The sequence below is a fragment of the Parabacteroides sp. Marseille-P3160 genome, from assembly GCF_900162725.1.
Lineage (GTDB): Bacteria > Bacteroidota > Bacteroidia > Bacteroidales > Tannerellaceae > Marseille-P3160.
This window is the reverse complement of the sequence record NZ_LT799418.1, coordinates 185,891-243,561: the sequence shown is the minus strand read 5'-3', so window position 1 is coordinate 243,561 and position 57,671 is coordinate 185,891. Positions and strand designations below refer to the sequence as shown.

Annotated in this window: 45 protein-coding genes, 1 tRNA gene and 2 pseudogenes (2 of these 48 running past the window's edge); 32 read left to right on the top strand and 16 right to left on the bottom strand. The window is 44.6% G+C overall.

The features are described 5' to 3' along the window. A protein-coding gene (locus BQ8014_RS01045; RefSeq protein WP_080902730.1) for an alpha-L-fucosidase crosses the window boundary here: on the top strand, positions 1-1,153 show its 3' portion. It extends 206 nt beyond the left edge of the window; 1,153 of the gene's 1,359 nt are visible here — the last part of the coding sequence; the start codon falls outside the window, past its left edge; its stop codon occupies positions 1,151-1,153. Positions 1,154-1,162: 9 nt separating this feature from the next. Here BQ8014_RS01045 and mutS read toward each other — a convergent pair whose 3' ends face one another. Further along, positions 1,163-3,775 carry a DNA mismatch repair protein MutS gene (mutS, locus tag BQ8014_RS01040; RefSeq protein WP_080905742.1) on the bottom strand — a complete coding sequence of 871 codons (2,613 nt, stop codon included), beginning with the start codon at positions 3,773-3,775 and terminating at the stop codon, positions 1,163-1,165. Between the two features lie 454 nt (positions 3,776-4,229). Here mutS and leuS point away from each other — a divergent pair, with 454 nt between their 5' ends. From leuS to BQ8014_RS01020, 4 genes are all read left to right on the top strand, one after another. Further along, the gene (leuS, locus tag BQ8014_RS01035) at positions 4,230-7,091 is read left to right on the top strand and encodes a leucine--tRNA ligase (RefSeq protein ID WP_080902729.1); all 2,862 of its coding nucleotides are present in this window, start codon (positions 4,230-4,232) and stop codon (positions 7,089-7,091) included. Then, complete coding sequence (locus BQ8014_RS01030; RefSeq protein ID WP_080902728.1) at positions 7,091-7,960, top strand: YitT family protein; 870 nt, start codon at positions 7,091-7,093, stop codon at positions 7,958-7,960. The genes leuS and BQ8014_RS01030 overlap by 1 nt, the downstream gene beginning before the upstream one ends. Before the next feature lie 79 nt (positions 7,961-8,039). Then, entirely contained in the window at positions 8,040-8,624 is a 585-nt protein-coding gene (locus BQ8014_RS01025) for a non-canonical purine NTP diphosphatase (protein WP_080902727.1), read from the top strand. Between the two features lies 1 nt (position 8,625). Next, the gene (locus BQ8014_RS01020) at positions 8,626-10,932 is read left to right on the top strand and encodes a type IX secretion system anionic LPS delivery protein PorZ (protein WP_160150000.1); all 2,307 of its coding nucleotides are present in this window, start codon (positions 8,626-8,628) and stop codon (positions 10,930-10,932) included. An 11-nt stretch (positions 10,933-10,943) separates the two neighbouring features. On the opposite strand, the gene BQ8014_RS01015 is transcribed toward BQ8014_RS01020, so the two are convergent. Both BQ8014_RS01015 and BQ8014_RS01010 read right to left on the bottom strand, forming a co-directional pair. After that, positions 10,944-11,261, bottom strand: a complete 318-nt coding sequence (locus BQ8014_RS01015; protein WP_080902725.1) for a T9SS type A sorting domain-containing protein — start codon at positions 11,259-11,261, stop codon at positions 10,944-10,946. 68 nt (positions 11,262-11,329) lie between these two features. Further along, on the bottom strand, positions 11,330-12,247 hold the full coding sequence (locus tag BQ8014_RS01010) for a ribonuclease Z (protein ID WP_080902724.1): 918 nt from the start codon (positions 12,245-12,247) through the stop codon (positions 11,330-11,332). Positions 12,248-12,410: 163 nt separating this feature from the next. On the opposite strand from BQ8014_RS01010, the gene BQ8014_RS01005 reads away from it, so the two are divergent. From BQ8014_RS01005 to BQ8014_RS00960, 10 genes are all read left to right on the top strand, one after another. After that, positions 12,411-13,514, top strand: a complete 1,104-nt coding sequence (locus BQ8014_RS01005) for an acyltransferase family protein (RefSeq protein ID WP_080902723.1) — start codon at positions 12,411-12,413, stop codon at positions 13,512-13,514. Positions 13,515-13,516: 2 nt separating this feature from the next. Continuing rightward, positions 13,517-16,318, top strand: a complete 2,802-nt coding sequence (locus BQ8014_RS01000) for a T9SS type A sorting domain-containing protein (RefSeq protein ID WP_080902722.1) — start codon at positions 13,517-13,519, stop codon at positions 16,316-16,318. 883 nt (positions 16,319-17,201) lie between these two features. Beyond that, the gene (locus tag BQ8014_RS00995; RefSeq protein ID WP_080902721.1) at positions 17,202-17,858 is read left to right on the top strand and encodes an ABC transporter ATP-binding protein; all 657 of its coding nucleotides are present in this window, start codon (positions 17,202-17,204) and stop codon (positions 17,856-17,858) included. A gap of 42 nt (positions 17,859-17,900) precedes the next feature. Continuing rightward, positions 17,901-18,608 (top strand): helix-hairpin-helix domain-containing protein, encoded by a 708-nt coding sequence (locus BQ8014_RS00990; protein ID WP_080902720.1) that lies wholly within the window; start codon positions 17,901-17,903, stop codon positions 18,606-18,608. 27 nt (positions 18,609-18,635) lie between these two features. Next, positions 18,636-20,687 (top strand): helix-hairpin-helix domain-containing protein, encoded by a 2,052-nt coding sequence (locus BQ8014_RS00985; RefSeq protein WP_080902719.1) that lies wholly within the window; start codon positions 18,636-18,638, stop codon positions 20,685-20,687. A gap of 354 nt (positions 20,688-21,041) precedes the next feature. Further along, on the top strand, positions 21,042-23,843 hold the full coding sequence (gene uvrA / locus BQ8014_RS00980; protein WP_080902718.1) for an excinuclease ABC subunit UvrA: 2,802 nt from the start codon (positions 21,042-21,044) through the stop codon (positions 23,841-23,843). 112 nt (positions 23,844-23,955) lie between these two features. Further along, a complete protein-coding gene (locus BQ8014_RS00975) occupies positions 23,956-24,321 on the top strand; it encodes a hypothetical protein (protein ID WP_080902717.1) in 366 nt (121 codons plus the stop codon). Positions 24,322-24,324: 3 nt separating this feature from the next. Next, positions 24,325-25,251: an FAD:protein FMN transferase gene (locus BQ8014_RS00970; protein ID WP_080902716.1), complete on the top strand. Its 927-nt coding sequence runs from the start codon at positions 24,325-24,327 to the stop codon at positions 25,249-25,251. Next, a complete protein-coding gene (gene rsxC, locus BQ8014_RS00965; protein WP_080902715.1) occupies positions 25,248-26,531 on the top strand; it encodes an electron transport complex subunit RsxC in 1,284 nt (427 codons plus the stop codon). The genes BQ8014_RS00970 and rsxC overlap by 4 nt, the downstream gene beginning before the upstream one ends. Beyond that, on the top strand, positions 26,518-27,591 hold the full coding sequence (locus tag BQ8014_RS00960) for an RnfABCDGE type electron transport complex subunit D (protein ID WP_080902714.1): 1,074 nt from the start codon (positions 26,518-26,520) through the stop codon (positions 27,589-27,591). The genes rsxC and BQ8014_RS00960 overlap by 14 nt, the downstream gene beginning before the upstream one ends. Before the next feature lie 10 nt (positions 27,592-27,601). Here BQ8014_RS00960 and BQ8014_RS00955 read toward each other — a convergent pair whose 3' ends face one another. Further along, the gene (locus tag BQ8014_RS00955) at positions 27,602-29,332 is read right to left on the bottom strand and encodes a T9SS type A sorting domain-containing protein (RefSeq protein WP_080902713.1); all 1,731 of its coding nucleotides are present in this window, start codon (positions 29,330-29,332) and stop codon (positions 27,602-27,604) included. 69 nt (positions 29,333-29,401) lie between these two features. Between BQ8014_RS00955 and hflX the strand changes: the two genes are divergently transcribed. The 7 genes from hflX (at position 29,402) to BQ8014_RS00915 (ending at position 36,111) form a co-directional block, all read left to right on the top strand. Continuing rightward, entirely contained in the window at positions 29,402-30,616 is a 1,215-nt protein-coding gene (gene hflX / locus BQ8014_RS00950; RefSeq protein ID WP_080902712.1) for a GTPase HflX, read from the top strand. Between the two features lie 222 nt (positions 30,617-30,838). After that, the gene (locus tag BQ8014_RS00945; RefSeq protein WP_080902711.1) at positions 30,839-31,327 is read left to right on the top strand and encodes a DoxX family protein; all 489 of its coding nucleotides are present in this window, start codon (positions 30,839-30,841) and stop codon (positions 31,325-31,327) included. Between the two features lie 14 nt (positions 31,328-31,341). After that, positions 31,342-33,033, top strand: a complete 1,692-nt coding sequence (locus tag BQ8014_RS00940) for a Gfo/Idh/MocA family protein (protein ID WP_080902710.1) — start codon at positions 31,342-31,344, stop codon at positions 33,031-33,033. 12 nt (positions 33,034-33,045) lie between these two features. Continuing rightward, entirely contained in the window at positions 33,046-34,017 is a 972-nt protein-coding gene (locus BQ8014_RS00935) for an FAD:protein FMN transferase (protein WP_080902709.1), read from the top strand. 159 nt (positions 34,018-34,176) lie between these two features. Continuing rightward, the gene (dusB, locus tag BQ8014_RS00930) at positions 34,177-35,184 is read left to right on the top strand and encodes a tRNA dihydrouridine synthase DusB (RefSeq protein WP_080902708.1); all 1,008 of its coding nucleotides are present in this window, start codon (positions 34,177-34,179) and stop codon (positions 35,182-35,184) included. Positions 35,185-35,304: 120 nt separating this feature from the next. Then, complete coding sequence (locus tag BQ8014_RS19970) at positions 35,305-35,601, top strand: ATP-binding protein (RefSeq protein ID WP_080902707.1); 297 nt, start codon at positions 35,305-35,307, stop codon at positions 35,599-35,601. Positions 35,602-35,823: 222 nt separating this feature from the next. Beyond that, positions 35,824-36,111 carry an RNA polymerase sigma factor gene (locus BQ8014_RS00915; RefSeq protein WP_234997951.1) on the top strand — a complete coding sequence of 96 codons (288 nt, stop codon included), beginning with the start codon at positions 35,824-35,826 and terminating at the stop codon, positions 36,109-36,111. Between the two features lie 54 nt (positions 36,112-36,165). On the opposite strand, the gene BQ8014_RS00910 is transcribed toward BQ8014_RS00915, so the two are convergent. Further along, on the bottom strand, positions 36,166-36,924 hold the full coding sequence (locus BQ8014_RS00910) for a creatininase family protein (RefSeq protein ID WP_080902704.1): 759 nt from the start codon (positions 36,922-36,924) through the stop codon (positions 36,166-36,168). 457 nt (positions 36,925-37,381) lie between these two features. Here BQ8014_RS00910 and BQ8014_RS00905 point away from each other — a divergent pair, with 457 nt between their 5' ends. Then, complete coding sequence (locus tag BQ8014_RS00905) at positions 37,382-38,362, top strand: glycoside hydrolase family 43 protein (RefSeq protein ID WP_080902703.1); 981 nt, start codon at positions 37,382-37,384, stop codon at positions 38,360-38,362. Between the two features lie 176 nt (positions 38,363-38,538). Here BQ8014_RS00905 and BQ8014_RS00900 read toward each other — a convergent pair. The 4 genes from BQ8014_RS00900 to polA form a co-directional block, all read right to left on the bottom strand. Then, positions 38,539-38,612, bottom strand: a tRNA-Ile gene (locus BQ8014_RS00900). 98 nt (positions 38,613-38,710) lie between these two features. Further along, positions 38,711-39,814, bottom strand: coding sequence for a redox-regulated ATPase YchF (gene ychF, locus BQ8014_RS00895; RefSeq protein WP_080902702.1), 1,104 nt, complete (start codon positions 39,812-39,814; stop codon positions 38,711-38,713). A 91-nt stretch (positions 39,815-39,905) separates the two neighbouring features. Next, a complete protein-coding gene (locus BQ8014_RS00890; protein ID WP_080902701.1) occupies positions 39,906-40,688 on the bottom strand; it encodes a class I SAM-dependent methyltransferase in 783 nt (260 codons plus the stop codon). A 23-nt stretch (positions 40,689-40,711) separates the two neighbouring features. Then, the gene (gene polA / locus BQ8014_RS00885; protein ID WP_080905741.1) at positions 40,712-43,474 is read right to left on the bottom strand and encodes a DNA polymerase I; all 2,763 of its coding nucleotides are present in this window, start codon (positions 43,472-43,474) and stop codon (positions 40,712-40,714) included. Between the two features lie 100 nt (positions 43,475-43,574). On the opposite strand from polA, the gene BQ8014_RS00880 reads away from it, so the two are divergent. Further along, positions 43,575-44,549, top strand: a complete 975-nt coding sequence (locus BQ8014_RS00880; protein WP_080902700.1) for a polyprenyl synthetase family protein — start codon at positions 43,575-43,577, stop codon at positions 44,547-44,549. A 54-nt stretch (positions 44,550-44,603) separates the two neighbouring features. On the opposite strand, the gene deoC is transcribed toward BQ8014_RS00880, so the two are convergent. Genes deoC through mnmG form a run of 5 tightly spaced genes read right to left on the bottom strand, consistent with a single transcriptional unit; the run spans position 44,604 to position 49,996 of the window. Then, positions 44,604-45,464, bottom strand: coding sequence for a deoxyribose-phosphate aldolase (gene deoC / locus BQ8014_RS00875; protein WP_080902699.1), 861 nt, complete (start codon positions 45,462-45,464; stop codon positions 44,604-44,606). 1 nt (position 45,465) lies between these two features. Next, complete coding sequence (locus BQ8014_RS00870) at positions 45,466-45,798, bottom strand: nucleotide pyrophosphohydrolase (RefSeq protein ID WP_080902698.1); 333 nt, start codon at positions 45,796-45,798, stop codon at positions 45,466-45,468. After that, entirely contained in the window at positions 45,798-46,250 is a 453-nt protein-coding gene (gene dtd, locus BQ8014_RS00865) for a D-aminoacyl-tRNA deacylase (RefSeq protein ID WP_080902697.1), read from the bottom strand. Before dtd ends, BQ8014_RS00870 begins: the two co-directional genes overlap by 1 nt. Before the next feature lie 2 nt (positions 46,251-46,252). Continuing rightward, on the bottom strand, positions 46,253-48,064 hold the full coding sequence (uvrC, locus tag BQ8014_RS00860) for an excinuclease ABC subunit UvrC (RefSeq protein ID WP_080902696.1): 1,812 nt from the start codon (positions 48,062-48,064) through the stop codon (positions 46,253-46,255). 54 nt (positions 48,065-48,118) lie between these two features. Next, positions 48,119-49,996, bottom strand: a complete 1,878-nt coding sequence (gene mnmG / locus BQ8014_RS00855) for a tRNA uridine-5-carboxymethylaminomethyl(34) synthesis enzyme MnmG (protein ID WP_080902695.1) — start codon at positions 49,994-49,996, stop codon at positions 48,119-48,121. 685 nt (positions 49,997-50,681) lie between these two features. Between mnmG and BQ8014_RS00850 the strand changes: the two genes are divergently transcribed. From BQ8014_RS00850 to BQ8014_RS00815, 8 genes and pseudogenes are all read left to right on the top strand, one after another. After that, complete coding sequence (locus BQ8014_RS00850; protein ID WP_080902694.1) at positions 50,682-51,581, top strand: PfkB family carbohydrate kinase; 900 nt, start codon at positions 50,682-50,684, stop codon at positions 51,579-51,581. Positions 51,582-51,629: 48 nt separating this feature from the next. Beyond that, a complete protein-coding gene (locus BQ8014_RS00845) occupies positions 51,630-52,151 on the top strand; it encodes a hypothetical protein (RefSeq protein ID WP_080902693.1) in 522 nt (173 codons plus the stop codon). Between the two features lie 10 nt (positions 52,152-52,161). Next, positions 52,162-52,857 (top strand): 16S rRNA (cytidine(1402)-2'-O)-methyltransferase, encoded by a 696-nt coding sequence (gene rsmI / locus BQ8014_RS00840; RefSeq protein WP_080902692.1) that lies wholly within the window; start codon positions 52,162-52,164, stop codon positions 52,855-52,857. Between the two features lie 19 nt (positions 52,858-52,876). Continuing rightward, positions 52,877-53,749 (top strand): Cbp1 family collagen-binding glycoprotein adhesin, encoded by an 873-nt coding sequence (locus BQ8014_RS00835; RefSeq protein ID WP_080902689.1) that lies wholly within the window; start codon positions 52,877-52,879, stop codon positions 53,747-53,749. After that, positions 53,746-54,366 (top strand): annotated as a pseudogene (locus BQ8014_RS00830) (YjjG family noncanonical pyrimidine nucleotidase); the annotation flags it as partial. The gene BQ8014_RS00835 and the pseudogene BQ8014_RS00830, both read left to right, overlap by 4 nt. Next, positions 54,338-54,697: pseudogene (locus BQ8014_RS18925) on the top strand (16S rRNA (cytidine(1402)-2'-O)-methyltransferase); the annotation flags it as partial. The pseudogenes BQ8014_RS00830 and BQ8014_RS18925, both read left to right, overlap by 29 nt. A 19-nt stretch (positions 54,698-54,716) precedes the next feature. Further along, complete coding sequence (locus BQ8014_RS00820; protein WP_080902689.1) at positions 54,717-55,589, top strand: Cbp1 family collagen-binding glycoprotein adhesin; 873 nt, start codon at positions 54,717-54,719, stop codon at positions 55,587-55,589. Continuing rightward, positions 55,586-56,281 carry a YjjG family noncanonical pyrimidine nucleotidase gene (locus tag BQ8014_RS00815; RefSeq protein ID WP_080902688.1) on the top strand — a complete coding sequence of 232 codons (696 nt, stop codon included), beginning with the start codon at positions 55,586-55,588 and terminating at the stop codon, positions 56,279-56,281. Before BQ8014_RS00820 ends, BQ8014_RS00815 begins: the two co-directional genes overlap by 4 nt. 342 nt (positions 56,282-56,623) lie before the next feature. Here BQ8014_RS00815 and rsmD read toward each other — a convergent pair whose 3' ends face one another. After that, complete coding sequence (gene rsmD / locus BQ8014_RS00810; RefSeq protein ID WP_080902687.1) at positions 56,624-57,163, bottom strand: 16S rRNA (guanine(966)-N(2))-methyltransferase RsmD; 540 nt, start codon at positions 57,161-57,163, stop codon at positions 56,624-56,626. Then, positions 57,151-57,671, bottom strand: partial view of a DUF3822 family protein gene (locus BQ8014_RS00805; protein WP_080902686.1) — the 3' portion only. The gene runs 310 nt beyond the window's last position; only the last 521 of its 831 coding nucleotides appear in the window; the start codon falls outside the window, past its right edge; it ends in the stop codon at positions 57,151-57,153. The genes rsmD and BQ8014_RS00805 overlap by 13 nt, the downstream gene beginning before the upstream one ends.

Here is a 57,671-nt window from a genome sequence, read left to right as displayed (position 1 = left end):
TGAAAGCTGGTATGCGGAATGGATCCAGATGCGTCTCGGAATACCTGATAAAGAATACCGGGCATTGGCGCAGCAATTCAACCCGGTGAATTTCGATGCCGACCAATGGATCAAAGAAGCTAAAGAAGACGGAATACGCTATTTTGTCATCACTTCCAAGCACCACGACGGTTTTGCCTTATGGGATTCCCAAGTCTCGGATTTCAACAGCATGCATACCCCGTTCAAGCGGGATATCCTGGCCGAGTTGGTCGCCGCCTGCAAGAAATACGGGATGAAATACGGTTTCTATTACTCCCATTGGCAAGATTGGGAAGATCCGAACGGAGCGCTACCCTACTGGATGCCTAAACGTTCGGATGCGGATTTCGAAAAATATTGGCAAGGCAAAAGCCTTCCACAGGTCAAGGAACTGCTGCAGAAGTTCGATCCCGATCTGCTTTGGTTCGATACATGGGACGAAGAGACACACATCACCGAAAAGCGGCGGGACGAACTGATCGCCCTCGTACGCGCAAACAGCAAAAAATGCCTGATCAACGGACGTATCTCCTTCCTCAATCCAGGAGAGAACATCGATTTCCTGGAGATGCATGACAACCAGTACCCTGACAAGATATTAAGCAAACCCTGGCAAACGCCGGCCACCATGACAAAATCCTGGGCTTGGCACGCCCATGATTTCAATTGGAAATCTTCATGTGAGATGCTGGGCTATCTGGTCAATAATACCTCCAAAGGAGGAAATTACCTTTTGAATATCGGGCCTAAACCGGACGGAAGTTTTCCGGCCGCCGCCATCCGTCGCTTGCGGGAGATGGGAGGTTGGCTATATGCCAATGGAGAGGCAGTCTACGGAGCCAAGCCGGTTCCCCTGGCAGTCGGTGAAGGCATCTTTCTGACGCAAAAGGAGGAAAATGGAAATTCTTATCTGTATATCAGCATAAGCAATCCTTCCGGGAAAATCGATCTTCCCATCGATGCCAAACGGATTGGAAGCTGTGAAGTCCTCGAAACCGGCCAGCCGGTTCCGTACAGGGAAGTAAAGGGAGCGACGCACATCGAATTACCCAAAGAGGTCTTTCCGATCACTTCCCTCATCGTCCTGAAAGCAAAGCTGACAGGTAAAATACCGGAAGGCGGCTCCTTATAATGCCCCCGGTTATTTCCCGGAAATAATCCGTTTGATTTCGCTTAGTTTGTTGAGCGCTTCCAGCGGGGTCAAGTTATTGACATCGATGTTCTTAATCTCATCCCGCACTTGGCTTAACACGGGGTCGTCCAGTTGGAAAAAGCTCAGTTGATACCCCTCCGCATGGGTGGTAATCGCCTTGATCGGCTTGCTGCTGATTCCATTCTGCCGATTTTCCGTCTCCAACTGTTTTAATATTTCGTTGGAACGTTTAACAATGCTCTTGGGCATTCCCGCCATCTTTGCCACGTGGATACCGAAACTGTGTTCGCTACCTCCCTTGACTAATTTGCGGAGGAAGATCACCTTGTTCCCGACCTCCTTCACCGAAACGTTGTAATTCCGGATCCGTTTGAAGGAACGCTCCATTTCGTTCAGTTCGTGATAATGCGTAGCAAACAACGTCTTCGCCGCAGCCGAGAGATGTTCGTGAATATACTCCACAATCGCCCAGGCAATGGAAATTCCGTCGTATGTACTCGTACCGCGCCCCAACTCGTCGAAAAGCACGAGGCTGCGTGGGGAAAGATTGTTAAGGATGTCCGACGCTTCCGTCATCTCGACCATGAAAGTAGACTCGCCCACCGAAATATTGTCCGAGGCCCCTACCCTCGTAAAGACTTTGTCTACCCAGCCGATCCGTGCGCTCTCCGCCGGCACGAAGCAGCCGATTTGCGCCAGGATAGTGATCAGCGCCGTCTGCCGCAAGAGGGCTGACTTACCCGCCATATTCGGGCCCGTGATGATCATGATCTGCTGCCGCTCTTTGTCCAGGTAGACGTCGTTGGCGATATAAGGCTCTCCCGGAGGCAATTGCTTCTCAATCACCGGATGCCGGCCGCCTTTGATGTCGATCACATCCGATTCGTCGACCACCGGCCGGATATAATGGTTCTGCTCGGCTATCTTTGCAAAGGAAAGCAGGCAGTCGATCCGGCCCACCAGATTGGCATCCTGGAGAACCGGCTGTATGTATTCGCCCATGGCAGTTACCAACTCGTTGAATATCCTGCTTTCGAGGGAAAGGATCTTCTCCTCCGCCCCCAAGATCTTCTCCTCGTATTCCTTCAGTTCTTCGGTGATATAGCGTTCGGCGTTGACGAGCGTCTGTTTCCGGATCCATTCGGGTGGTACCTTGTCCTTATGCGCATTCCTCACCTCTATATAATATCCGAAGACATTATTGAAAGCGATTTTCAGGCTTGGAATGCCCGTCCGTTCGCTTTCGCGTTGCTGCACTTTCAGGAGGTAATCCTTCCCCGAATAGGCGATCGTCCGAAGCTCGTCCAGTTCCGCATCGACACCCGGAGCAATCACGCCACCCCGGTTCAACAGCGCCGGCGGATCGGGCTGAATCTCCTTTCCGATCCGTTCGCTCAGGACGACGCAAGGATCCATCTGTTCGCCGATCCGGCGGAGGCTCGGCTCGTCGCTCTGTTCACAAAGTTCCTTTATTGGTTCAATCGCCTGCAAAGCGACTTTCAACTGAACGACCTCGCGCGGAGAGACTCGCCCCACTGCCACTTTCGAAATGATCCGCTCCAAATCCCCTATCTGTCCTAGCTGGATATCCAGAAACTCTTTCGCATCAGGATGGCGGAAAAAGTAATCCACCACATCCTGCCGCGCCTCGATGGGGCGAACTTCCTTTAGCGGGAACAAGATCCAGCGCCGCAACAAACGGGAACCCATTGGGGAGACGGTTTTATCGATTACATTCAGCAGGGCCGTGCCGCCTTCGTTCATAGTGCTCACCAGCTCCAAGCTGCGTACCGTAAACTTATCCAGGCGCACATAGCGCTCCTCTTCAATACGCGACAAGGTCGTGATATGGGAAATATGCGTATGCTGCGTAACATCGAGATAATGAAGGATCGCTCCCGAGGCAATCAACCCCAAGGTGAGATGCTGTACGCCAAAGCCTTTCAGGTTCTGCGTTTCGAACTGCTTCAACAGCCGTTCGTTGGCCGTTTCACTCGTGAAAACCCAGTCGTCGAGTTCGAAGACCAGATAGCGTGTACCGAAACTCTCTTCGAAACGCTTCTTGCTTCCCCGTTGGATCAGTATCTCTTTCGGAGAAAAGTTATTCAACAATTTGTCTATATAATCAACGGAACCTTCGGCGGTCAGAAACTCACCAGTCGAAATATCCAGGAAAGAGACGCCCCCCTGCCCTTTTTCCATATGCACGCAGGACAGAAAGTTATTTTCCTTATGATTGAGAATGTTGTCGTTAATAGAGACACCCGGCGTCACCAGTTCGGTTATTCCCCGCTTCACCAGTTTTTTCGTCATTTTCGGGTCTTCCAGTTGGTCGCAAATAGCCACTCTTTTCCCGGCGCGGACCAATTTGGGTAAATAAGTATCCAGTGCATGATGGGGGAAACCGGCCATTTCGACATATTGCGACACACCGTTTGCCCGGCGTGTCTGTGTAATCCCGAGAATCTCCGCTCCTATCACCGCATCCTCACCGTACATTTCGTAAAAGTCCCCTACCCGGAAGAGCAACAAAGCGTCCGGATGTTGCCTTTTGACATCGAAATATTGTTTCATCAACGGGGTTTCTACTATCTTTCCCACAATCTCTCCATTTAATTTATTCAAGAAAGACAAAGATAATCAAACTAAATTTTTTAGCCCCATCCTACCCTTTTTTGTTTTCCATTACCCCTGTTAAATTACCTATTTTAAGGTACGGAACATCCGGTTAACCCGTTGGATGAATTCAGCCACCCACTCTAATAAAACTCGTTTTAGAGCATTTCAAATCGAAAGAAACCGCCGGAAAGAAACAATATTAAAAACTTTTTTCCGTATATTTTGCGGAGAATATACGATTTATTCTCCGCAAACATTATACGACCAACTCATAATTCGTACTTCGTCCTCCGTCGTCCGTCTTTTGCAATATTCCTTTTGAAATGCTCCGATGGAATAAAGCAGGAAATCCTCTTTTTTTCTTACTTTTGCATTGTTTTTTAGTTAAAGGTAACTACGCTGTAAAACAGCCGCTTTTATTAATTATACAAAATCTATGGAATACGCATTTAAAGAAATCGAGAAGAAATGGCGCGAAAAATGGATTGCCGACGAAGTCTATAAGGTAAAAGAAGACCCTAGCAAGCCGAAGTATTATGTATTGGATATGTTCCCTTACCCTTCGGGAGCCGGACTACATGTGGGCCATCCGCTCGGTTACATCGCTTCTGATATTTATTCCCGCTTCAAACGCTTGCAAGGCTACAATGTATTGCATCCGATGGGCTACGATGCGTATGGACTTCCCGCCGAACAATATGCGATCCAGACCGGACAACATCCGGACGTGACGACCCAAAAGAATATCAACCGCTACCGCGAACAATTGGATAAAATCGGATTTTCTTATGATTGGAGCCGTGAGATCCGTACTTGCGACCCGGAATATTACCATTGGACCCAATGGGCATTCATTCAAATGTTCAATTCCTATTATTGCTTAGACGAACAGCAGGCGCGTCCGATCGACGAGTTGATATACGCTTTCGAACAAGTAGGAGCGGACAAGCTGAACGTGGCTTGCGGAGAAAAACTTCATTTTACGGCGGAAGAATGGAAGGCGAAAAGCGATCAGGAAAAACAGGAAATACTGCTCAATTACCGGATTGCTTACTTAGGCGAAACGATGGTCAACTGGTGCGCACAACTAGGCACCGTACTGGCAAATGACGAGGTAATCAACGGCCTATCCGCCCGGGGAGGCTATCCGGTGGAACAAAAGAAAATGCGCCAATGGTGCCTGCGCGTTTCGGCTTATGCACAGCGATTGCTGGACGGATTGGATACAATTGACTGGACGGACTCGCTGAAAGAGACCCAACGGAACTGGATCGGACGGAGCGAAGGAGCGGAAGTCAGATTCCCGATCGCACCGCGATCTATAAAGGCGGGAGAGGAAACATGCGACGGATTTACCGTCTTCACCACCCGCGCAGATACGATTTTCGGCGTCACCTTTATGGTCTTGGCGCCCGAAAGCGAGCTGGTTCCTTTGCTGACCACTCCTGAACAGCAGGCTGATGTAGACGCCTATCTGGCTGCCACGAAGAAACGGACCGAACGGGAACGAATTGCCGACCGCAGCGTGACGGGGGTATTCAGCGGTTCCTATGCCGTTAATCCTTTGACGAAAGAAGAAATTCCGATCTGGATCAGCGATTATGTACTGGCGGGATACGGAACCGGAGCTATCATGGCGGTTCCGGCCCATGATAGCCGCGACTATGCTTTTGCTAAACATTTCAACCTTCCGATCATCCCGTTGATTGAAGGTTGTGATATCTCCGAAGAGAGTTTTGACGCCAAAGAGGGAAAAATGATGAATTCTCCCCAAAAAGGAAAAGAAATACCCGGAGGATTAGTTCTCAACGGATTAGAGGTCAAAGAGGCCATTGCCGAAACGAAAGCCTATATCCAGGAAAAAGGATTGGGAAGAGTAAAGGTCAACTACCGCCTGCGTGACGCCATCTTCAGTCGCCAGCGCTATTGGGGAGAACCTTTCCCCATTTACTACGATGAAAACGGCCTGCCGCAAACGTTACCGATTGACAAATTGCCTTTAGTACTCCCGGAAGTCGATAAATTCCTCCCGACGGAAAGCGGGGAACCTCCTCTGGGACGCGCCACACGCTGGGGATGGAACCGGGAGAAACAGGAATTAGCTCCGACCGATAAGATTGACCATAAGACCGTTTTCCCATTGGAACTTTGCACGATGCCCGGCTTTGCCGGCTCCTCCGCCTACTATCTGCGCTACATGGATCCGCATAACCATCAGGCATTGGTTTCGCAAAAAGCCGACCAATACTGGAGAAATGTCGACCTATATATCGGTGGAACGGAACATGCTACCGGCCATTTGATATACAGCCGGTTCTGGAATAAATTTTTATATGATATCGGTTTGGTTTGCGAACCGGAGCCGTTCAAGAAACTAATCAATCAGGGAATGATTCAGGGGCGGAGTAATTTTGTCTACCGGATCAATAACACGAATACTTTTGTTTCGTTGAACCTAAAAGACTTATACGACGTCACTCCGTTGCATGTAGATGTCAATATCGTATCCAACGACATACTGGACCTGGAGGCTTTTAAAGCCTGGAGTCCGGAATATAAAAACGCCGAATTTATACTGGAAGACGGTAAATACATCTGCGGATGGGCGGTGGAAAAGATGTCCAAATCCATGTATAATGTAGTCAACCCAGACGATATCGTGGAAAAATTCGGGGCGGATACCCTACGTCTGTACGAAATGTTCTTAGGTCCATTGGAACAATCCAAGCCTTGGGATACGAACGGAATCGACGGGGTGCACCGGTTCCTGAAAAAGTTTATCGCCTTGTTTTACGGAAATACAGATACCCTGCGGGTAACCGACGAAAAAGCGTCACCGGAAGAACTGAAATCATTGCACAAGCTGATCAAAAAGATCACCTCGGATATTGAAAATTTCTCTTTCAATACCTCGATCAGCGCCTTTATGATTTGTGCCAACGAACTAAGCGCCCTGAAGTGCACGAAGCGGGAGATTCTTTCTCCTTTCGTAATCCTTCTGACTCCCTTTGCACCGCACCTTTCCGAAGAATTATGGCATGTATTAGGAAATACGACCACCGTTTGTGACGCCGCATGGCCTGAATTCAAAGAGGAATACCTCGTTGAAAACACGGCGACTTATACGGTATCCTTCAACGGAAAGGCTCGCTTTACGATCCAATTGCCGGCTGACCTGCCGAAGGAAGAGGTGGAAAAAGCGGCGTTGGGCCATGAAAATTCAGCCAAATGGATTGAAGGAAAAATCCCTAAGAAGGTGATTGTCGTTCCTCAGAAAATTGTAAATATAGTACTTTAATGAAATCATTCGCAAGTATCTATCACCCGATTCGGGACTATGTGCTGATACTGGTCGGAACACTGCTTTTCGGCTTTGGTTTCAACGGCTTCATCCTTGCGAACGAAGTGGTTCCCGGCGGCTTGACAGGTATCTGTTCCCTGATCTTTTTCACAACAAAGATTCCGGTTTCCATCTCTTATTTAGTGGTCAATGTCCTCCTGCTTGCCATTGCCTATAAAATCATGGGATTGAGATTTATACTGAATACTATTTTCGGTGTATTCGCCCTCTCTTTCTCCCTTTCGCTCTTTGAATGGCTGCTGGGAGGCAAACCTATTATCGACGACCAGCCTTTTATGTCGATCATTATCGGAGGTTGTATCTGCGGAGGGGGATTGGGGCTCATCTTTTCGGCCAACGGCAGCACGGGCGGTACTGATATTATCGGAATGATCATCAATAAATATAAGAACATCTCGATCGGGAGGGCCTTACTGTTTTGTGATTTGATCATCATCAGTTCTTCCTATCTCATTTTCCAGGATGTAGAGAAAATCGTTTACGGATTCGTTGAAATGGTCGTCAATAATTATATTCTGGATGCCGTGCTGAACGCCAACCGCCAGTCCGTACAATTTCTTATCTTCTCCCAAAAATATGACGAGATCGTAGAACGAATCATCAAAGACTTACATCGGGGATGTACTCTGCTGGACGGAGAAGGGGGATATTCCCAAAAACCGATTAAAGTGATTGTCCTTTTGGCCAAGAAGACCGAATCCATCACGATCTTCCGGATGATCAAAGCCATCGACAGCCATGCCTTTATTTCGCAAAGTAATGTGCATGGCGTTTATGGAGAGGGATTCGACCAGATGAAAACATAAACCTCCCAAAAAACAATTAAAAGCACTTTTGTCCGTTATATATTCGTGACAAAAGTGCTTTTTTTATAAAAACAAAAGGATGAGAACAATCGTTTTTGCGACTAATAATGCCCATAAATTGGAGGAGGCGAAGGCGCTCCTCGGCCAACACGTACAGCTTGCCAGCCTAAAGGATATCCATTGCCTGGAAGAAATTCCGGAAACAGCCGAAACACTGGTAGGAAATGCCCTGCAAAAGGCATATTATGTTAAAAGACATTATGGAAAAGACTGCTTTGCCGACGACACCGGACTGGAGGTCGAGGCATTGGACTATGCACCGGGCGTTTACTCCGCCCGCTACGCCGGCCCCGCCCATGACTCGGAAGCCAATATGCAAAAGTTGCTCCGGGAATTGGAGGGAGAAAGCAATCGGAAGGCCCGCTTTCATACGATAATCGCTTTGTTGTTAGAAGGGCGGGAATACCTCTTCGAGGGGATTATCAATGGACATATAACCGAAAAAAGATGGGGAACCGCCGGCTTTGGTTACGATCCTATCTTTGTCCCCGAGGGATATGACCAAACCTTTGCCGAAATGGGAAACGAATCGAAAAATAAAATCAGCCACCGGGCCCTTGCCATCAGGAAGATGGGTGAATTCTTATCCAAAATATCTGTATAAAATGAAAAGAATCATCTATTTCTTATTATGCTTCACAGGCATCCTGTCCGGCCTTTCCGCCCAGGCGATCGGCGAATGGAGAATGCATTTCGCCTACTATGAAACGACAGCGGTAGCAGAAGCCTCCCAGCAAGTCTTCGCCATTTCCAACGGCAGCCTCTTCAGCTATGGGAAAGAAGACGGCAAAGTAAGTTTCTACTCCAGGCAAACCGGGCTAAACGATACGGAGATCAGTCATATCCGCTATAATACGACAGCGAAGTGCCTTTTAATCGTGTATGCCAACCAGAACATCGATATCATGGGGGAGGAAGGAATAAAGAATGTTCCCGACCTTAAGAACAGTACGTCTATCCCGGACAAAGAGGTCAACTCCATCTATTTTAAAGATAAATTGGCTTACCTTTCCACTCAATTCGGCATTCTGGTTCTCGACCTGTCGAAAGGGGAGGTGGTAGAAACCTATCGCCTAAACAAGCCGACCCGGTCGGTTTGCATGAAAGATAACTTCATCTATGCCGCTACCAGCAGCGGGATCTTCCGGGCGGCTATCGGAGACAACCTGATCGACCCGAATAACTGGAAGCTTTATTCGCTGAATTCTCCCGAATTTTCCGATTCGAACATTGTCCAGATAAGCCTCTATAAAAATGTCCTCTGCTTTTGTGTAGCGGGAAATGGAATTTACTATCAAAACGCAAACGGAGAGATAATAAATATACTGAGAACCAACAATATTCAGAACATGTTGTTGGAAGGAGACCGCCTCTTGGCTTATTCTTCCACTAATTTCTATGTATTATACGACCTGACATCTTTTGAAACCGTGAACGCACAGATCGTAAAAGGTGTTTCTTCTTTCGGAGGAGGAAAATATTGGATTGCCGGCGGAAGCAAGGGGCTAAGCGGTTACCAATACAAAAGCCCCTATCAATACGAAGTATTCCTCTCCGATCTCCAAACAAATAGTCCGAAACGTAATTTAGCAGCTTACATGGCCTTTCAAGACCAGAAACTCTACGTCACCGGTGGCGGACGACGGGGTGTGCCCTATTACAATCCGGGAACGTTAATGACTTACCAAAACGATACTTGGTATAGCTTCGATGAGAACGAAATAAACAGACAAGCCGGTGTCGTATGCTATGATTTCATGTATATCGCCATCGATCCGAAAGATACGGGACATTTCTTTATTTCCTCTTTTGGAGAAGGTCTGCTTGAATTCAAAGAGAACGCTTTCGTTAAATTATATGGTTCAAAAGACGGATTAGAATATTATGAAGGGGGAGACCCTTCGAGTACGGTCCGTGTAGAAGGGCTTGCTTTTGATAAAGAGGGGAACCTTTGGATGACCAATTCCAACAGCCAATTAAACGGAATTAAAATATTAAAAGCGGACGGAACCCTGACAGGGCTTCCTTACTTGGGAAACAACGATATGACGGACAAAATCCTGATTACTTCTGCAGGACATGTCTGGGTTAATATCTTTCGTACCAGTAAAGCACCTGCCGGTTTTTTTGTTTTGAATCCGAACGGAACCGCTGACGATCCTTCCGATGACCAATACAAGAATATCAACGCTTTTATCACTGTAACCAACGAAACTATTTCCGCCAGTGAATTCTATTGCATGGTTGAGGATAAAAATGGGGTGATCTGGATAGGCAGCAATAAGGGCCCTATCCTATGTTCCAACCCGAAGCGCGTCCTCACTACCGATGGATCGGCCTTCTTTTCACGCATCATCCGCATGGGAGATGACGGCCTTCCCTATGCCTTTTTAGACGGGGAAAGCGTTACGACGATTGCCGTCGACGGAGGAAACCGGAAATGGTTGGGAACCAGCAGTTCCGGCGTTTTCCTACTAAGTGCTGACGGAACAGAAACGATCGAGAACTTCACGACCACCAATTCCCCCCTTCCTTCCAATACCATTCAAAGCATTGCAATTAATGACCGTACGGGAGAAGTCTTTTTCGGAACCGACAAAGGCATTGCTTCCTATATGGCGGAAGGAACGGAAGCCAGCAGCAACTATTCGGATGTCTATGCGTATCCCAATCCGGTACGTCCGGACTTTGACGGTCCGGTAACAATCACCGGATTAATGATGGATTCGAATGTGAAAATAACGGACATCAACGGCAATCTGATCTATCAGACTAAATCCGTAGGGGGGCAAGCCACCTGGAATTGCCGCAATGGCAAGGGCGAACGTGTCTCTACCGGTATCTATCTTGTCCTCGCTGCCACTCCGGAAGGAAATGAAGGAGTCGTCAGCAAGATCCTGGTCGTAAAATAAGAAGGAAGTATTTAGCGAATGGCTATTTTCCGAACGGTTTCGCCGATACGGATAATATAATATCCCTTGGCAATATTAAGAAGATATTCGCCGGAAGGTTGTTTGATTTCAATTTCCTTTACCTTTACACCGACTACGCTATAAATCTGAAGTTTGCTGCCTATCGGCGCATTATTGATAATAATCCGGTTATCTGCCACTATGATCTCAATCGAATCGGTAGACTGGATGGTAAGGCTATGCGTCGTCGCTACCGATTTCTGCGCTTGCATCAAAACCGGGAAAGATAAGAATCCGCATATACAAATAAGTAGAAATTTTTTTACCATATATTCCACTCCTAATATGCTACAAACATACAAAATAATCTCCAGAATATAGCTTTTTACCTATTTTTTTATCGTAGGGAGATCATCATCCCTTCTTCCGCCAGGATGGTTCCGGGAAAGACCGAGTCGGCTTCCTGTTGCAAAAGGGCGGTATCTTCATAGCGGGCCGAATAATGGCCGATAACCAATTGTTTGGCCCCGGCTTTCTGGGCTATCTTTGCGGCCTGCCGGGCCGTGGAATGATAGGTTTGGTTTGCACGGGGAAGATCCGCCTCTACAAAAGTAGCCTCATGATACAGCAAATCCACCTCCTTTATAATCGGAACGATTTCCGGCTGGTAGGCCGTATCGGAACAATAAGCATAACGTTTGGGTGGATCCGCCGGGCGGGTTAATCGTTCATTAGGGATGACTTCCCCTTCCGGCGTAACATAATCAGCGCCTTGCTTGATGTATTGAAGTTCTTTGATAGGTATTTTGTAGAAATCGATCATCTCACTGATCAAATGCGGCTCCGAAGGCTTTTCAACAAAAAGATATCCACTGGTAGCGATGCGATGCTTCAATGGAATGCTGTAAACGGAAACCGAACGATCTTCCATCACCAGTTGATGTTTGGTTGTATCCACCCAATTGAAGCAGACCTGATAGGGTAGGCGGTTGCAGGTAGTTTGCAAGACTGGCCGCAGATAATCCTCCACTTCTTTCGGACCGTGGATCATCAACTCACCCGTACGCCCAAGCATACCTAAGGTAGAGATCAAACCGGGTAATCCATAGCAATGATCCCCGTGAATATGCGAAATAAAAATGTGACTGATCTTGCTGAATTTGATATGCATCCTGCGCATTTGCAATTGCGTACCTTCTCCACAATCGATCATATAGATTTTCTCTCTCAAATCGATAATTTGGGAGGTAGGTAAATGACGGGTGGTAGGCAGGGCCGATCCACAACCAATTATTTTTATTTCAAAATTTGCCACAAGGAAGCTTTTTTCAAGATTTGCATAGCAAATATACTAAAATAATATGAAATCGTTTTCATACGATCCAATCTCTTTTAACATCAATCATTATTCTATGAAAAACAGAATCAATATATTTGTAACAATGATTCTCATATATGTTTCATTCTAATATAAAATTATGGCAACTCAAGGAAGACTGCTCTCTCTCGATGTGATGAGAGGCATTACAATCGCCGGTATGATCATGGTTAATAATCCGGGCTCCTGGCAATATGTCTATACCCCTCTCCGCCACATGCCTTGGGACGGATTGACGCCCACCGACCTGGTTTTTCCTTTCTTCATGTTTATCATGGGAGTTTCCATGTTTCTATCCCTTAAGAAATATGATTTTAAACTTTCAAGAGAAAGTGTCCGGAAAATACTTAAAAGAACGGCATTGATTTTTCTTGTCGGATTTGGCCTCAACTTATTCGGCCATCTCTGCCGGAACGGTTTTACCGGTTTTGAAAACCTGCGTATTCTAGGGGTAATGCAACGGCTTGCGCTAGCTTATGGCTTCGGATCGCTTATCGGACTGTCCATCAATCATAAATATCTTTTACATGTCGCCGGAGGTATTTTGCTTTTTTACGCCGTCCTACTGACTGCAACGGACAGCCTCACCTTAAGCGAAAGCAACCTCATTGCCGTAATAGACCGGGCTATCCTGGGGGAAACGCATATGTACCACGATACGTTGGCGGACGGGACGCGAATCGCTTTCGATCCGGAAGGATTGCTGAGTTGTATCGGCAGCATAGGCCACGTACTCCTCGGATTTTATGCAGGACGCATCATCCTGATGAGTAAAAAAGATAACGAACGGATTATCCGTCAATTATTCATTTACGGAACGATCCTTCTCTTTGCCGGACTCTTATTGAATTATGCCTGTCCTATCAATAAAAAAATATGGAGCAGTACTTTTGCTTTGACTACCTGCGGATTTGCATCCCAATTTTTGGCATTGCTCATCTGGATCATCGACATCAATAAAAAGCGGAAATGGTCGCTTTTCTTCGAATCGTTCGGTATCAATCCTCTATATCTCTATGTGCAGGGATCTATGCTCTCTACTGTCTTCAGCCTTATCGGCGTAACACGATTCATGACAGACAATCTCTTTTTTCCGTTATTCGGTAATTACGGAGGTTCATTGGCCTGGGCTATTTTCTTCGTCACGATTAACTGGATTCCGGGATATTTCCTCTACAAAAAACAAATTTATATTAAGATATAAACATGATAAAAAAGAAATTATTACCTATCACCTATATATTGGGATTGTTTTTGTACTTTCCTTTTATGCTGTCGTCGCAAATTAGTGAAGGAGGCATTCCTCCCAGTTTCGAACATACATCCTTATTGAAAAGCGCTGTGGCCGCCCGTTCCATACCTATTGACTTCAGCGTTGAAGACTTGAAGACAGTAGACGCATGGAAGGTATCCCAAGGGGCTCCTTTGAAAGTAGCTACCATCCTTCCGGCCGAATTGAATCTCCAAGATTCAGGCCAATGGGTTACGTTGGCCAACGGACAAAAAGTCTGCCAACTTCGTATCCAGGCTAAAAACGCCATTGCTTTGATGCTTTACTACAAACGCTTTTACATTCCCCAAGGAGGTAAGCTTTTCATCTATAATATGGAAAAAAGCCAGGTATTGGGAGCCTATACTTACCAAACCAATCCTCCCAAGACCAGTGGTTTTGCCACTGAATTTATAGCCGGAGACGATCTCATTCTCGAATATGTACCGGCCGAAAGCGGAGAAGAGCCTCAGATAGAAATAGAAGGAATCGGTTATGGATATAATCATTTATACATCAGTCATAATGCTTCTTCTTTGAAGAGTACTTCGGGATCCTGCCAAGTCAATATCAACTGTGAAGAAGGCAATGCCTGGCAAGCGGAGAAAAAGGGAGTTTGCCATACCATCCAAAAAATAGGAAACAGTTCATATATCTGTTCCGCTTCTCTTTTAAACAATACGGCGGAAGACTTAAAACCTTATATCCTGTCAGCATACCATTGTTCTATGAATGAATCTACCGTTGCTTCGGCTGCTGATATGGAAAAATGGGCTTTCTATTTTCATCTGGAGCGGGAAAGTTGTGACAATACTTCGCTCCCAATAATTTACAAAACGATGGTAGGATGCAAGCGCATCGCCTATACTCCGATTCAAAGCGGATCGGACGGCTTACTTCTTTTGTTGAATACGTCTATTCCCGAAAGCTATAACGTTTACTATAACGGATGGGACCGGAGGGATACGCCTGCACAGTCAGGAGTTTCCATCCATCACCCGCAAGGAGATTACAAAAAGATTTCGACCTTCAACAAGCCGGCCAAAAGTTATACATTCAATGGTACGAATGGAACAACAGGAACAAAAAATGCCCATTGGGATGTAATTTTTGTCGAAACAACCAACGGACATTCCATAACGGAAGGGGGATCTTCCGGATCTCCTCTCTTTAATGAAAGTAAATTGGTAGTAGGCAGCCTTACGGGAGGAAACTCCGAATGTACTATACCGGAGGGCGACAACCTTTACGGAAAACTCAGCTATCATTGGGATAAATATCCGACGGATTCTACACGGATGGACATCTATCTGGATCCTATAGGAAAAGGTTCAGCGACAACTTTAGCGGGAAGATATGCCAATATTTCTAATCCAACACCTACTAATCTTACGGTTTCTTTCGCCAACCAAAAAGTTACTTTGAACTGGACCGCCCCGGTAACATCGCTTTCCGTCAGCTATTATAATGTCTATGCAAATAATACTTTTATAGGTTCAACCGAAACAACCGGTTTTGTGGATTCCTCTCCCGAATACGGTTCACAAACCTATAGCGTCTCAGCTGTTTACTCAGACGGAAACGAATCTTCATTTGTTTTTACTTCCATCTATATAACAGAGTACAAACAACCTACTGATTTAACGGCCAAACGTATAAATGCAACAGAAATAACTTTGAATTGGAAAGCTCCCGTATATACACAAAATATTTATTGGAGAAACGACGAAGACAGCCTATTTAAAATAGGATTCGGAGGAACTCCCTTTTATTTCGGGCAACGATGGGATAAAACCGAAATAGCCTCTTTGCATAAAAAAACAATTATTTCGGTGAACTTCATTCCTATGGAGAACACAGATTATGTACTGTATATTACCCAGGGTGGAGAGGGATACAGGCAAACACTTACTAATTTAAAAATTGATCATTTTTATAATGTTGTCCTTACGACTCCATTCGTTTTAGATTCTTCAAAAAATTTGATAGTTTCCTTCTATGCCTCAAAGTATGGTGAAAAAGATTACCCGGCCATTATCGATAACGGACCAAGCATTGCCGGCAAAGGAGATATATTCTCCCTTGACGGAACTACCTGGGAAAGTTTATATGATAATGATTTTGATAATAACTTTTATTTATCAGCTATTCTTTCATCGGAGGAAGGAGAATTAAAAACAAGTAGTTATTCCTCTGCTCTTTCTATTCAAAAAAGCAAAACTAGTAAAACTGCCTTATTAAAATCTATTCCTTCTTCATTGAATGAAAGCATAAAAACGACTTCCACGAGCCAAAGTTCCTTGCCGGCTGCTTTCCCCGAACTCACAGGATATAAGATTTACCGGGATAATAATCTTATTTCAACCATTCCGCCGAATCCTACCCAATATACAGATAAAAATATAGATGGCAGTGATCATATCTACTACGTAACCGCTCTCTATGGGATGGAAGAGGGAAAGGAAAGCGATCCTGTACCTGTAGCCAATGAAAATATTGATTTAATAAAGAATCAATTAAATATAGTCCCTACCATATTCTCAAACCAAGTGCAGTTAATCAGTACGGAAGAGATCCGTCAGGTTAGCATATATTCTTCCGCCGGACGATTGGCTCTTCAAATAGATTTTCCTTCGGATGTAATCGATACAAGTTCATTGCCTGTAGGTAATTATTTTTTCCGTTTACAAACCAAAGGAGGAGAAACTAAAATTATAAAAGGTATAAAAAAGAGATAATTTGATTATTATCAATTAAATATTTTTTAGCAATCGGTTTTAAAACAACGAATTCCAAACGAAGCAGTATATGTAGCGCAGAAATCGTTTTAGTAAGAAACGAAATCATTGTGAATAAAATATACAGTCTTATTTAATCCGAGCATCGCGCTAAAAGTTTTCAATAATCACCTTTGAAAACTTGTTAATAGAGAGTAGATAACTAGTGAATAAAATTTCGCTCATACTATTTCATGTCCTAATATTATTTCCGTATATAATTATTACGATATTATTACGAAATAATTACTATTTTTTATAGAGATTTTATGAACTCATCTTATCGACTGTTTTCAAATGCTCAAATTCATTTTTTTTCTTCACCGCAGCTATATTAACAAAAAATAGATAAATCAATATAATATACATATTACCAATAATCTACTATATTCATTACTTGTTCATAACCTTTTCATTATTGAATTTAAATTCTTAATAACGACATAAGCAATGATAGGAATGAAAAACTATCAACGCTTTCAACAAGCCATTATGACTACCATTTTCTGTTTTGAATTTTTTTAAAAGATAATAAGATAATACTTATCGGTGGAAAAGTATTAAAAGCGGAAGAGTAAAATCCTGCGTTTGCCTGACCGGTTAATTCGATCAGGTGTTTGACGAATATAGAACACGTGTTTCACATCTGTCAAACACGTGTTCTATAGCCGTCAAACAGTTACTTGTGTTTAGTAAGGAATGACAGAGAGTATACATCTGTATGATAAATACTCTAAGGTTTCTTTGCTATGGTAAGACAGCTTTAAAAGATTGGCAATGAAAATTAAACCTTTTGTAAATTGTTTTCTCTATTTTTGCATACATCTATTTATGTATTTAAAAGATGATAAAAACAGAAGGTATTACCAAAAGCTTCGGGATGCTTCAAGTACTGAAAGGCATCGATATTTCTATCAATAAAAAAGAGATTGTATCGATTGTAGGGCCCAGCGGAGCTGGGAAAACAACTCTTTTGCAGATTATAGGTACTTTGGATAAGCCGGATCAGGGAACTGTTCTTGTTAATGGTATAGACCCTTTTCGCCTGAAAGAAAAGGATATTTCTTCTTTTAGAAATAAAAATATAGGTTTTGTTTTCCAGTTTCACCAATTGCTTCCGGAGTTTACAGCATTGGAGAATGTGATGATTCCGGCTTTAATAGCTAAGGAAAAAGCTTCGGTTGCCGAAAAGAAGGCAAAAGAGTTACTTCAGTTTTTAAAGCTGACGGACAGGATGACGCATAAGCCGTCTGAACTTTCCGGCGGAGAGAAGCAAAGGGTTGCCGTAGGGAGGGCCTTGATCAATAATCCGGCAGTGATTTTGGCGGATGAACCTTCGGGAAGCCTGGATACAAAAAATAAGGAAGAATTGCATGCCTTGTTCTTCGAGTTACGAGACAAAATGGATCAGACCTTTGTGATTGTAACTCATGACGAACAATTGGCTGCTGATACGGATCGGATTATCCATATGATAGATGGAACAATCATAGATAAATAGAAGGATACCGATAACTTATACCATAACCTTAATTAAAATACTATGTTTTGGCGTGATTTCTTTTATTTCTCCAAGGGAGAAAGGATCGCATTGCTCGTACTCCTGTGTTTGATTGTTATTGCAGGAATTATTCTTTATTCGACAGATAAAAGAACGATTATTGCTGCTAATTCTTCTGTTGCTTCCGATACGGTCAGGGGAGCAATTCCAACCAACCTTTCGTCCGCCGGAAAACAGGTTTCTACGAAAGAAGAAAACCTATCTTTACGGAAAGAGACAGTGTCTGAAAGGGTAGAGCGGTTACATCGTTCGTACCAGCCTTATCAAAAGCAGGAAAAATTTCCGCCCGGAACTATTGTGGAGTTGAATACAGCGGACACGACAATTTTGAAGAAGGTACCGGGAATAGGTAGTTACTTTGCGCGGAGAATCATAAAATTCAGAAACCTGTTGGGAGGTTATGCTTCCGTTAATCAGTTGAAAGAAATCTATGGGATGGATGAGGAACGTTTCGAATCGATTGCTCCCTGGTTTTTTGCGGATGTAAAACTGATAAATAAATGGCCGATAAACCGTTTGCCGGCAGACTCTTTACGGCGCCATCCCTATCTGAACCGTGAACAAGTCAGTATCCTTTTGAAATTGAGGAAACGAAAAGGAGGTATCAGCGGGTGGAAGGATATGAAACTATTAGAGGAATTTACAGAAGCCGATTCTCTTCGCTTAGTTCCTTATTTGTCATTTGATTAGTTTATTGTTTACCTTAACCTTACTGCTATGAAAAAACAATTGGTTGTTTTATTGGAATGTTTTTGTTTTATGTTTTTCCGGCTGAACGCACAACAATCTGCCCGATGGATGGATTATCTGGAAGAGATGGCTGTCGAAAATGAGAATGAAGAGCAGATGGAAACTTTATTTACGGAACTTTCCTATTGGGCCGATCATCCGACGGATCTGAATGAAATAAGTATAAGCGAGTTAAGACGGCTCCCTTTTTTATCCGACAGGCAAATAGAGGATATCATTCTTTATAAGAAGAAGTATGGGAAATGGGCCACTATTTACGAACTGAAAAATATAGAATCATTGGATTTTGAAACGATTTCTCTGCTGCTTCCCTTTGTTTATGTAGGAGAATGGAAGGAGGAACAAAAGTCATTTACTTTAAAAAACCTGATGGAGAGAGGTAAGACTGAAATTCATATTCGTTACGATAGGGGGCTTCAGGAAAAGAAAGGGTATAAATACCAGCCGGATAGTATTCTCAGGAAGTATCCTAACCTGAAATATTTAGGAGAACCTTTTTATCATTCCTTCCGTTATTCCTATGCATTCGGTGACCGGTTACAATTCGGATTTTGCGGGGAAAAGGACAGCGGGGAACCTTTTCTCAGGAAAGAGCATATAGGATACGACTTTTATTCGATTCATCTTTTTCTAAAAGATATGGGAGCATTAAAGTCATTGGCTATTGGTGATTATAAAGTTTCTTTCGGACAAGGATTAGTAGTAAGTAACGATATTTCTTTTTGGAAGAGTTCTTTAATGCTTCAGCCCGAACAACGGAACAATGGTTTCCGCCGTCATTTCTCAACCAATGAAACGGATTTTTTCAGAGGAATCGGCGTTACCGTTTCTTCTCATAAATTGGATTTCAGTTTGTTTTACTCATTCCGAGGAATGGATGCGACAGTCAATGGAGATAATGAGATCACTTCTTTAAAAACAGATGGGATTCATCGTGTACCCCTGGATATAGAAAAGAAAAATAGATTTACAATGCATACGATGGGAGGAAATATCCGCTACGCAAGTCCTGATTTAGCCATTGGCATAACGGGAATAACTTATGACTATGGGGGCTTCCGGGTAAATCCGAAGCTAAAGCCTTATAACCGCTACTATTTCCGCGGGAAAAAGAACAGTAATGCGAGTGTGGATTACCTTTGGAAGAACCGTTTCGTAAAGTTCTACGGCGAAACAGCCATTTCCGAAAATAAAGCCTTGGCGACAATAGATGGAATCCAATTTACGCCATTCTCCTATTTATCGGGACTGGTCCTGTATAGAAATTACAGCCGGCGTTACCAAGCCTATTTTGCAAATACAGTCTCTCAGAATACCATGATACAGAATGAGGAAGGAGTTTATATAGGCATACAGTCCAATCCTTTCTCTTATTGGAAATTTTCTGCCTATGCCGATTTATTCCGCTTTCCCTGGTTGAGATATTTGATAGATGCCCCTTCGAAAGGCAGGGAATGCAGGATACAGTCCGACTATTCGAAAGCGAATGGATTTTCTTTCTCAATGAACTATACCTACAGGAAAAAAGAAAAGAATGGCAAAAATAAAGAGGGGGAAATACGGATTTTGCCCTATGAACAACATCGGGTGCGCGGACAAGTCAGTTATTTGCTTTCCTCCTCTTTTACGATGCGCACTTCTGTAGAAAGTATTTGTTACATTAAAACGGATAAGGAAAAGAGCTATGGATGGATTTTTTCCCAGAATAGCGGGTGGAATCCGGAGAAATTTCCATTTAAAATAGATTTTTATGCAGCTTATTTCAAAACCGACGATTATGATAGCAGGGTTTATTCAAGGGAAAAGAATCTTTTATATGCTTTTGCTTTGCCTTCTTTTTATGGGAAAGGCATTCGTTTTTCTTCCGTATTCCATTGGGAAGTAGCAGATAGGATGGATTTGTCAGCGAAAATAGGGTGGACGCATTATTTAGATCGTGATGTGATAGGCAGTGATCTGGAAGAGATAGAGGGAGCTGATAAAACGGATATAAATACTTCTTTCCGATGGAAGTTCTGAAGAAAGTTGCTTTTACAGGAATGGATTGGACGGAAAGCTTTGCAATAAAATGATTAGGAAAAGAAAAAAAATCCTTCTACTTACCAAAAGCAAAAGGATCAAAAGAGAATTTTAGAGATACAATGTGGTCTTATTAGATCTTCTTTTATAGTTCAATCAAAAAAGTGTTTCTTGTAGTAAAATGTTTACAGTACAAATGTCTCCCTTTATTGTTTCATAAAAGTGAACAAACCCATACATTTTTGTTAAATTAAAAGGAAAAAGGAATCCTATAAGTTGTATAAAAGAGGATCAATCAGAACGGATTGATTTTTCGTATATTTGTCCTTTCTAAAAAAATGGGAAAAAATAGGTATGTCAGTTACTAAAAAGAGTATTGATAAGGAGATCCTTATTAAGGGAGCCAGGGTAAATAATCTAAAAAATATAGATGTAGCCATTCCGCGGGACCAATTGGTAGTCATTACCGGATTATCCGGAAGTGGAAAATCATCGCTTGCCTTCGACACGTTGTATGCGGAGGGGCAGCGAAGATATGTAGAGAGCCTTTCCGCCTATGCCCGCCAGTTTCTGGGACGCATGAGCAAACCGGAATGCGACTACATCAAGGGAATCCCCCCCGCTATTGCCATCGAGCAGAAGGTAAATTCGCGTAATCCGCGCTCCACGGTGGGAACTTCAACTGAAATTTATGATTATTTGCGTTTATTGTTTGCAAGGATAGGGAAGACAATCTCCCCTGTTTCCGGACAAGAAGTAAAAAAGCATCAGGTAAGCGATGCCGTAAAAGAAGTATTGGCCTATCCGGAAGGAACTCGCTTTGCCGTCTACGCACCGGTTATCGTACCCGAAGGGCGCACCATGAAGGAGCAGTTGACAATTCTTCAGAAAGAGGGATACACCCGCCTGGAAATAGACGGGACAATCTATCGCATTTATGAGGTATTGGGAGATGAGAAGCTGTTAAAAGCAAAGGAAATAGAATTACTGATCGACCGTTTGACGGTGTCGGACGATAGGTTACTGAAAACGCGTCTGGCCGATTCTGCGGAGACGGCTTTCTATGAAGGGCAGGATAGTTGTAAAATTCGTGTTTTCTTGCCTGGGGAGACCGTCTTATTAGAATATAGCAAGCGTTTTGAAGCCGATGGTATAATTTTTGAGGAACCGACGGACAGGATGTTTAATTTCAATAATCCGATAGGAGCCTGCCCTGTTTGCGAAGGTTTCGGCAAAGTATTGGGCATTGATGAAAACCTGGTTATTCCCGATAAAAGCCTTTCGGTTTATGAAGGGGCAGTGGTCTGCTGGAAGGGCGAAGTGATGGGCGAATGGCTACGGGAATTCATACGGAGCAGTGCGAAATATGACTTTCCGATTCATCGGGCTTATTATGATCTGACTGAAAAAGAAAAGGATTTGCTTTGGCACGGGGCTAAAGGTGTGCATGGGATCGATGATTTCTTCAAATTTGTAGAAGAAAATCTCTATAAGATACAATACCGCGTGATGCAGGCCCGATACCGTGGCAAGACCATTTGCCCTGCTTGTAAGGGAAGCCGTTTGAAACCCGGAGCCTTATATGTGCATGTGGGGGGAAAGAACATCGCGGATTTGGTTTCGCTTCCTATTACCGAACTGAAAGATTTTTTCGATACCTTGGAACTGAATGAGACGGATGCTGCGATAGCAAAGCGTTTGCTGGCGGAGATCAACAGCCGCATACAGTTTCTTTTGGATGTGGGACTGGGATACCTAACCTTGGATCGTTTGTCATCCACTCTCTCAGGCGGGGAAAGCCAGCGGATAAATATAGCGACTTCATTGGGAAGCAGTTTGGTAGGTTCGCTTTATATTTTGGATGAACCGAGCATCGGATTGCATTCGAGGGACACGCACTTATTGATCGACGTATTGCGTAAATTGCAACAGTTGGGCAATACGGTGGTGGTCGTGGAGCACGACGAGGAGATTATCCGGGCGGCGGATTATATCATCGATATCGGCCCGAAAGCCGGCCGGCTGGGAGGAGAGGTCGTCTATCAGGGATCAATAAAGGATTTGCAGTTGAACAGCAACAGCTATACGGTGAGATACCTGACAGGCGAGGATCGGATTGAAGTGCCTCCGTTCCGCCGTCCGTGGAACAATTATATCGAGATAAAGGGAGCGCGCAGGAATAACCTGAAAGGAATAGATGTCCGGTTTCCTTTGAATGTAATGACGGTGGTAACCGGGGTAAGCGGTTCGGGTAAAAGTACGCTGGTACGGGATATTTTTTACGAGGGAGTTAAAAGGGCTTTGGATCATTCCGTTAGTTTGGGAGTGGATTGTAACAGTATTACCGGTGACCTGCATTTGGTTGAAAGCATAGAATTTGTCGATCAGAACTCGATAGGGAAGAGTTCCCGTTCGAATCCGGTCACATACATAGGCGCCTACGATGAGATCCGCAAGCTTTATGGAGACCAACCGCTTTCCAGGCAGATGGGATATACGTCGGCTTATTTTTCTTTCAACAAGGAAGGAGGCCGCTGTGAAGAGTGCAAGGGCGAAGGAAAGATTACCGTAGAGATGCAGTTCATGGCTGATATAACGTTGACTTGTGAAGCCTGCCATGGAAAACGTTTCAAGCAGGAAATACTGGATGTAGAATATCACGGCGTAAATATTTATGATCTACTGGAGATGACGGTAGACCAGGCGATCGAGTTTTTTAGAAAACAGACCGATTCCCAGGAGAAAAAGATTGTAAAAAAACTATTGCCTCTTCAGGAGGTCGGATTGGGATATATAAAGCTGGGGCAAACTTCTTCCACGCTTTCGGGCGGCGAGAACCAACGGGTAAAGTTGGCTTACTATTTGGGACAGGAAAAACAGCAGTCAACGCTTTTCATCTTCGACGAACCGACGACAGGCCTCCATTTTCACGATATCAAAACCTTGTTGAAGGCTTTCAATGCATTGATAGAGAAAGGGCATACGGTAGTGATTATCGAGCACAATATGGACGTGATCAAATGTGCCGACTATCTCATCGATTTGGGTCCCGAGGGTGGCAAGGAGGGCGGTTCCCTTGTTTGTTGCGGTACGCCGGAAGCGGTTTCCGCCTGTTCGGATTCATATACCGGACATTATTTAAAAGAAAAGTTGTAACTTATTTTATGGAAGTTATCACAACAAGTAAAGTATTTTTGCTGTTTTAAAACAGATAGGAATATTATTCTATCTATGAGAGTGCTAGGTTATTATTAGTAAGAAAGTTTATATGAAATCATTTTTTAATCAATGGATCAGGCCTGCCGGATTATTTTTTTTCGGAGTGTTTATGATTGTTTGGGGTTATATAGCGAATGCTTCCAATAATGCGAAGGTTAAAGAAACGCAGGATCTTGTGAGCAAGGAAGAAGAAAATAAACTTGCCGGCGAAGAAACGGGAGATTCTACAAGTATAGAGGATACGGTAGCAAATCCGGCAACGCCGGTCTCGTTGGAAAAAGATTCCGTTCCTGTTGCACAAAAGTCCGGCAAAGGGAAGAAAGATAAATCGTCCGTTGACAAATCCAAAAAAGAAAAGGCGCCGGTAGTGATCGAAACGGAGAAAAAGGCAGAAGAAGCATCCGGCACGAATTAAGGGATGAGTTTGTTATATAAGGCACAGACACGGTTTTTGTTTCATGCTCATATAAAGATTAAAATATCTGTTTTTTATGAGGATAGGTTGTTTGATGTTTTATTTGGGATATTGGAAGAAATCGATAGGAAATACAATTCTTACCAACCGGGATCTTATATAGATCGAATTAATAAACACGCAGGACATTTTGTGGAGGTGGATGGAGAAACCATCCGTTTATTGCGACGGGTCATTTCTTTATCGGATCGCCTGGACGGAGACTTTGATCCGACGATCATGCCGCTTATCCGTCTCTGGGGATTTTACAGGGAAAATCAACGCACAGTTCCTTCCCGGGAAGAGATCGGGCGGGTGAAACCTTTGATTAATTATAAAAACATAATTATAGAAGGCAATAGAGTTCGCATAGGGGAAGGACAGGAAATCATTACGGGATCATTTATCAAGGCTTATGCCGTAGATTGCCTGACAGATCGAATGGAGAAGTTGGGGATCAACGATGCGATCATTAATGCAGGGGGTAGCACCATACGGGCGATCAATAACGAAGGGCATCCTTTCTGGGAGATTATTGTGAGGGAACCGGTGGATGATTCTATTTTATTCCGCCTCAATATAGGCAATCAGTGTTATTCCACCTCTTCGCAGGCAAAGACTTTCGTGGAAATAGGAGGTCGCCGGTATGGGCATATCCTTGATCCCAAATCCGGTTATTCCTCGGCAAACAAGGAGGTGGGAATTGTTTCCGAAAACTGTCTCATGGGAGATATCCTTTCTACGGGACTATATAATCAGACGGCCGGTGGTTTTCTGGAGAAGATGGAATTTCTTTCTTCCTTTTATCCAATAGAAGGCTTTATGATTGATGAAAATGACAATAAGGTGTTTACTAAGGGTTTTAATCAATATATAAAAGGAGAAAAATGAGAATGCATATCTTTTCAATGAAGGGAATGACCAAGAAGGAAAAGATCCGGCAGATAAAAGACGCTCCCGTCTTGTATGTTCCGCTTCTTCAGCAGATAGGCCAGGCAGCCCTTCCGACGGTTTCCGTCGGGGAAAAGGTAAAGAAATACCAGCTTATAGGACAGGCCCATAAGGGATTGTCTGCCAATATCCATGCTCCGGTTTCCGGAGTGGTGCAAGCGATTGAAGACTATCCGCTGGCAGACGGAACAGCCGTTCCTACTCTATTTATAAAAAATGATTTCAAAGAGACGGAGGAAGAACGTACGATCTTTCGCTGGGAAGAATTGAGTCCGGATGAGATTATAGGATTAATCCGGGAAGCCGGTATCGTCGGTGAGGGGGGAGCGCAATTCCCTACTTCACTTAAATATACTTTGGATGGGAAGCGGATTCATACATTGATAGTCAACGGGACGGAATGTGAACCTTATCTTACCGCCGACTATGCATTGATGGAGCAACATACCGGTGAACTGCTCGAAGGAATCCGGATTATAAACAAAGTACTTCAGGCGGAGCAAATCGTGATTACCTTGGAAGAACAGAATAAGGAGTTGGTGAAAGTCTTTGCTCCCTTTCTTCCGGAAAATCCGTTGGTTCGTTTGCAGATTCTTCCGAATGAATATCCCCAGGGAGGGGAATTACAATTGATACAGTCGGTATTGGGCTTTGAGTTGCCGAGGAATCAACTTCCGAGGGATAGGGGAGTGCTTGTCAACAATGTAGGAACGATTTATTCCGTCTATCAGGCGGTCGCCCGCCGGATTCCTTTAGTGAGCCGTTTCATAACCCTTTCCGGTGAAGAATCCCTGCATTATGGAAACTATGAGGTCAAGGTCGGAACGCCCATCTCCCATCTGTTGGAGGAGTTGCATCTTTCGGCAGAGGGAAAGATACTTGTTTTGGGAGGGCCGATGATGGGAAAGTTTGTCGAATATCCGGATGCATCTTTTGTCAAGGGCTCTTCCGGTCTGTTGCTATTCAGGAAACAAGTAGTGGAGCGTCAGAATTGCATCTCATGCGGTTATTGCGTGGAAGTATGCCCGATGCACCTGATGCCGATGAAGTTCGAGGAAATATACCGTACGGGAAAATTCTTTAAATTGGAAAAGTACCAGTTGAGTAATTGCATTGAATGTGCGGCCTGCGAATATATTTGCCCGAGTAACGTACCGCTGATCCAGAGTATAAAAGAAGGGAAAAAGAAAATAAAAGAATTAGCCCATGCAATCCGTTAAAATACAGTATCCGCCCTTTGTCAGAGCCAATGACAGTACGTCGAAAGTGATGTTCGACGTTATACTTGCCTTGATTCCCTGCCTTGTTTTTTCTTATTTTGCTTTCGGGTTTGTTCCGGTCATGGTGATCTTGGTAGCTGTCGGGAGCGCCTTGTTAACAGAGTTTATCTTTTCAATGATCTTCTGGAGCAAGAAAAACTCCGTAACGGACGGTTCGGGGATTGTTACAGGCATCTTGCTTTCCTGCACAATCGGCGCCTTTACGCCGCTTTATGTCGTCGCTTTCGGAGGAGCGATGAGTGTCTTGTTCGGTAAATTGCTATGGGGAGGATTGGGACGGAATCCCTTTAATCCGGCATTGGTCGGTCGGGAGTTTATGACGGTGTTCTTCCCTACCGTCATGACTTCGGGTAGTATCTGGTACGATCGGACGGCGGTTAATCTATCCGGAATCAATCTCTTCGACAATGAACTGCTGAACGGCTTATTCTTTAGACCTTCGGGAGCTATCGGGGAATATTCCATTCTGTTTTTGACGCTCGGAGGGCTTTATCTTTTGTTTAGGCGTCGCATTTCCTGGCACATCCCTTTTGCCTTGTTTGCGGCTTTCAGTTTGCCCCTTTACCTGCTGCTTTATTTAGGAAACAGCCTTTCTTTTTCACTGGGAGGATTGATGTTGGGAGCCATATTTATGGCTACGGATATGCCGTCCAGTCCTTCTACCTCTTCCGGAAAAATCTTTTACGGGGCGATGATCGGGCTGACGGCGATCCTCTTTATCCTCAACGGGGTCAATTATGAATATATGTCTTATTCCATCTTGCTTTTGAATGCATTCACCGCTCCTGTCAATTGGGTTTTCCGCCCAAGGATCTGGGGACGGAAACTGGATTGGTCCAATCGTTTGGGGCAAGGAGTAGGCATCACTGCCGGAATACTTCTGGCAGCTTATGCAATTGCTTACCTTCATCAAATAGGTGGCATCCAATATCTATTGTATGTCTATATTGCTTTTTGCATTATCCGTTTCAACAGTCTGTATATCCGGAAACGTATTTGATTCCTTCTATCTATTCTCCCACCCTGAATTTTTGGTGGATCACCCGGCTCTTATTGTCGGCCGAAAAGAAGTAAATGCCTTGGAGAAGAGGCAAAGGAATCGACAAATCTTCGGAATCCATTCTTTGGGAGAAGAGGATGCGCCCGTTCATATCGAGTACGGAGATCCGGCTTGATTCCGTTATTCCTTCCCAATGAAGGGAACCGTTGAGATAGTAGACCTTTATAGACGGAGAGGGGATTTGTCCGGTGGCAACCGGTTCAGCCCGGGAATCATTAAGCGAATGCTGGGTGGATATAAGAATGGAGTTTTCTGTTGAGACTGTTTCCGGCGGAATAACTAATTCGGTTTGATTTTTTGCTTTTACAAAGAAGGCGGAGAAAGGCGGGAGGGCATAATCGCTTTCCATCGGGAAAGGCTGGTAACCCGCTCCGTCATATACCCAGACAGAAGGTTCGAGCTGATCATTGCCGGCTAACTGTCGCAAGGCAAGGGGATGGGGGAATGGATTTCCGCAGAGGTACCAACCGTTATCCTTCGGATTTTTTCCAAACCCGGGATTGATAGGGATACTTCCCTCCGTAGCAAAGGAAGACGGTACGGATGTGGCGGAGAAAGTGATTGTTTGACGATCGGAAGCAGCATCCAAAGCAATCAGATAGCCGGTATTCTTCTTAAATAAAGGCTCGTCGTCCTTTTCCATATTTTCTGTTGGGATTACTTTCCAATTGGATGTTTTGTTTCCGTTTTGGGCCCGTTGTTCTGAATTATATTCCTGTATATAAAAATAATTTCCTCCTGCACTTTCCTTTTCGTCTTTGAGGGTGAATGCCGTATCGATCCCTGAAGGATATACATCAAAGGGAAAGGAAACGAAATACCATTTACCTTTCTCCGGAAAAGTCTTTTGATAAGTTACCGCCTTCCGGATATGGACCTCTCCCGAAGAAGCGAAAGAAATGTTATCTCCGTAGAAGGCCAGACTATCCGTTTGTAGCGAAGAATTTACCCGGATGCTTCCTTCGTTGAGCAGGATGGATTGGCAGGAGAGAGGTTGGCTGACCGTTATTTTCCCCTTCACCAAAGCGCTTCGATGACGCGCAGGAGGTAGGTGCGACCACCGGATCGTATCGTTCCAATCACCTTCGCCGGTAAAGAGAGAATAGTTTTCTATCTGTCCTTCTACTAAGAGACTGTCAATGCAACAATAACCATAAAGGGAATTCTCTATTATCGGATTTGTCGTTATTAATTGAAAAGAGATAGGATTATCTTTGAACCCTAGGTTTTTATAAGAGTAGGTCGTATTATTCGCTTTTATATCCATAAATTTAATCGTATCTCTTTGCCCATTTCTAATAAATGAGATGTCCAATCTTTCTCCCATCATCAGGCTATCTGATCCGTATATTAAAAACATTTTATGACTTTTATATACGTTTGTTGGGAAAGAATCCATTTTAATCCAACTGTTTAACCTCATTCGTATGGAATGCTTGCCTCCTTGTCTTTTTATTCCTGCTTTGGAAGCATCGAAGATGGAAATGCTATCGCTATTACTGACAGTATAACCCCAGTTATCTTCCGGCGAGGATTCGAAGCCTTGGAAGCGGAAAGTGTCCGAGAGAAGATAATTATCTTCGCTGTTGACGAAGGTTGCCCATTGTTCGGGAACGGTTTGTGCAATGACCTTATCTATTGCGAAAGCGCAGAGAAGAAATAAGAAAAGTTTTGTTTTCATAGTTCGTATTGGTTTTAAAGTATATACAACTGTAAAGTTATATAATTTTTTATTGATTATCTTTGCCGTATGAAAGAATTTGTAATATCGGAAGCGCAAACGGAAAAAGCCGTTCTGGTCGGTTTAATCACTGCCAATCAGAACGAACAAAAGGCGAAGGAGTATGTTGCCGAGCTGTCTTTTCTGGCGGAAACAGCCGGAGTGACGCCTGTCAAAACCTTCTTCCAAAGGCTCGACATGCCTAATTCGGTAACCTTTGTCGGTTCAGGCAAACTGCAGGAAATCAAGGAATATGTGGTTGAGAATGAAATAGGGATGGTGATTTTTGATGATGAGCTCTCGGCCAAGCAACTTCGTAATATTGAAAAGGAATTGCAGGTTATGATCCTTGATCGGACGAATCTGATCCTTGATATCTTTGCCAAAAGGGCGCAGACGGCCAATGCAAAGACACAGGTTGAATTGGCGCAGTATAAATACATGTTACCCCGACTGACCCGCTTATGGACTCACTTGGAGCGCCAGCGAGGCGGCGTCGGCATGCGTGGGCCGGGAGAAACCCAGTTGGAAACGGACAAGCGAATCATTCTCGATAAGATTTCACGCTTGAAGAAAGAATTGCTTGATATCGATAAGCAGAAAGTAGCGCAGAGGAAAAACCGCGGCAAGTTGGTGCGTGTCGCCCTGGTCGGTTATACCAATGTCGGCAAGTCGACTTTGATGAATCTTTTAAGCAAGAGTGAGGTCTTTGCCGAAAACAAGTTATTCGCCACCCTGGATACTACCGTGCGCAAAGTAATCATAGAGAACCTGCCTTTCCTTCTGTCCGATACCGTCGGTTTCATACGGAAATTGCCGACCGAGTTGGTCGAATCGTTCAAATCTACTTTGGATGAGGTTCGTGAAGCCGACTTGCTACTTCACGTGGTGGATATATCCCATCCCTCGTTTGAAGAACAGATCGAGGTGGTCAACAAGACATTGCTTGAGATAGATAACCGTCCGAAACCGATGATCATGGTGTTCAATAAAATCGACGCCTTCACTTTTGTCCCCAAAGAGGAGGACGACCTGACAGCCCGGACGAAGGAAAACATCGATTTAAAGGAGTTGGAAGAAACCTGGATGAACAAATTAAAGGACGATTGTATCTTCATCTCCGCCAAAGAACGTACCAATGTAGAAGCTCTAAAGTCGCTGCTTTACGAACGGGTCAAGCAGATTCATACGACCCGTTTTCCCTATAACGACTTTCTCTACCAGCAATATGATGAGGAAGAATAGGAAGAAAAGTAAACTATTTTTGTTTGTTCGTTTTTTTTAACGCACAATCATCATCTGAAGAATTGAAATATATATAGTTTTATTCCCTGAAAAACAATTTGGGTTTGAATAGGTATTTTGGCTATCTCTTGAATAGGGAAAATAGCATCGATGCTATCCTTATGAGATGGAAAAGTAATAAAAATATAATCAATTCATTGTATAATTTATTCTTTAGAACTAATGAAAAATAGACTAATCATGTATTCGTCTTCCCAGACCTTTTGGTTGGTATTACTTCGTTTGCTAATCGGTTGGCATTTCCTGTATGAAGGCGTAGCTAAAATTTTGAGTCCAGGTTGGAGTGCCTATCCGTACTTAATGGATTCTGGAGGGTTTCTTTCTTCTTTCTTTCAGTCAATTGCTTCTAATCCGAGCTTATTGGGAATCGTTAATATTGTCAATGCATATGGGCTGACAGTGGTAGGATTAGGACTTATTTTAGGTTGTTTTTCTCGATTGGCATCCATTGGAGGCATTCTGTTTTTAGCGTTATTTTATTTGTCGCATCCTCCCTTTGTGGGCGCTTCCTATATAATGCCGACCGAAGGTTCTTACCTTTGGATCGATAAAAACGTGATTGAAATGGGAGCTTTAATGGTTCTGATCTACTTCCCTACTTCCCAAATTATAGGTTTGGATCGGTTTATATGTAAATTCTGCAAACGTTAATAGAGAAAAGAATTATGTCAATTAAAGAAAATAATACCCCGGAAGATAAAAACGAAGAAAATAAGGAGACGCATAAAAGTGCGCTTCCTGAATCCCAAGGCAGGAGAGACGCTCTCAAAACGTTAGCTACCGTCCCCGTATTAGGAGCTTTGGCTTACGGCGTTTACAAAAAACAAAAGTATAATGCGACCCTGCAAGATGTGAAAGACGTCTTTAATGTAAGCAAGGAAAGCCCCACAATTGCAAAAATGCAACCTAATGGGCAACAGATAAGATTAGGTATCATCGGATGTGGGATCAGAGGGAAGCAATTACTTCGGGCAGCCGGTTTTGCCACTCCCCAATCATTACAGGATTTAATAGATGCGGCCAAAAAGAACTCCAAAGATACTCGTTACAAAGACTTTAAGGAACAGGAAGACCTGAATATCGTCCTGGCCGGAGTTTGCGATATTTTCGATACTTTTGCCGAGCAGGGAATTGCCGCCGGTTCAAATATCTATCGCGAAGGGGTGGGCGGCAAATTAGGACCGACTCCCAAGAGATACCGTACCTATCAGGAGATGTTGGCAGCCAGTGACATCGATGCCATACTGATAGCCAGTCCTGATCATTGGCATAGTACCATGGCAATGGAAGCGGCGAAAGCCGGAAAGCATGTCTATGTTGAAAAACCTTTATCCTGGACCGTCCCTGAAACATATATGGTGCGGGAAACTATCAAACAGACCGGCATTGTTTTCCAGCTTGGCCATCAAGGACGCCAGGTCGACAGTTATAATAAAGCGAAAGAGATTATAGATAAAGGCTTGCTGGGTCCGATTTCACTCATTGAGGTTTGTACCAACCGGAACGATCCCAACGGCGCATGGGTATATAATATCGATCCGACGGCAAATGAACAAACCATTGATTGGAAACAATTTGAAGGAAATGAAGAACGTGTGAAGGAATACATGGATTATATGACTAAATATAATCTTCTTAAATACGTAGGCCCGGAGGAGAGAACTAAATTTAGTCTCCCGCGTTTCTTCCGTTGGCGTTGTTGGTGGGACTATAGCACCGGTTTGAGTGGGGATTTATTGACTCATGAATACGATGCGATTAATCAACTGTTGGGCGTTGGAATCCCTCATTCGGCTACTTCTTCCGGAGGTGTTTATTTCTTCAAGGATGGAAGGACAGTACCCGATGTTTTGCAAACGACCTTTGAATTTCCGGATAAGAACATGACGATGCTTTACAGTGCGACATTAGCCAGCAACCGCAATCGCGGGAAGGTGATAATGGGTCATGACGCTTCCATGGAAGTAGGAGATACGCTGACTGTCAAGGTAGATTCCGCTTCTACGCGTTATAAAGAAAAGATAGACAAAGGGATCATCAAACCTAATGTACCTTTTTACACCTATGTCCCCGGAAAAAGTAATGTGGACGCAGTAACCTCTGCCACCGAATTATATTTTGCCCAACGCGGATTGCTTTATTCCTATCTTGGCGGTAAGCGTTACGATACTACTTTTCTGCATATTCGTGAATGGCTCGAATGTATCCGTGACAGAAACAAGAAAACATCTTGCGGGATAGATGAAGCATTCCAGGAGGCCATCACGGCGCATATGGGAACGCGCGCTTATCTGGAAGGAAGAACTATGTATTGGGACAAAGACAAGGAAGAAATAGTGAGAGGAGAGCTTGGCTAATTTATAGAATCTATGTCGACCACCGATACGATCCTGGCTGATGATGGTTCCGTTTACCGTCGTCTCCAGGGTAAGGCTGAAGGGACAAGTTTTCACATTATCTATCAGGACGAGAAGGGGACTGATCTTCAACCGGATATAATCCGGTTGTTCGATGAATTCGAGCAGTCCCTTTCTGTCTATATTCCTCATTCGCTTATTTCACGCCTGAACAGGAATGAACCGGTAGAGGTTGATGATTTTTTCCACTACGTATTCACTCGTGCAAAGGAGATAAGCAAACAGACAGACGGAGCTTTCGATATTTCGGCAGAACCTCTTTTCAGAGCTTGGGGATTTAGTTCGGAAGAAAAAAATATTCCTGATGAAAATCAAATAAAGCATTTAAAACAGTTCATTGGGATGGATAAAGTGAGGTTGGAAGGGAAGCTGCTTGTCAAAGATTTTCCCGAAACCATTCTGAATGTGAATGCCATAGCCAAAGGTTATTCGGCAGACTTGCTTGCCGCTCTATTGGCGCAGAGCGGCAGTCCCAATTACTTGGTTGAGATAGGCGGGGAAATACGGGTAAAAGGTGTTAATCCCGGTGGGGAGATTTGGCGGATCGGAGTGGATCATCCGTCTGAAAACCGTCGTATTCCCGGTGAAAAGTTGCAGGTCATCCTGCAAATTACAGATAGAGGGATTGCTACCTCCGGGAATTATCGCCAATTTTATATGGAAGACAGGCGGAAAATCACTCATACGATTGATCCGGCAACCGGCTATCCGACCGAACATAATCTCGTTTCTGTGACTATCATTGCTGATGACGCCATTACTGCCGACGCCTATGCAACAGCGTGTATGGTCGGAGGAATAGAGAAGGCCGTCCATTGGATTGATCGGAATCCCACGTTGGAAGCGGTTTTCATTTGCAGAGAAGCGGATGAATACCGGACTTACTTCACTTCCGCCCTTGAGGGTAAGGTAGAACAAGCTTAGAACCGGTTTAAATTTTCCACAATTTTTTCTAAAGATGATTTCGTTATTTGTTTAGCTTTTTTTGTGTATTTGCTCCGTTAAACTGAAATTAACGACCGAATTTCCTTAAAAAAAATAAAGGATAAAACCGTATTTTTGTATGGTTAGTTATAGAGAACAATGAAGATAGGAACAATCGATTTGGGAGCGCGCCCGGTATTACTGGCTCCGATGGAGGATGTGACGGATATAGCTTTCCGTTTGATGTGTAAGCGCTTCGGGGCGGATATGGTGTATACCGAATTTGTATCGAGTGATGCCCTGATCCGCAATGTGAGCAAAACGCAGCAAAAACTGACGGTATCGGATGAAGAACGGCCGGTTGCTATCCAGATCTATGGCCGCGAAGTCGAACCGATGGTGGAAGCCGCCAAGCTCTGTGAAGAAGCCGGGCCCGATGTGCTGGATATCAATTTCGGATGTCCGGTGAAGAAGGTGGCCGGAAAGGGCGCCGGCTCAGGTATGCTTCGCAATGTACCGTTGATGCTCGAAATCACCCGTGAGGTCGTGAAGGCGGTACGGATTCCCGTCACGGTAAAGACTCGTCTGGGGTGGGATGCCGACCATCAGATTATTGTCGAGCTGGCCGAGCAGTTACAGGATTGCGGGATTGCCGCCCTGTCCATCCACGGACGTACCCGTAGCCAAATGTACACCGGCGAAGCCGATTGGACGTTAATCGGGGCCGTGAAGAATAATCCCCGCATGTCTATTCCCATCATCGGTAATGGGGATGTGACCTCCGCCGTGCGCTGCCGGGAGTGTTTCGACCGCTATGGCGTGGATGGAGTGATGATCGGCAGGGGTAGTATCGGCCGTCCCTGGATTTTCCGGGAAGTGAAGCATTACCTTCGTACCGGAGAATTAGCCGCTCCCGAGTCGTTTACCTGGTATCTGGATATTCTCAAAAAGCAAGTATTGCAAAGCGTCGAACGGTTGGACGAACGCCGCGGGATCCTTCATATCCGTCGTCATCTGGCGGCAACCCCCCTGTTTAAAGGGATTCCCGATTTCAAGTCGACTCGTGTGGCCATGCTTCGCGCCGAAACGGTCGGCGAGCTTTTCACCCTCATGGATGCCATCCCGAAGCAATACGGACTGGAAGGCTTGAGCGATCCTTTGCTATAATATTCCCGATGAACGTATCTCAAAAATCTTTTTCTTCTACTTTTTATTAAAAGCATAAAATATTTTTGCGTCTCATTTGTCTACTTCTATAGAAGAACTTAATTAATAAAGAATGGACAAATGATTGCAGTTTATGTTTCAGCATCGGTTTTGCTCATTTTGTTTTTAGAGCAATACTATTATCGGAGGGCACACCGTGAAAATAAAATCATACATATAAAGAATGAAAATTGCGTCAGATGCAGAAGCTGCGTATCGAAATGCAGGCGTCATGTACTGGAAATTGCAAATGAAAGCAACGGAAATCGCTTGATAATTAAAAATCCGGATCTTTGTACAGGATGCGGACAGTGCATCAACGTCTGTAATTTCAAGGCTCTTGAGTTGAAGGAGAGAATAAAGAACGCTGTTGTATGAAAAGCTCAAACTGTTGTTATAACAAAAATGATCCTGAAATATGCAGTGTTTTGAGTTGCCTGTTTAAAGGATTAAACATTCCGTTGAAGGAACAAATCCTGTTGGTTAATGAGGCTAGAAAGAAATCAAAAGATGGATGTCGGGATCTGGTGAATATTCTATTATTCTTACATCAAAAAACCGAAACCTTTTTTTCAGGATGAAGAGACAGATAATCTTATCTTGAATGATTTTTCGGGAATCTTGTTTGGAAAAGAGCCGGATTCTTCTTCTCCCGAGAATGGATACCTCCGCTCCTTAGTTTGGAGCAAATTGGAAGATGCGTTGTCGGAGTTACCCGATGAACAGAGGGAGGTTTTTGAACTTACTGAATTGGATGGCATTCCTTCAAAAGAAATATCGAAGACAACAGGCACTCCGCAGAATACATTGCTTTCACGTAAACACTACGCCGTGCTCCATCTTCGTAAACGACTGGAAGAACTATATAAAGACATCATTGAATACTGATATCACAAATAGGTATCAGTATTCATTTTATAATGACTTAAAACCGGGATTGCTTCAGGATTGGTAAATATCCCCTTTTGAGATTTCGATGAATAGCGCGGCCAGTTTATCCGTAACTGCTTCGGCGTATTTTTTTCCTTTCTCAGCCGTCGAATAATGCGGATTGCCGATCCCGGTATCGACCGAAACTTTCGACCAATCGCGTGGTGTCCAGGCCACTCCTTCGCAGAGCGAGTTGGCTTTGAAGGGCTTGTAAGTACCGTCTCCTGCCACCGATAGGTCCACTAATTCTGGATGGTAATGCATGAGGACAGACGTTTCTACCTCATCGGCATGGTCACCGGGTATATCAAAATACTCTTTTTGGGGAACGATGGCATACCAGTTGGAGACGGCAATTAGAAAATGAGGATAATCCACCGCCAGGTCGCGGATCATGTTCTTGAAACTGTTCCCGCCATGTCCGTTCACGATAATCAATTTGTCCATTCCCTGGCGATAGAGCGAGGCTACGATATCGGATAAGATGGCTTTCTGTGTCTCATACCGGGCGTGTAGACAGAAAGGGAGACCGGTTTGTCCCGGGTTTTGCGAACCGAAGGGAATAGGCGGCAAAGCCATTCCTTTTACTTTAGCCTGTCGGTAGGCTTTCTCTATGGCTTCAATGGAAATGCCGTGAGCTAAATAACAGTCTGTCAGATAAGGAAGATGGTAATTATGCGGTTCGGTAGCTCCCCAAGGCAATACGGCGTAATCATATTTTTCGTTTTTTGTATCTTGATAAGATGCGGAAAGAATATCAAATTTAATCATTGCGTAGATAGTTAAGTTATTAAAAATAGGATCATCCTATATGATACTATAAAAATACAGTTTTATTGTACATGAATCAAATTTTTTATAAAAACAATTTATAGGAAATAATACTAGTTTTACCTTGAATAATATAAATATCCGGATCTCCTAAGAGTGTGTGTCAAAAGCCCATTGTGGGGTGAATGCAATTCGCCCGTATCATGGAATAATGTATATAATACGTTTATTTTGATTAAATCGCATAGGAGTGGGTGAATGCAATTCGCCCCTACGGAATTCCCTTATGGCCCTTTTGACGCACCTTCATTCAAATCAAGTGCACTCATTGAATAAATTGAGTGCACTCGATTTTTATGGTGTGTAAATGGGATTTTCTTTTTATCTTAGCCATCGCTACAGTTTTTATCAGTAGTGAAGTTGAAATTAGTTTAGAATAATTGAAAATTAAACTCTTATGAAAAAAGGATTCATCTGCATAGGATTATTCTTAATCTCCGTAATTTGTAGTTTCAGTCAAGAAAAACAAAAGGAAAAAGCCGGTAATCCGGTTTTCCCCGGCTGGTATGCAGATCCCGAAGGAATTATATTTGATGATAACTACTGGATCTTTCCAACCTATTCTGCTCCTTTTGATAGCCAGGTCTTTTTCGATGCTTTTTCTTCTCCGGACTTGGTTAACTGGACAAAACATGAACGGATCCTTGATACGGTAGAAGTAAAATGGGCGAAGAGAGCGATGTGGGCGCCCGCGATTTTGGAAAAGGAAAGTCGCTACTTCCTCTTTTTTGGAGCGAATGATATACATGAAAAAGGCGAAGGAGGCATTGGTGTGGCGGTTGCGAACCGTCCGGAAGGCCCTTATAAGGATTACTTGGGCAAACCGTTGATAGATGAAGTTATTAACGGTGCACAGCCTATTGATCAGTATGTTTTTAAGGATAAAGACGGAACTTATTATATCTATTATGGCGGATGGAGGCATTGCAATGTAGCTAAGTTGAATGCCGATTTCACCGGATTTATACCCTTTGAGGACGGGAAGACTTTCAAAGAGATCACTCCGGAAAATTATGTAGAAGGCCCGTTTATGTTTATCCGTAACGGTAAATATTATTTTATGTGGTCGGAAGGAGGTTGGACCGGGCCGGATTATAGTGTGGCTTATGCCATCTCGGATCATCCTCTGGGACCGTTTAAGCGGATAGGCAAGATATTGAAGCAGGATCCGTCGATCGCAACGGGAGCCGGGCATCATTCCGTCATCCACGAGCCGAAATCGGATAAATATTATATTGTATACCATCGCCGCCCATTGACGGAGACGGATGGCAACTCGCGGATGACTTGCATAGACGAGATGTTGTTTGATGAAAATGGCTATATCAAGCCCGTGAAGATGACCAACGAAGGTGTGGAAGCAAATCCTTTGGACTAAAAAGAATTTTACCGGATAAGAGCCGGAAACGTATTTTGCCTATTTTAATTACAAACCGAAATTCTTCTTGTTTGAAAATAACTCGGTGGTTGCATTAGTTCCTATGTTTGTACTTGGAATTACGGCAATTGTCAAAAAAGCAGTTACATCAATTTGTAACTGCTTTATTATAAGAGTGGTCCCACTTGGGCTTGAACCAAGGACTCCCTGATTATGAGTCAGGTGCTCTAACCAACTGAGCTATGGGACCCTTGCCCTTCGGGGGGCGAAATCGGGTGCAATATTACTGCTTTTTATTGGTTTTTACAAGTATCGGCCGTATGAAATCTGCGAAAAGATGGAGATTGCTTATACGTTGAAGCGGAAGTGCATAATGTCGCCGTCCTGTACAACGTAATCTTTGCCTTCGACACTCATCTTGCCGGCTTCTTTTACAGCACTTTCCGAACCGTAATGAATAAAATCGGCGTATTTGATTACTTCCGCTCGGATAAATCCTTTCTCGAAATCGGTATGGATCACTCCCGCACATTGGGGGGCTTTGCTGCCTTTCAGATAGGTCCAGGCGCGCACTTCCTGTTCCCCGGCGGTGAGGAAGGTCTCCAGATTCAGCAGTTTGTAGGCCGATTTGATCAGCCGGTTGACGCCGGATTCTTCCAGTCCTATTTCCTGAAGGAAAAGCTGACGCTCATCATAGGTTTCGAATTCGGCTATTTCGCTTTCTATTTTAGCAGCGACAACCAGAAGTTGAGCGTCTTCGCCTTCGATGGCTTTACGGACTTGTTCAACGTAGGAATTACCGCTTTTGGCGCTGGCTTCGTCGACATTGCATACGTACATGACCGGTTTGCTGGTAAGCAGGAAGAGTTCCTTTGCTATCTTTTGCTCGTCTTTGGTATCGAAAGTGACTGTACGGGCATTTTTTCCTTGTATAAGGGCTTCCCGGTATTTGGACAAAACTTCGTACGCCAGTTTGGTTTGTTTATCGCCTCCGGTTTGCGCCTGTTTCTGTACTTTGGCAATCCGACTGTCGATTGTTTCGAGGTCTTTGATCTGAAGCTCCGTATCGATGATCTCCTTGTCGCGCACCGGGTCTATGCGACCATCCACATGCACGATATTATCGTCATCGAAACAACGGAGCACGTGCAGGATGGCGTCGGTTTCGCGGATATTGGCGAGGAATTTGTTTCCTAATCCTTCCCCTTTGCTGGCGCCCTTGACTAATCCGGCGATGTCGACAATCTCGACAGTCGTCGGAACAATACGCTGGGGGTGAACTAATTCAGCCAGTTTGGTAAGGCGTTCGTCCGGAACAGTGATCACGCCTACGTTCGGTTCGATGGTACAGAAAGGAAAGTTTGCTGATTGTGCCTTTGCGTTTGATAAGCAATTAAATAGGGTAGACTTTCCTACGTTGGGAAGACCTACAATGCCGCATTGTAATGCCATTTATCTTGAATTTTAATTATATATCTGCTTTTGAGGAAACAAAGATAAGAAATAATCCGCTTGGAGGGAAATTCGATTCCGACGAGATTTCTCATGACCGCGGACGGACAATATAAAAACAGGAAGTGGTGAAAAAGTTCCGCAGATAGGGGATCTTTGCCAGCGGCTTGAAAAGCAACCTTGGCTTCAGTCCGAATTTGGTTTCATAATGAGGATTTATGAAGTAATACCGGCGGTTTAGGATTTCAAAGTTTCCTTCCTTCATCACTTTTTCGAACAACTCAATGGGTGTTTGGGTGCATTGAATATCCAGAAGTTCGTGGATGGTACCTTCGTCTTCATGAAATGCTTTAAGAAGTTTGCGGTAGAGGGATTTCGGAAGAAGGTGGCAATAGGGTAAATTGGAGAGGAGCTTGCTGCGACAGATCTGTTGGTGTCCTCCGAAGGGCATCTGCCAGGCAGGAAAGCGGAAGAAGACAATTCCGTCCGGGGCGATATATCTCCTTAGATTGTTGACGAATTGGCGTTTGTCGTGAATATGTTCGATGACATCATGAACAAGTATAACATCAAAAGTCTGCTCAAATTCCTTGATTTTGAAGATATCATCGGCAATCAATTGAATATCTATCTTTTTCCTGGCATAGATTGCCCTGGCGTTTTCGATTTTTCCTTCGGAGAGATCGACACCGACAGCAGAACAACCTAATTCTGCGAACGGGAGGAGGTTTCCACCGTCGCCACAGCCTATCTCCAGTATCTTTGTCTGTTTTGTGATAGGCTTATATAAAAGGACATACGGAAGAAAGTATTTTCTACTGCTTTTTGCCAATTCCTTGAAGTAAAGATTTCTGTTTTGATGCCTTTCTTGCATAAATAGAAATTTTATTATTGATATTAATGCGCTTCCAGCCAATTGTTGCCTACGCCGCAATCGGCAATGAGGGGAACTCTCAGGGAGATAACATGCTCCATTTCGTCGAGGACGATTTTCCTGACTTCCTCCAATTCATCTTTCCAGACGTTGAAATTGAGTTCGTCATGCACCTGCAGGATCATTTTGCTTTTCAACCTCTTGCTTTCGAAGCGGTTAAAGATATGTACCATGGCCAACTTGATGATGTCGGCGGCGCTTCCCTGTATGGGTGCATTGATGGCATTCCGTTCGGCATAACCGCGAACTATCGCATTGTGGGAATTGATGTCCGGTAGGAAACGCTTACGCTTGAATAGCGTCTCTACATAACCTTTTTCTTTTGCGGTACGGATACTTTCATCCATATATTCCTTCACGCGCGGATAGGTCTTGAAATAGCCGTCGATCAGTTCCTTGGATTCGGATCGGGGAATGCTTAAGCGCTCGGCCAATCCAAAGACGGAAATGCCGTAGATGATGCCGAAGTTGGCGGTCTTGGCCTTTCTTCTCATATCGGAAGTAACTTCTTTCAGCGGAATGCCGTATATTTTGGCTGCCGTGGAAGCATGGATATCCTCTCCGTTTTGGAAGGCGGATATCATGTGGGGATCCCCGCTGAGATGCGCCATGATACGGAGCTCGATCTGCGAATAATCGGCTGAAAAGAAGACGCAGTCTGCATTATCGGATGTAAAGGCCTTTCGTATCTCACGGCCTATTTCGTCCCTGATGGGGATGTTTTGCAGGTTCGGGTTCGTGGAACTCAACCGGCCGGTTGCCGTGACCGTTTGGTTGAAAGAGGTATGTATCTTTTTCGTTACCGGATTGATCAGTTGGGGCAGGGCGTCGATGTAGGTGCTCAAAAGTTTCTTGAGGCCACGGTATTCCAGCAGTTTTCCGACGAGGGGATGCTTGGAGCGGAGTTTTTCCAATGTTTCTTCGTTGGTGCTGTAACTTCCCGTCTTTGTTTTCTTTGCCCTCTCATCTAACTGGAGGCGGTCGAAGAGAATCTCACCGACCTGTTTCGGCGAATTGATGTTGAATGTGCTGCCGGCGATTTGATAAATTTCTTTTTCCAGGCGGATGAGTTCCTTGGTCATTTCTTCGGACGATTCTTTGAGCGCCTGGGTATCCAGGGTGACGCCGGTGCGCTCGATGTCGGCTAATACGTAGATAAGGGGCAGCTCGATTTCCTGCAATAAAGGTTCGAACCCTTCCTTTTTGATTAGCGGTTCGAAGAAATTCTTTAGCTTTAGGGTAATGTCCGCATCTTCGGCTGCATATTCGGCGATTTCCTGAATCGGAACGGCTCGCATAGTCCGCTGGTTCTTTCCTTTCGGACCTATGAGGGTTTCGATGGAGACGGGCTGGTAGTTGAGATAGGTTTCCGCCAGGTAATCCATCCCATGGCGCAACTCAGGATTAAGTAAATAATGGGCGACCATTGTGTCGTATAACTTTCCTGCGATTTTGACTTCATGCTGCCGCATGACGATCAGGTCAAATTTTATATTTTGACCGATCTTCATGATGCCGGGGTTTTCCAATGCAGGGATGAAAGGAGCGACCGTCTGCTTCCAGTCTTCCGATTCGGGAACGGGGACGTACCAAGCCTCATTTTCCCGGATGGCGAAGGACATCCCGACCAATCTGGCGGTCAGCGGATCCAAGCCGTCGGTTTCCGTGTCGAAAGCGAAAAAACTTTGTTTGGAAAGTGATTTTCCCAATTCGGCTCTTTTGTCCTCTGTATCAACAAGAAAATAGTGATGAGGGGTGGTTTTAAGGCTCTGTGGTTGCGATATTTCGGATGAGGCTGGCTTATCCTCTGGAATATCGTCGAAAATCGAGAGTTGAGCGGAAGGTTTTGAGATGCTTTTTTTATCCTCTCCGATCAATTTGTTAATAAATGTTCGGAATTCTAAATCGGTATAGATGGAAATCAATTTTTCCTGATCGGGTTTTTCGCGGATGCATTGTTCCGCTTCGAAACGGATCGGGACGTCAGTTACGATAGTTGCTAAAAATTTGGAGAAACGGATCTGCTCCTCGTTGGTTTCGATTTTACTTTTAATGCTTCCTTTCAGTTGGCCGGTATTCGCCAGCAGGTTTTCAACGGAACCGAAATCAGACAATAGTTTCTGGGCGGTTTTTTCTCCAACTCCCGGACATCCCGGGATATTGTCAGAACTGTCGCCCATTAATCCGAGGAGGTCGATCATCTGCGTAGGGGAGGTGAGGGAATATTTTTTCAGTACTTCCTCGACTCCCAGAATTTCATAGTCTCCCCCGAACTTCGGGCGATACTGGAAGATATGTTCGGAAACCAACTGCCCGTAGTCTTTATCCGGCGTCATCATATAAACATTGAAGCCTTCCTTCTCTGCCTGCTTAGCTATGGTGCCGATAGTATCGTCCGCTTCATATCGCGGGACTTCCAGTATTGGAATCCCGTATGCCTCGATGATTTGGCGGATAATAGGTACGGATTGCCGGATTACTTCCGGCGTTTCTTCCCGCTGGGCCTTATATCGTTCGTAGGCCTCATGGCGGAAGGTCGGGCCTTGCGGATCGAAACCTACGGCGATATGAGTCGGATTTTCACGCTTGAATATATCTTCAAGCGAATTGATGAATCCGAAAATAGCAGAGGTATTCATTCCTTTGGAATTGATCCGGGGATTTTTTATAAAGGCGTAATAGGAACGATATATGAGGGCATAGGCATCGATAAGAAATAGCTTCATTGCTTTTAACACGTTTTAGTGAGACTTATTAGTGTGTAAATGTACAAAAAAACTCTGTAAGTCTGGGGATTTTGTTATTTTTGCAAATCATTAGAAGGTCATGATAGAATTAAAAAGGATAGAAGAACCGGTTGCAGAAGAAATAAAGGCTTTTCGAGACGATTTTGCCGCGTCAATCCATAGTGATGTGCCTATTTTAGAAGCTGCTATCGACAAGATTCATAATTCGACGGGCAAGCATATCCGTCCGCTTCTGGTACTCTTGACCGCAAAGGCTTGCGGGAAGGTGACCGGTCATTCGATTAATTCTGCTGTTTTCCTTGAGCTGTTGCATACTGCGACGTTGATTCACGACGATGTGATCGATGAAACGAAGCAAAGGCGCGGAATCGCTTCCTTAAATGCAATCTTTGACAATCGTATTTCTGTCTTGGTGGGTGATTTTATTCTTTCTACGGCTTTGGCCCGTTCGATTCAGTCCGGAAATTTCCGGATAATATCGATTGTTTCGTCTTTAGGACGGACTTTATCCGAAGGTGAACTGAAACAATTGAAGAACGCCGAGGATACGGTTTTGGATGAAGAGGTTTATATGCAGGTTATTCGGAAGAAGACGGCCGCTCTTTTGTCCGCTTGTACGGAAATCGGAGCCCTTTCAGCCGGAGCTTCCGATGAAATCGTTGAGATCTGCCGTGAGTTTGGTGAGTTTTTAGGTTATTGTTTTCAGATCAAAGACGATATTTTCGATTATTACCGGGATTCAAATATTGGAAAACCTACCGGGAATGATATCCGGGAAGGAAAAGTGACTTTACCTCTTTTGTATGCTTTACGCACGGGAAAGAAAGAGGAGGTGGATTATTACACGGGTCTGATCAAGTCCAAAGACTATACGGAAGAGCATGTCGACTCCCTTATTGAGTTTGCGAAGAATAACGGCGGAATTGAATATGCCATTCAGCGAATGGAAGATTTTAAGAGGAAAGCGAATACACTTTTGGCTTTGCTTCCGGAATCGGAAGCGAGGCGCAGCCTGCTTCTCTTAGCGGATTATATCATGGATAGGAAAAAGTAGAGAAACAAGAAGAGCTTGACGGAAATCCGATCAAGCTCTTTATCTATATTTATTTTAGGAAATTCTTTTTAAAATATCGCCGGCAAGACTGCTGGCGCCAATCCTGAACAGGTCACTGTTAAGCCATTCATCTCCCAGGATCTCTTTCACGATCGTATAGTAATTGACCGCATCCTCCGCCGTACGTATTCCTCCGGAGAGTTTGATTCCCTTTTTATTTCCGGTGAGTTCGGCATATTGCTTTAATACTTCGCATATCACATAGGCCGCTTCCAAAGTAGCGCCCGGATAACTCTTGCCCGTGGAGCTTTTGATGAAGTCCGCCCCTGAATAAAGGGCCAAAACGGATGCCTTCTGGATATTTTCCGGTGTTTGAAGCGCTCCGGTTTCCAGAATTACTTTGAGTTTGGCGCCGCGGCAGCTTTCTTTTATCTCGCTCAATTCGTCGGTCAGTTCTTCATATGCTTCCTCCATGAAGTATCCCAGGTTGAGTACGACATCGATTTCATCGGCTCCCGCTGCAACAGCCATCGAGACCTCGGCTATTTTGATTTCCGTAAAGGTCTGGGAAGAGGGGAATCCTCCGGCGACCGAGGCTATCTTTACATCCTGGGTGGTAAGTGCCTGTTTTACTGTTTCTACCAGATTAGGATAAACACAGATTGCTGCCACATTAGATACATCCGGCCTCGTGCCTTCAAAATCATTTACTTTATCAACGAATTTCCAGACGCTTTCTCTTGAATCCAAGCTTGTTAATGTGGTCAAGTCTATGCATTCATAGATTGATTTCAGAACTTCCGGCGTGAAATTCTTCTGAGAATTCTTTTCTATGATCTGATTCGTCTTGTTGGTGAGATTCACTCCCGTTTCAAAGGGAGAAAATTTACTGAATGCTTCCTGATATTTGTCCATCTTATAATTTTTTATTGTTTATATGTCTTTCCTTGTCTCTGCTTGTTTTCTTTTCGATATTTCGAAAAAAAGATTCGGTTAAATCGACTCCGGTTTGGTTGGCCAAACAGAGGAGTACCCATAGAACGTCTGCCATTTCATCGCCTAAATCGTGCTGTTTATCACTTTCTTTGAATGATTGTTCGCCATACTTGCGGGCAATGATCCTTGCGACTTCACCCACTTCTTCGGTTAATATTGCCATGTTGGTTAATTCGTTGAAATAACGAACGCCGTAGGTTTTAATCCACAGGTCTACTTTTTCTTGTGCTTCTTGTATTGTTATACTTTCCATTATTCTTTGTTTTTACTATCTAATATAATCGTTACTGGACCGTCGTTCAGCAAGTTGACTTTCATATCCGCTCCGAAAGTACCTGTTTTTACCTCTTTTCCCAAGGATAGGGACATTTCATTGCAGAAATTCTCATACATAGGAATGGCAAATTCCGGTTTTGATGCCCGTATGTAAGACGGACGGTTTCCTTTCTGGGTGGATGCCATGAGTGTGAACTGACTAACGACGAGGATCTCACCGTTCGTGTCCAATACGGAGCGGTTCATTACCCCGTTTTCATCGTCAAAAATTCGCATGTTCACTATCTTCTTTACCAACCATTGGATGTCCTCGTCCGTATCTTTGTCTTCAATTCCTACCAGGACTAATAAACCATTACCGATTTGACTTTTGACGATTCCTTCGATTGTTACGGACGAATGACTTACTCTTTGTATTACCGTTCTCATTTTTATTTTGTTAATCCTTCTTTTAGCAAGGCCACTTTGGCTTCGCCGATTAATTTTTTCAACTCTTCCGGGCTTGCTTTCTTGATTCTTTTTACACTTTTATATTCACGTAAAAGTAATACTTTTGTCTTTTCGCCGATGCCTTTGATCTGGTCTAATTCGGATGCCGTTTGCCTTTTACTCCGCTTTTCCTTATGAAAAGTAATGGCGAAGCGGTGGACTTCATTCTGCATCTGTTCCAACAGATGGAAAAGCGGGCTTTGCCGGGCTAATCCCAAAGAAGTAGGAGGAGAACCATAAAGAAATTCCGAAGTACGGTGCTTCTTGTCCTTTGCCAAGCCTGTGATGGGTATTTCCAGGTGCAATTCGTCTTCGATTACCTCCCGTACCACTTCCATTTGTCCTTTCCCTCCGTCCGTAATGATTAGGTCGGGGAGCGGCGCCCCTTCTTCCTTCAGTCGTTTGTAGCGCCGATAGACAACTTCCTTCATGGAAGCATAATCGTCGGGACCTTCGACCGTTTTGATAATGTACTTCCGGTAATCTTTCTTGGAAGGTTTGCCCATTATGAAAACGACGCAGGCGGCTACGGCATCTGAACCTTGTATGTTGGAATTATCAAAGCACTCGATATGGGCCGGCAGTTTCTTTAATTGGAGCTGGGTCTGGATTTCCTTCAGTAACCTTGTATTCCTTTGTTCTGGATTCAGCTTTTCCGCCTGTTTCAATCGGTCTATCTTGTATTGTCTTACGTTCATTTCTGATAATTCGAGCAGTTTTTTCTTGTCTCCACGTTGGGGAATGGTAAATGTTATTCCTTCCAGTTGGAGATCGAGATCGAACGGAACGATGATTTCCCGGGCGTTGCTTTCGAATCGCTTACGCATTTCGATAATACCTAATCCCAACAGCTCTTCTTTTTCTTCATCCAGTTTCTTCCGGTACTCGAATGTATGCGCCTGAACAATCGCCCCGTTCCCGATATGGAGGAAATTAATGTAGGCGGAGCGTTCGTTCTCAGCAAAAGAAAAGACGTCGATATTGTGCAGCATGGGGGTGACGACCGTTGATTTCGAACGGTAATTCTCTATGATTTCATATTTCTCTTTAATGGCCTGAGCTTCCTCGAAACGAAGCTCTACCGCTAATTGTTGCATTTTCTCATACAGAATCTTCGCGATATGGGAGATATTCCCTTTTAAAATCTCCTTTATTTCGGAAACATTCTTCATATATTCCTCTAGCGATTGCAGTCCGATGCAAGGAGCTTTGCAGCGTTTGATATGATACTGGAGGCATTCTTTATACTTCCCCTGTGCAATGGTTTCCGGGGTGAGCGGGTACTTGCACGTCCGTATCGGATAAATATCCTTTAGCATTTGCAGCATAACTTTGGCTGTATAGACCGAAGGATAAGGACCGTAATATTGGGAACCGTCGCGTACGATGTTTCTCGTTTGGAAAACGCGCGGAAAGTACTCGTTCTTTACGACAATGGAAGGGTAGGTTTTGTCATCTTTCAGAAGAACGTTGTATCTGGGACGGTATTGTTTGATCAGATTGTTTTCGAGCAGAAGGGCGTCCTCTTCCGAATCGACAACAATGTATTTGATATCCCTTATTTGTTTGACGAGAACCCGTGTCTTGTTGTTGTCATGCTCTTTGTTGAAATAAGAGGTTACGCGCTTTTTCAGGTTCTTCGCCTTGCCTACGTAAATGATAGTCCCTTTTTCGTCGAAATATTGGTAACAACCCGGGCTATCCGGAATCGTTGCTAATATTAAGTCTATTCTATCTTTTGTATTCTCCTTCATTTTCTCTCCCTTCTTTTGTTTGAAAAAGGTGATGTTTCACGTGGAACATTCAACTTATCTCCCCAATAAAACCAGGAGGATGTTGATGTCACTCGGAGATATGCCGGGGATCCGGCTGGCTTGGGCAATCGTTTCCGGATTTATTTTTTGCAACTTTTGCCGGGCTTCAGTAGAGAGCGACTGGATAGTCGAATAGTCGAATTTGTCTTTGATGCGGATATTCTCAAGGCGGGAAATCTTATCTGCGATCTGTTGTTCGCGCCGGATATATCCGCTGTATTTTAATAGAATTTCCGCCGCCTCCATAATTTCGTCACGCCTTTTCTGCGGAATTTTTTCCAACTCCAAGCGAAGGGCGGGAGTGAGGTTTGCCAAATCGGATAGCTTCACCTGAGGGCGAAGGGCCAAATCGACCAATTTGCATCCGTGTGTCAACGGAGCTGTCCCCAACTGTTCCAGGCCTTCATTCATTTCTGCCGGCTTAACAGAATAGTTTTCCACGAATGAAATGAGCTCGTCGCGATACTTCTTTTTTTTCTGGAGCAAGTCGTATCGGTCTTGCTTTGCCAAGCCGAGGGCATATGCTTTCTCGGTCAGGCGCATGTCGGCATCATCTTGGCGGAGGAGGATCCGGTACTCGGCACGGGAGGTAAACATGCGATAAGGTTCGTCCACACCTTTTGTCACCAAATCGTCTATCAGTACTCCGATATAAGCCTCGTCCCGTCCAAGCGTGAAAGGCTCTCCCCCGTGGCAACGGATATGTGCATTGATGCCTGCAATCAGTCCTTGCCCGCCCGCTTCCTCATAGCCAGTCGTGCCATTGATCTGTCCGGCAAAAAATAGATTGGCGATCTGCTTCGTTTCGAGCGTATGGCTTAATTGAGTCGGATCGAAAAAGTCGTACTCGATCGCATAGCCTGGACGGTAAATCTGTAAATCGCGGAAGGCGGGAATCGCCTGCAATGCCCGGATCTGAATGTCAATCGGAAGGGACGACGAGAATCCGTTCAGGTAATACTCATGCGTTGTTTCTCCCTCGGGTTCCAGGAATAGTTGGTGATGCGTCTTGTCGGCGAAAGTAACGATCTTCGTTTCGATGCTCGGGCAATAGCGGGGGCCGATGCTTTGGATCTGTCCATTATATAGAGGAGAATAGGGGAGGCCTTCGCGTAAAATGTCGTGGCAGGATTCGTTCGTGTAAGTCGTCCAGCAGCTAAGTTGGCGAAGTTCCCGGTGCACCGAATCAAGATAGGAAAACTGATGGAAATCGTTTTCCCCCGGTTGTTCGCCCATCTCTTCGAAATGGACGGAACGTCCGTCAATGCGCACCGGAGTACCGGTCTTCATCCGGTCGGACCGGAAGCCTAACTGTATGAGTTGTTCCGTCAATCCGGTTGCCGCCGGTTCGGCCATCCGGCCTCCGCGCAATTGCGTTTTTCCGATATGCAGCAACCCGTTCAGGAAGGTACCGTTTGTAAGTACTACGCTCTTGGCGCGAAACTCGACACCCATCCTCGTACGTACTCCCTGCAGGGTCTTGTTCTCTATAATTAGTTCATATACAAGATCTTGCCATATGTATAAATGTGGAATATTCTCTAAAATCTCCCGCCAGTTCCGGATGAATTGCGCCCGGTCGCTTTGCGCCCGGGGGCTCCACATGGCAGGTCCTTTGCTACGGTTCAGCATCCGGAATTGGATGGCAGTCCGGTCGGTCACAATCCCCATATAACCTCCCAGGGCATCGATCTCCCGGACGATTTGTCCTTTGGCGATACCGCCTACAGCCGGATTGCAGCTCATTTGCGCTATTTTATTCATGTCCATCGTAATGAGCAGTGTCTCCGAGCCTAGGTTGGCCGCCGCTGCCGCCGCTTCACAACCAGCATGTCCTGCGCCCACTACGATTACGTCATATGAAAATTTCATTTCTTTATTTCTTTTAGGATGATTTTCGGCAAGAAGTAACCCGTTCTATTTCTTGCAAAACCAGTCTGCAAAGTTACCAAAAAAATGTTTTCCGCCGCATTTGATTTTCCCAAAGGCCATTCGAGCGGTCATAATAAAGAATAAAAGGGTGACAACTTTGATAATAAGATGTTTATGTTTTATAGGCGTTGAATTCTCACTGACAGGAATACGAAGCATGCTTTTTACCTTCCGCCCAGGTGCGCAAGAAATTGGCGAGTGATGCTTAAGCCAATCTTTTCCCGGTAAAATAGGTCAATATGATTTATAGCTAAATAATAAACAAGTCATAACTTACAAGTTAGAGAAGATGTAGTCAACTAAAATCATTAAACTACACTCAAGTAGGTGTTCTATGTCCGTCACACACGTGTTTTACAGCTGTCGAACACGTGTTTCACAGCTATCAAACACGTGTTTCACAGCCGTCAAACAGGTGTTTCACAGCCATAGAACAGTTAATTGGATTTAGCGGAGGATGAAATTGGATATACATTATTTTGAAAATCAGTATAGTAAAGCGTCGTTTCCAGATTATTATATAGACAAGCTGGTAAAAAATAAATAGTTCCCGACGATCTTTTATAACTGTTTCATAAGCATTTCGTACTTTTGCTTCTCATTGACTAAAAACAACAAGGACAGAATGCAATACGATCTATGCTGTGTGGGGCATATTACCTTGGATAAGGTGATTACACCGCGGAATACAGTGCAAATGCCGGGAGGAACCTCTTTCTATTGTTCCGAGGCCCTTTCCCTTTTTACGGACATCCGCTACAAGTTGATTACCGCTTTGGGTAAATCGGAATATCCGACCGTGGAACACCTGCGTGAGAAAGGGGTGGAAGTGGAAGTGATGCCCAGCAGGCATTCGGTTTACTTTGAGAATCGTTATGGAGAGGATCAGGACAACCGTGCCCAACGGGTATTGGCGAAAGCCGATCCATTCACTCTCGATGCTTTCCGGCAAACGGAGGCCCAGATCTTTTTGCTCGGCGCCTTGCTTGCCGATGATTTCTCTCCGGATATTGTGAAGTCCCTATCCGGGAAAGCGCTGGTTGCCGTCGATTCGCAGGGTTATTTGCGCGAAGTTCGTGATACCCGCGTCTATCCTGTCGATTGGACGAATAAAAGGGAAGTCCTGCCGTATATCCATTTCCTGAAAGTCAACGAGGAAGAGATGGAAGTCCTGACCGGATATAAAGACATCCGTCATGCTGCCCGGCTGCTCTATGAATGGGGAGTCCGGGAGGTACTGATCACGATGGGAAGCCGTGGATCGGTTTTGTACGACGGCAGGCAATTCTATTCCATCCCTGCCTATGAAGCCGACAAAGTGCTGGATGCGACCGGTTGTGGCGATACTTATTTCACCGGTTACCTTTACCAACGCAGCAAAGGGACCGGCATGGAGCAATCCGGACACTTCGGGGCTGCAATGGCTACGTTGAAAATCGAACGCATCGGTCCCTTTTCCGGTACGAAGGGAGAGGTATTGCGGAAGATGGAAACAGCCCGGAAGCGATGGCCGGAAAAGCCTTGAAAATCTGAAAAAAGATGTATCTTTGACTCGGTTTTAAAGCGTAAGGGCATGGACAATAAGGAGAAGGCAAAGAGCATCGCTACCGATATCCGCCATTTGGCCGAATGGTTGGAAAATGCTTCGGAAGAAGAAGGATTTTACCCGGTTTCCTTTTTCAGTGAAGCGGCCGACCGAATCCAGCTTATCCAGCGGGAATTGCAATTCCTCGAAGCGATGCAAGGCGAGCGGATTACCCATTGGATCCGGCAGGATCAAATGGCGGACGAAGCGCCCCGTCCGGTAGAAGAGAAGGCTGTGGAAGAGCCGGCCGTGCATTCTTTGCATGAGCGGTTTCTTATCCGGAAGTTCTCCGACCTTACGCAAGCCTTAAGCCTCAACGACCGGATCCGTTTCTGCAAGGAACTGTTTCTGAACGACGGAAAGCGGATGAACCAAGCTCTCGAGGCGCTGAATGCTTATAGCAGCTTCGACGATTCGCTCCGCTATCTCCGCCGGTTGGATGGCTGGCCTCCGGAGGAGAAAGGTGCCGCCTCGGAATTAATCGAATTATTAAAAAAACATTTCTCTTAAATCTATCTTGATGGCAAAACTGACAATTGTTCCCACCCCTGTGGGAAATCTGGAAGATATTACCCTGCGCGCTATCCGTGTACTGAAGGAAGCCGACCTGATCTTGGCGGAAGATACCCGCACGACCGGCAACCTCCTGAAGCATTTCGACATACAAAACAAGATGCAGTCGCATCATAAATTTAACGAGCATCAGACTGTGGAGCAGCTTGCCGCTCGGATTTCAGGAGGCGAGGACATTGCCCTCGTGTCTGATGCCGGTACACCGGCCATCTCCGACCCCGGCTTCTTATTGGTGCGCGAATGCGTACGGGTAGGGGTGGCGGTGGAATGCCTCCCGGGAGCGACGGCCTTCGTTCCGGCCCTGGTTGCCTCCGGCCTTCCGAACGACCGCTTTTGCTTCGAAGGCTTCCTCCCGCAGAAGAAAGGGAGGCTTACCCGCCTCAAAGAACTGGCTTTGGAAGAGCGGACGATGATTTTTTACGAATCTCCTTTCCGCCTGCTTAAAACTTTAATGCAGTTTGCTGAGCACATGGGAATTGATAGAGAAGTCTCTGTCTCCCGCGAAATTTCTAAAATCCACGAGGAAACGGTGCGTGGAACTGTAAATGAACTGATTTCTCATTTTTCCGTGAACGAACCGAAAGGAGAGATTGTTATAGTTTTAGGAGGTTTAAAAGAGAAACATAAGAATAAAGATATTTAATTATTAATATTATAACAAAATGAAGAAAGTACTATTTATTGGGATCAGTGCACTCCTGTTGATTTCCTGCGGTCAGAATTCGTCCGATTATAAGAAGCTACAGGCGGAAAATGATTCCCTGAAACAGGAAAGCGCGCAGAATACGGCGGAACTTAATGAAATGCTCTCTACTCTGAATGACGTGCAGGCTGATATCCAGTCGATCCGCGATGCCGAGAATTACCTTACGATCCAGCAACAGACCGGAGGCGAGTTTAATCAAAGCAAGCGGGAGCAGATTAAAGAGAACATGCAGTTGATCACTGAAACGCTGAAGAAAAATAAGGCGCAGATCGCCCAATTGCAGGAGCAACTGAATAAGAGCAATATCAAGTCTTCCGCTTTGCAGAAAACGTTAAACCGCCTTTCTTCCGAATTGGATCAGAAGGCGACGCTCATTGCTTCCCTTCAGGAAGATTTGGCTAAGAAGAACATCCGTATCCAAGAATTGGATGAAATGGTTGCCTCTTTGAATGAGAACGTGGAAAACTTGTCTACAACCGCCTCCAGCCAATCGAAGACTATCAGCGCGCAGGATAAGGAACTGAACAGGGCGTATTATTGCTTTGGAACGGAAAAAGAGTTGAAAGACCAGAAAATCATTTCCGGCGGAGGCCTGTTTTCAAAATCTAAAGTCTTGCAGACCGGTTTCAATAAGGATTATTTTATTGCGGTGGATATTCGTGAGTTGAAAGAGATACCTTTGTTCGCTTCGAAAGCAGAACTGAAATCCAATCATCCCAAGGATTCATATGAATTCAAACAAGACGCCGAAAAGAACCTGACTTTGGTTATCAAGGATTATAAATATTTCTGGAGCTTGGGCAAATACCTGGTGATTGAAGTCGGATGAAGCATTACAAATCCCTTTTTATCGATCTGGACGATACACTCTGGGATACTTACCATAATAACAAAGAGAGCCTCGAAGAAATTTATACCGACTATCGTTTCGACCGGTATTATACCTCCTTCGAGGCTTTCTTTGCTATTTATATGCCGCATAACGAACTTCTCTGGGCGCAATACCGCAACGGGGAGATCGACCGGCAAACGCTGATCCTCGACCGTTTCCTCTATGTCCTCCGCCCCTTGGGTATTGAAGACTCGGAGGAAGTCCTCCGGATCAACAAGGACTTCCTTTTCCGTACCGGAAATAAGACGCGCCTGGTGCCCGGTGCATTGGATCTCCTCGATTATCTGAAGGGGCGCTACCGTCTTTTCATCCTTTCCAACGGTTTCAGGGAAGTACAGGGAATGAAGTTGCAGTATTCCGGCCTGGCGCCCTATTTCGAGAAAGTGATCCTTTCGGAGGATGCCCAAATACAAAAACCCAATAAGCGGATTTTTGATTATGCTCTAAAGAATACCAACTCGAGGAAAAGCGAATCGCTGATGATCGGCGATAGCTGGGAAGCCGATATCTCCGGCGCTTATCAAGCCCGCATCGACCAGCTTTGGTTCAATCCCCGNCCTTCCGAACGACCGCTTTTGCTTCGAAGGCTTCCTCCCGCAGAAGAAAGGGAGGCTTACCCGCCTCAAAGAACTGGCTTTGGAAGAGCGGACGATGATTTTTTACGAATCTCCTTTCCGCCTGCTTAAAACTTTAATGCAGTTTGCTGAGCACATGGGAATTGATAGAGAAGTCTCTGTCTCCCGCGAAATTTCTAAAATCCACGAGGAAACGGTGCGTGGAACTGTAAATGAACTGATTTCTCATTTTTCCGTGAACGAACCGAAAGGAGAGATTGTTATAGTTTTAGGAGGTTTAAAAGAGAAACATAAGAATAAAGATATTTAATTATTAATATTATAACAAAATGAAGAAAGTACTATTTATTGGGATCAGTGCACTCCTGTTGATTTCCTGCGGTCAGAATTCGTCCGATTATAAGAAGCTACAGGCGGAAAATGATTCCCTGAAACAGGAAAGCGCGCAGAATACGGCGGAACTTAATGAAATGCTCTCTACTCTGAATGACGTGCAGGCTGATATCCAGTCGATCCGCGATGCCGAGAATTACCTTACGATCCAGCAACAGACCGGAGGCGAGTTTAATCAAAGCAAGCGGGAGCAGATTAAAGAGAACATGCAGTTGATCACTGAAACGCTGAAGAAAAATAAGGCGCAGATCGCCCAATTGCAGGAGCAACTGAATAAGAGCAATATCAAGTCTTCCGCTTTGCAGAAAACGTTAAACCGCCTTTCTTCCGAATTGGATCAGAAGGCGACGCTCATTGCTTCCCTTCAGGAAGATTTGGCTAAGAAGAACATCCGTATCCAAGAATTGGATGAAATGGTTGCCTCTTTGAATGAGAACGTGGAAAACTTGTCTACAACCGCCTCCAGCCAATCGAAGACTATCAGCGCGCAGGATAAGGAACTGAACAGGGCGTATTATTGCTTTGGAACGGAAAAAGAGTTGAAAGACCAGAAAATCATTTCCGGCGGAGGCCTGTTTTCAAAATCTAAAGTCTTGCAGACCGGTTTCAATAAGGATTATTTTATTGCGGTGGATATTCGTGAGTTGAAAGAGATACCTTTGTTCGCTTCGAAAGCAGAACTGAAATCCAATCATCCCAAGGATTCATATGAATTCAAACAAGACGCCGAAAAGAACCTGACTTTGGTTATCAAGGATTATAAATATTTCTGGAGCTTGGGCAAATACCTGGTGATTGAAGTCGGATGAAGCATTACAAATCCCTTTTTATCGATCTGGACGATACACTCTGGGATACTTACCATAATAACAAAGAGAGCCTCGAAGAAATTTATACCGACTATCGTTTCGACCGGTATTATACCTCCTTCGAGGCTTTCTTTGCTATTTATATGCCGCATAACGAACTTCTCTGGGCGCAATACCGCAACGGGGAGATCGACCGGCAAACGCTGATCCTCGACCGTTTCCTCTATGTCCTCCGCCCCTTGGGTATTGAAGACTCGGAGGAAGTCCTCCGGATCAACAAGGACTTCCTTTTCCGTACCGGAAATAAGACGCGCCTGGTGCCCGGTGCATTGGATCTCCTCGATTATCTGAAGGGGCGCTACCGTCTTTTCATCCTTTCCAACGGTTTCAGGGAAGTACAGGGAATGAAGTTGCAGTATTCCGGCCTGGCGCCCTATTTCGAGAAAGTGATCCTTTCGGAGGATGCCCAAATACAAAAACCCAATAAGCGGATTTTTGATTATGCTCTAAAGAATACCAACTCGAGGAAAAGCGAATCGCTGATGATCGGCGATAGCTGGGAAGCCGATATCTCCGGCGCTTATCAAGCCCGCATCGACCAGCTTTGGTTCAATCCCCGCCAACTTCCTGTTAACGGCTTCGCACCGACCTACACGGTTGCCTCCCTCAGCGAAGTCCATGTTATCCTATAGGTGTGTTTTTGAATGCGGGCGAGTTTGCAGGCGAGTTCACTTTGCTCCTACGATCCATACGCCGTTCCTTGTGTTCTACGTTCTGTAGGGGCAAATTGCATTTGCCCGTCCTAATAACCATCAGACGATTAATTTGAGCTATCTTACCGTATTCGTTTAATATCATTTCGCCGCATTCGGAGAGATCCCCAAATAAATGGACTCGTTCATAGGTACAAAGGGTAACGAAATACAATCCTTCTTATGAATAATCATATTTCTGCAAACGGATCGTATGGCGTTTTGGCAAATTAATTGGCATTGTCTTGGTTTTATCATCCAAGACGGAGCATAGGGCGCTTTTTATTCTTTCAGGAAAAGACTGAAGTTAACGGAGCCGTAAACGCGCCGCTGGTTAAAATGGGGAAGAGAGGAAAAGTCTTCTTCCTTGGAGTGTTCCATGACAAAAAGTCCTCCTTCTTTCAACAAGCCGGACGACAAGACGAGTTGCGGTACTTCCGCCAATCGTTCCAACGCATAGGGAGGATCGGCGAAAATGAAATCGAAGGAGCGCCCAGGAGAAGCGCCCAGATAGCGGAATACGTCTCCCCGGATCAATGTCAGTCCTCCGGTATTCAACTCCTTCTCTACCTTCGCTATAAATGCTGCATGGGCGTTATTCTGTTCCACGGCGGTTACCGAACGGCAACCGCGGGAAAGCAATTCGAACGAAATGCCGCCCGTCCCCGCAAAAAGATCCAGCGCATCCGTTTCTTCGAGATCGATCAGGTTCCAAATCACGTTGAAGATATTTTCCTTGGCGAAATCCGTTGTCGGACGTGCCGAAAAAGTGGGAGGAACCTGGAAACGCCGGTGTCTATATTTTCCTCCTATGATTCGCATGTGGCCAGGGCGATTAAGTCTAACGGAGCCTGCATCAAAGCGGGACCGAATGTATAAGTTTCCGCCGGGAGTTCGATCCGGGCGATGTATTGAAGGTAAATCTGAAGCCTGTCCAACACCTGGTTGCAGAGAGTCGGTTCCCCCGTCAGCCGGATCTGGTCGATTAGTTGGTTCATGTCGATTTGTTTCCAGACATACAGGATGTAGTAAATAATATCTTCGGAGTGCTCGAAGCCGAATGAATTAGCGAATAACAACTGTCCGCGTTCGTAGCAGGCGATATCCATCGATTCCTTTTGCAGGATGACGTACATCTGCTTCGGCAGGCAATTCTGGCTTTGTTTTTTCCAAAGGCGGAGAAGCGGCCGGATCGGATGGATAAACTGCGGGTTTGTCAATGAACGGCAGCAAAATTCGTATACCTGGCGGTCTATGTCGAAAACAATCTCTACTTGGCTTTCCTTGCAATTGTTATTCAATGCCTTCCCATTCTTCGAAGCAAAGTTGA

Coding starts and splice junctions, on each gene's coding strand:
- dtd (WP_080902697.1), bottom strand. CDS start 46,250: ATGAGAACGGTAATACAAAGAGTAAGTCATTCGTCCGTAACAATCGAA.
- deoC (WP_080902699.1), bottom strand. CDS start 45,464: ATGGACAAATATCAGGAAGCATTCAGTAAATTTTCTCCCTTTGAAACG.
- BQ8014_RS00890 (WP_080902701.1), bottom strand. CDS start 40,688: ATGCAAGAAAGGCATCAAAACAGAAATCTTTACTTCAAGGAATTGGCA.
- BQ8014_RS01025 (WP_080902727.1), top strand. CDS start 8,040: ATGAGAACAATCGTTTTTGCGACTAATAATGCCCATAAATTGGAGGAG.
- BQ8014_RS01005 (WP_080902723.1), top strand. CDS start 12,411: ATGGCAACTCAAGGAAGACTGCTCTCTCTCGATGTGATGAGAGGCATT.
- hflX (WP_080902712.1), top strand. CDS start 29,402: ATGAAAGAATTTGTAATATCGGAAGCGCAAACGGAAAAAGCCGTTCTG.
- BQ8014_RS00910 (WP_080902704.1), bottom strand. CDS start 36,924: ATGATTAAATTTGATATTCTTTCCGCATCTTATCAAGATACAAAAAAC.
- BQ8014_RS00985 (WP_080902719.1), top strand. CDS start 18,636: ATGAAAAAACAATTGGTTGTTTTATTGGAATGTTTTTGTTTTATGTTT.
- BQ8014_RS01000 (WP_080902722.1), top strand. CDS start 13,517: ATGATAAAAAAGAAATTATTACCTATCACCTATATATTGGGATTGTTT.
- rsxC (WP_080902715.1), top strand. CDS start 25,248: ATGAGAATGCATATCTTTTCAATGAAGGGAATGACCAAGAAGGAAAAG.
- dusB (WP_080902708.1), top strand. CDS start 34,177: ATGAAGATAGGAACAATCGATTTGGGAGCGCGCCCGGTATTACTGGCT.
- BQ8014_RS00850 (WP_080902694.1), top strand. CDS start 50,682: ATGCAATACGATCTATGCTGTGTGGGGCATATTACCTTGGATAAGGTG.
- BQ8014_RS00880 (WP_080902700.1), top strand. CDS start 43,575: ATGATAGAATTAAAAAGGATAGAAGAACCGGTTGCAGAAGAAATAAAG.
- BQ8014_RS00835 (WP_080902689.1), top strand. CDS start 52,877: ATGAAGAAAGTACTATTTATTGGGATCAGTGCACTCCTGTTGATTTCC.
- BQ8014_RS00945 (WP_080902711.1), top strand. CDS start 30,839: ATGAAAAATAGACTAATCATGTATTCGTCTTCCCAGACCTTTTGGTTG.
- BQ8014_RS19970 (WP_080902707.1), top strand. CDS start 35,305: ATGATTGCAGTTTATGTTTCAGCATCGGTTTTGCTCATTTTGTTTTTA.
- BQ8014_RS00975 (WP_080902717.1), top strand. CDS start 23,956: ATGAAATCATTTTTTAATCAATGGATCAGGCCTGCCGGATTATTTTTT.
- BQ8014_RS01020 (WP_160150000.1), top strand. CDS start 8,626: ATGAAAAGAATCATCTATTTCTTATTATGCTTCACAGGCATCCTGTCC.
- BQ8014_RS00960 (WP_080902714.1), top strand. CDS start 26,518: ATGCAATCCGTTAAAATACAGTATCCGCCCTTTGTCAGAGCCAATGAC.
- BQ8014_RS00820 (WP_080902689.1), top strand. CDS start 54,717: ATGAAGAAAGTACTATTTATTGGGATCAGTGCACTCCTGTTGATTTCC.
- BQ8014_RS00990 (WP_080902720.1), top strand. CDS start 17,901: ATGTTTTGGCGTGATTTCTTTTATTTCTCCAAGGGAGAAAGGATCGCA.
- polA (WP_080905741.1), bottom strand. CDS start 43,474: ATGAAGCTATTTCTTATCGATGCCTATGCCCTCATATATCGTTCCTAT.
- mnmG (WP_080902695.1), bottom strand. CDS start 49,996: ATGAAATTTTCATATGACGTAATCGTAGTGGGCGCAGGACATGCTGGT.
- BQ8014_RS00845 (WP_080902693.1), top strand. CDS start 51,630: ATGGACAATAAGGAGAAGGCAAAGAGCATCGCTACCGATATCCGCCAT.
- BQ8014_RS00815 (WP_080902688.1), top strand. CDS start 55,586: ATGAAGCATTACAAATCCCTTTTTATCGATCTGGACGATACACTCTGG.
- BQ8014_RS00935 (WP_080902709.1), top strand. CDS start 33,046: ATGTCGACCACCGATACGATCCTGGCTGATGATGGTTCCGTTTACCGT.
- BQ8014_RS00995 (WP_080902721.1), top strand. CDS start 17,202: ATGATAAAAACAGAAGGTATTACCAAAAGCTTCGGGATGCTTCAAGTA.
- BQ8014_RS01030 (WP_080902728.1), top strand. CDS start 7,091: ATGAAATCATTCGCAAGTATCTATCACCCGATTCGGGACTATGTGCTG.
- BQ8014_RS01015 (WP_080902725.1), bottom strand. CDS start 11,261: ATGGTAAAAAAATTTCTACTTATTTGTATATGCGGATTCTTATCTTTC.
- uvrA (WP_080902718.1), top strand. CDS start 21,042: ATGTCAGTTACTAAAAAGAGTATTGATAAGGAGATCCTTATTAAGGGA.
- leuS (WP_080902729.1), top strand. CDS start 4,230: ATGGAATACGCATTTAAAGAAATCGAGAAGAAATGGCGCGAAAAATGG.
- uvrC (WP_080902696.1), bottom strand. CDS start 48,064: ATGAAGGAGAATACAAAAGATAGAATAGACTTAATATTAGCAACGATT.
- BQ8014_RS00940 (WP_080902710.1), top strand. CDS start 31,342: ATGTCAATTAAAGAAAATAATACCCCGGAAGATAAAAACGAAGAAAAT.
- rsmI (WP_080902692.1), top strand. CDS start 52,162: ATGGCAAAACTGACAATTGTTCCCACCCCTGTGGGAAATCTGGAAGAT.
- rsmD (WP_080902687.1), bottom strand. CDS start 57,163: ATGCGAATCATAGGAGGAAAATATAGACACCGGCGTTTCCAGGTTCCT.
- BQ8014_RS00970 (WP_080902716.1), top strand. CDS start 24,325: ATGAGTTTGTTATATAAGGCACAGACACGGTTTTTGTTTCATGCTCAT.
- BQ8014_RS00870 (WP_080902698.1), bottom strand. CDS start 45,798: ATGGAAAGTATAACAATACAAGAAGCACAAGAAAAAGTAGACCTGTGG.
- BQ8014_RS00905 (WP_080902703.1), top strand. CDS start 37,382: ATGAAAAAAGGATTCATCTGCATAGGATTATTCTTAATCTCCGTAATT.
- ychF (WP_080902702.1), bottom strand. CDS start 39,814: ATGGCATTACAATGCGGCATTGTAGGTCTTCCCAACGTAGGAAAGTCT.
- BQ8014_RS00955 (WP_080902713.1), bottom strand. CDS start 29,332: ATGAAAACAAAACTTTTCTTATTTCTTCTCTGCGCTTTCGCAATAGAT.